The sequence below is a fragment of the Streptomyces sp. NPDC002640 genome (assembly GCF_053592575.1).
Window position 1 is genome coordinate 219384 of sequence record NZ_JBSFVZ010000005.1, and the last position, 55708, is coordinate 275091.

At 69.6% G+C, this 55708-nt stretch carries 57 protein-coding genes (2 of these 57 only partly in view); 36 read left to right on the forward strand and 21 right to left on the reverse strand.

What is annotated here, in order from left to right; all coding sequences use genetic code 11:
- Positions 1 to 83 carry the final stretch of a hypothetical protein gene (locus ACWD3O_RS09450; protein ID WP_451415422.1) on the forward strand. The gene continues 631 nt to the left of window position 1, outside the view, so 83 of the gene's 714 nt are visible here — the last part of the coding sequence; the start codon falls outside the window, past its left edge; its stop codon occupies positions 81 to 83.
- Between the two features lie 52 nt (positions 84 to 135).
- On the opposite strand, the gene ACWD3O_RS09455 is transcribed toward ACWD3O_RS09450, so the two are convergent.
- Positions 136 to 444, reverse strand: a complete 309-nt coding sequence (locus tag ACWD3O_RS09455) for a hypothetical protein (protein ID WP_451415423.1) — start codon at positions 442 to 444, stop codon at positions 136 to 138.
- 229 nt (positions 445 to 673) lie between these two features.
- On the opposite strand from ACWD3O_RS09455, the gene ACWD3O_RS09460 reads away from it, so the two are divergent.
- The gene (locus tag ACWD3O_RS09460; RefSeq protein WP_451415424.1) at positions 674 to 1363 is read left to right on the forward strand and encodes a hypothetical protein; all 690 of its coding nucleotides are present in this window, start codon (positions 674 to 676) and stop codon (positions 1361 to 1363) included.
- 61 nt (positions 1364 to 1424) lie between these two features.
- Here the strand turns inward: ACWD3O_RS09460 and ACWD3O_RS09465 are convergent, their stop codons facing one another.
- Both ACWD3O_RS09465 and ACWD3O_RS09470 read right to left on the reverse strand, forming a co-directional pair.
- On the reverse strand, positions 1425 to 2705 hold the full coding sequence (locus ACWD3O_RS09465; protein ID WP_451415425.1) for an integrase: 1281 nt from the start codon (positions 2703 to 2705) through the stop codon (positions 1425 to 1427).
- On the reverse strand, positions 2702 to 3346 hold the full coding sequence (locus tag ACWD3O_RS09470) for a hypothetical protein (RefSeq protein ID WP_451415426.1): 645 nt from the start codon (positions 3344 to 3346) through the stop codon (positions 2702 to 2704). The genes ACWD3O_RS09465 and ACWD3O_RS09470 overlap by 4 nt, the downstream gene beginning before the upstream one ends.
- A gap of 634 nt (positions 3347 to 3980) precedes the next feature.
- On the opposite strand from ACWD3O_RS09470, the gene ACWD3O_RS09475 reads away from it, so the two are divergent.
- The 7 genes from ACWD3O_RS09475 to ACWD3O_RS09505 all read left to right on the forward strand — a co-directional run bounded on the left by ACWD3O_RS09475 (position 3981) and on the right by ACWD3O_RS09505 (position 9795).
- Positions 3981 to 4379 (forward strand): hypothetical protein, encoded by a 399-nt coding sequence (locus ACWD3O_RS09475; protein WP_451415427.1) that lies wholly within the window; start codon positions 3981 to 3983, stop codon positions 4377 to 4379.
- A complete protein-coding gene (locus ACWD3O_RS09480) occupies positions 4376 to 4672 on the forward strand; it encodes a ribonuclease E inhibitor RraB (protein WP_451415428.1) in 297 nt (98 codons plus the stop codon). The genes ACWD3O_RS09475 and ACWD3O_RS09480 overlap by 4 nt, the downstream gene beginning before the upstream one ends.
- A 24-nt stretch (positions 4673 to 4696) precedes the next feature.
- Positions 4697 to 7000 carry a hypothetical protein gene (locus ACWD3O_RS09485; RefSeq protein ID WP_451415429.1) on the forward strand — a complete coding sequence of 768 codons (2304 nt, stop codon included), beginning with the start codon at positions 4697 to 4699 and terminating at the stop codon, positions 6998 to 7000.
- Between the two features lie 55 nt (positions 7001 to 7055).
- A complete protein-coding gene (locus tag ACWD3O_RS09490; RefSeq protein WP_451415430.1) occupies positions 7056 to 7403 on the forward strand; it encodes a hypothetical protein in 348 nt (115 codons plus the stop codon).
- A 208-nt stretch (positions 7404 to 7611) separates the two neighbouring features.
- Positions 7612 to 8037, forward strand: a complete 426-nt coding sequence (locus tag ACWD3O_RS09495; RefSeq protein ID WP_451415431.1) for a hypothetical protein — start codon at positions 7612 to 7614, stop codon at positions 8035 to 8037.
- Positions 8034 to 8858, forward strand: coding sequence for a hypothetical protein (locus ACWD3O_RS09500; RefSeq protein WP_451415432.1), 825 nt, complete (start codon positions 8034 to 8036; stop codon positions 8856 to 8858). The genes ACWD3O_RS09495 and ACWD3O_RS09500 overlap by 4 nt, the downstream gene beginning before the upstream one ends.
- Positions 8859 to 9255: 397 nt before the next feature.
- Positions 9256 to 9795, forward strand: a complete 540-nt coding sequence (locus tag ACWD3O_RS09505; protein ID WP_451415433.1) for a hypothetical protein — start codon at positions 9256 to 9258, stop codon at positions 9793 to 9795.
- Between the two features lie 138 nt (positions 9796 to 9933).
- Here ACWD3O_RS09505 and ACWD3O_RS09510 read toward each other — a convergent pair whose 3' ends face one another.
- The 5 genes from ACWD3O_RS09510 to ACWD3O_RS09530 all read right to left on the reverse strand — a co-directional run bounded on the left by ACWD3O_RS09510 (position 9934) and on the right by ACWD3O_RS09530 (position 14435).
- Positions 9934 to 10500, reverse strand: a complete 567-nt coding sequence (locus ACWD3O_RS09510; RefSeq protein WP_451415434.1) for an RDD family protein — start codon at positions 10498 to 10500, stop codon at positions 9934 to 9936.
- Positions 10501 to 11128: 628 nt separating this feature from the next.
- Positions 11129 to 11725 (reverse strand): peptide deformylase, encoded by a 597-nt coding sequence (locus tag ACWD3O_RS09515; RefSeq protein WP_451415435.1) that lies wholly within the window; start codon positions 11723 to 11725, stop codon positions 11129 to 11131.
- A complete protein-coding gene (locus ACWD3O_RS09520) occupies positions 11722 to 12480 on the reverse strand; it encodes a phosphotransferase family protein (protein ID WP_451415436.1) in 759 nt (252 codons plus the stop codon). The genes ACWD3O_RS09515 and ACWD3O_RS09520 overlap by 4 nt, the downstream gene beginning before the upstream one ends.
- Positions 12481 to 12484: 4 nt before the next feature.
- Complete coding sequence (locus tag ACWD3O_RS09525) at positions 12485 to 12955, reverse strand: NUDIX domain-containing protein (protein ID WP_451415437.1); 471 nt, start codon at positions 12953 to 12955, stop codon at positions 12485 to 12487.
- A 34-nt stretch (positions 12956 to 12989) separates the two neighbouring features.
- The gene (locus ACWD3O_RS09530; RefSeq protein ID WP_451415438.1) at positions 12990 to 14435 is read right to left on the reverse strand and encodes a hypothetical protein; all 1446 of its coding nucleotides are present in this window, start codon (positions 14433 to 14435) and stop codon (positions 12990 to 12992) included.
- A gap of 188 nt (positions 14436 to 14623) precedes the next feature.
- On the opposite strand from ACWD3O_RS09530, the gene ACWD3O_RS09535 reads away from it, so the two are divergent.
- Positions 14624 to 15295, forward strand: a complete 672-nt coding sequence (locus ACWD3O_RS09535; RefSeq protein ID WP_451415439.1) for a hypothetical protein — start codon at positions 14624 to 14626, stop codon at positions 15293 to 15295.
- A 499-nt stretch (positions 15296 to 15794) separates the two neighbouring features.
- Here ACWD3O_RS09535 and ACWD3O_RS09540 read toward each other — a convergent pair whose 3' ends face one another.
- Positions 15795 to 16997, reverse strand: coding sequence for a hypothetical protein (locus ACWD3O_RS09540; RefSeq protein ID WP_451415440.1), 1203 nt, complete (start codon positions 16995 to 16997; stop codon positions 15795 to 15797).
- A gap of 299 nt (positions 16998 to 17296) precedes the next feature.
- On the opposite strand from ACWD3O_RS09540, the gene ACWD3O_RS09545 reads away from it, so the two are divergent.
- The 4 genes from ACWD3O_RS09545 to ACWD3O_RS09560 all read left to right on the forward strand — a co-directional run bounded on the left by ACWD3O_RS09545 (position 17297) and on the right by ACWD3O_RS09560 (position 23209).
- A complete protein-coding gene (locus ACWD3O_RS09545; protein ID WP_451415441.1) occupies positions 17297 to 19078 on the forward strand; it encodes a hypothetical protein in 1782 nt (593 codons plus the stop codon).
- 158 nt (positions 19079 to 19236) lie between these two features.
- Positions 19237 to 20715, forward strand: coding sequence for a hypothetical protein (locus ACWD3O_RS09550; protein ID WP_451415442.1), 1479 nt, complete (start codon positions 19237 to 19239; stop codon positions 20713 to 20715).
- A 306-nt stretch (positions 20716 to 21021) separates the two neighbouring features.
- The gene (locus tag ACWD3O_RS09555; protein WP_451415443.1) at positions 21022 to 21753 is read left to right on the forward strand and encodes an XF1762 family protein; all 732 of its coding nucleotides are present in this window, start codon (positions 21022 to 21024) and stop codon (positions 21751 to 21753) included.
- 187 nt (positions 21754 to 21940) lie between these two features.
- Positions 21941 to 23209: a hypothetical protein gene (locus ACWD3O_RS09560; protein WP_451415444.1), complete on the forward strand. Its 1269-nt coding sequence runs from the start codon at positions 21941 to 21943 to the stop codon at positions 23207 to 23209.
- Between the two features lie 177 nt (positions 23210 to 23386).
- Here ACWD3O_RS09560 and ACWD3O_RS09565 read toward each other — a convergent pair whose 3' ends face one another.
- Entirely contained in the window at positions 23387 to 24553 is a 1167-nt protein-coding gene (locus tag ACWD3O_RS09565) for an MFS transporter (protein ID WP_451415445.1), read from the reverse strand.
- A 386-nt stretch (positions 24554 to 24939) separates the two neighbouring features.
- On the opposite strand from ACWD3O_RS09565, the gene ACWD3O_RS09570 reads away from it, so the two are divergent.
- From ACWD3O_RS09570 to ACWD3O_RS09585, 4 genes are all read left to right on the forward strand, one after another.
- Positions 24940 to 25857 carry a hypothetical protein gene (locus tag ACWD3O_RS09570; RefSeq protein ID WP_451415446.1) on the forward strand — a complete coding sequence of 306 codons (918 nt, stop codon included), beginning with the start codon at positions 24940 to 24942 and terminating at the stop codon, positions 25855 to 25857.
- A gap of 241 nt (positions 25858 to 26098) precedes the next feature.
- A complete protein-coding gene (locus ACWD3O_RS09575; RefSeq protein WP_451415447.1) occupies positions 26099 to 26365 on the forward strand; it encodes a hypothetical protein in 267 nt (88 codons plus the stop codon).
- 92 nt (positions 26366 to 26457) lie between these two features.
- Positions 26458 to 27054, forward strand: a complete 597-nt coding sequence (locus tag ACWD3O_RS09580; RefSeq protein ID WP_332758443.1) for a DUF262 domain-containing protein — start codon at positions 26458 to 26460, stop codon at positions 27052 to 27054.
- Between the two features lie 64 nt (positions 27055 to 27118).
- Positions 27119 to 27589: a hypothetical protein gene (locus ACWD3O_RS09585; RefSeq protein WP_451415448.1), complete on the forward strand. Its 471-nt coding sequence runs from the start codon at positions 27119 to 27121 to the stop codon at positions 27587 to 27589.
- A 49-nt stretch (positions 27590 to 27638) separates the two neighbouring features.
- Here ACWD3O_RS09585 and ACWD3O_RS09590 read toward each other — a convergent pair whose 3' ends face one another.
- Positions 27639 to 27845, reverse strand: a complete 207-nt coding sequence (locus ACWD3O_RS09590) for a helix-turn-helix domain-containing protein (RefSeq protein WP_451415449.1) — start codon at positions 27843 to 27845, stop codon at positions 27639 to 27641.
- Between the two features lie 395 nt (positions 27846 to 28240).
- On the opposite strand from ACWD3O_RS09590, the gene ACWD3O_RS09595 reads away from it, so the two are divergent.
- The 7 genes from ACWD3O_RS09595 to ACWD3O_RS09625 all read left to right on the forward strand — a co-directional run bounded on the left by ACWD3O_RS09595 (position 28241) and on the right by ACWD3O_RS09625 (position 33978).
- Positions 28241 to 29188 (forward strand): hypothetical protein, encoded by a 948-nt coding sequence (locus tag ACWD3O_RS09595; protein ID WP_451415450.1) that lies wholly within the window; start codon positions 28241 to 28243, stop codon positions 29186 to 29188.
- Positions 29189 to 29420: 232 nt separating this feature from the next.
- Positions 29421 to 29822, forward strand: a complete 402-nt coding sequence (locus ACWD3O_RS09600; RefSeq protein WP_451415451.1) for a hypothetical protein — start codon at positions 29421 to 29423, stop codon at positions 29820 to 29822.
- A 317-nt stretch (positions 29823 to 30139) separates the two neighbouring features.
- Positions 30140 to 30802, forward strand: a complete 663-nt coding sequence (locus ACWD3O_RS09605) for a hypothetical protein (protein ID WP_451415452.1) — start codon at positions 30140 to 30142, stop codon at positions 30800 to 30802.
- Between the two features lie 218 nt (positions 30803 to 31020).
- Positions 31021 to 31569, forward strand: a complete 549-nt coding sequence (locus ACWD3O_RS09610) for a hypothetical protein (protein ID WP_451415453.1) — start codon at positions 31021 to 31023, stop codon at positions 31567 to 31569.
- Positions 31570 to 31854: 285 nt separating this feature from the next.
- Entirely contained in the window at positions 31855 to 32451 is a 597-nt protein-coding gene (locus tag ACWD3O_RS09615) for a TerD family protein (protein ID WP_451415454.1), read from the forward strand.
- Between the two features lie 290 nt (positions 32452 to 32741).
- Entirely contained in the window at positions 32742 to 33260 is a 519-nt protein-coding gene (locus ACWD3O_RS09620) for a hypothetical protein (protein WP_451415455.1), read from the forward strand.
- 397 nt (positions 33261 to 33657) lie between these two features.
- Positions 33658 to 33978: a hypothetical protein gene (locus tag ACWD3O_RS09625; RefSeq protein ID WP_451415456.1), complete on the forward strand. Its 321-nt coding sequence runs from the start codon at positions 33658 to 33660 to the stop codon at positions 33976 to 33978.
- A 137-nt stretch (positions 33979 to 34115) separates the two neighbouring features.
- On the opposite strand, the gene ACWD3O_RS09630 is transcribed toward ACWD3O_RS09625, so the two are convergent.
- On the reverse strand, positions 34116 to 34289 hold the full coding sequence (locus ACWD3O_RS09630; RefSeq protein WP_351867395.1) for a hypothetical protein: 174 nt from the start codon (positions 34287 to 34289) through the stop codon (positions 34116 to 34118).
- Positions 34290 to 34505: 216 nt separating this feature from the next.
- Here ACWD3O_RS09630 and ACWD3O_RS09635 point away from each other — a divergent pair, with 216 nt between their 5' ends.
- Together ACWD3O_RS09635 and ACWD3O_RS09640 are read left to right on the forward strand one after the other, a co-directional pair.
- Positions 34506 to 36800 carry a Helicase associated domain protein gene (locus ACWD3O_RS09635; protein ID WP_451415457.1) on the forward strand — a complete coding sequence of 765 codons (2295 nt, stop codon included), beginning with the start codon at positions 34506 to 34508 and terminating at the stop codon, positions 36798 to 36800.
- Between the two features lie 249 nt (positions 36801 to 37049).
- Positions 37050 to 37706, forward strand: coding sequence for a hypothetical protein (locus tag ACWD3O_RS09640; RefSeq protein WP_451415458.1), 657 nt, complete (start codon positions 37050 to 37052; stop codon positions 37704 to 37706).
- Here the strand turns inward: ACWD3O_RS09640 and ACWD3O_RS09645 are convergent.
- Positions 37649 to 38053 carry a hypothetical protein gene (locus ACWD3O_RS09645; protein WP_451415459.1) on the reverse strand — a complete coding sequence of 135 codons (405 nt, stop codon included), beginning with the start codon at positions 38051 to 38053 and terminating at the stop codon, positions 37649 to 37651. The genes ACWD3O_RS09640 and ACWD3O_RS09645 overlap by 58 nt on opposite strands.
- Positions 38050 to 39264, reverse strand: coding sequence for a recombinase family protein (locus ACWD3O_RS09650; RefSeq protein ID WP_451415460.1), 1215 nt, complete (start codon positions 39262 to 39264; stop codon positions 38050 to 38052). The genes ACWD3O_RS09645 and ACWD3O_RS09650 overlap by 4 nt, the downstream gene beginning before the upstream one ends.
- A 205-nt stretch (positions 39265 to 39469) precedes the next feature.
- Here ACWD3O_RS09650 and ACWD3O_RS09655 point away from each other — a divergent pair, with 205 nt between their 5' ends.
- The 8 genes from ACWD3O_RS09655 (at position 39470) to ACWD3O_RS09690 (ending at position 48661) form a co-directional block, all read left to right on the forward strand.
- Positions 39470 to 39958 carry a hypothetical protein gene (locus ACWD3O_RS09655; protein ID WP_451415461.1) on the forward strand — a complete coding sequence of 163 codons (489 nt, stop codon included), beginning with the start codon at positions 39470 to 39472 and terminating at the stop codon, positions 39956 to 39958.
- A 435-nt stretch (positions 39959 to 40393) separates the two neighbouring features.
- Positions 40394 to 41200 carry a hypothetical protein gene (locus ACWD3O_RS09660; RefSeq protein ID WP_451415462.1) on the forward strand — a complete coding sequence of 269 codons (807 nt, stop codon included), beginning with the start codon at positions 40394 to 40396 and terminating at the stop codon, positions 41198 to 41200.
- 434 nt (positions 41201 to 41634) lie between these two features.
- The gene (locus tag ACWD3O_RS09665) at positions 41635 to 41979 is read left to right on the forward strand and encodes a hypothetical protein (RefSeq protein ID WP_451415463.1); all 345 of its coding nucleotides are present in this window, start codon (positions 41635 to 41637) and stop codon (positions 41977 to 41979) included.
- Positions 41980 to 42108: 129 nt separating this feature from the next.
- Positions 42109 to 42987: a hypothetical protein gene (locus ACWD3O_RS09670; protein WP_451415464.1), complete on the forward strand. Its 879-nt coding sequence runs from the start codon at positions 42109 to 42111 to the stop codon at positions 42985 to 42987.
- Between the two features lie 859 nt (positions 42988 to 43846).
- Positions 43847 to 45883, forward strand: a complete 2037-nt coding sequence (gene ligA, locus ACWD3O_RS09675; protein WP_451415465.1) for an NAD-dependent DNA ligase LigA — start codon at positions 43847 to 43849, stop codon at positions 45881 to 45883.
- Between the two features lie 427 nt (positions 45884 to 46310).
- Positions 46311 to 46481 carry a hypothetical protein gene (locus tag ACWD3O_RS09680; protein WP_451415466.1) on the forward strand — a complete coding sequence of 57 codons (171 nt, stop codon included), beginning with the start codon at positions 46311 to 46313 and terminating at the stop codon, positions 46479 to 46481.
- A 361-nt stretch (positions 46482 to 46842) separates the two neighbouring features.
- Entirely contained in the window at positions 46843 to 47643 is an 801-nt protein-coding gene (locus tag ACWD3O_RS09685) for a hypothetical protein (protein WP_451415467.1), read from the forward strand.
- 289 nt (positions 47644 to 47932) lie between these two features.
- Complete coding sequence (locus ACWD3O_RS09690) at positions 47933 to 48661, forward strand: hypothetical protein (RefSeq protein WP_451415468.1); 729 nt, start codon at positions 47933 to 47935, stop codon at positions 48659 to 48661.
- Positions 48662 to 48731: 70 nt separating this feature from the next.
- On the opposite strand, the gene ACWD3O_RS09695 is transcribed toward ACWD3O_RS09690, so the two are convergent.
- A complete protein-coding gene (locus tag ACWD3O_RS09695) occupies positions 48732 to 49337 on the reverse strand; it encodes a hypothetical protein (protein ID WP_451415469.1) in 606 nt (201 codons plus the stop codon).
- A gap of 192 nt (positions 49338 to 49529) precedes the next feature.
- On the opposite strand from ACWD3O_RS09695, the gene ACWD3O_RS09700 reads away from it, so the two are divergent.
- Positions 49530 to 49997: a hypothetical protein gene (locus ACWD3O_RS09700; protein ID WP_451415470.1), complete on the forward strand. Its 468-nt coding sequence runs from the start codon at positions 49530 to 49532 to the stop codon at positions 49995 to 49997.
- Positions 49998 to 50064: 67 nt separating this feature from the next.
- On the opposite strand, the gene ACWD3O_RS09705 is transcribed toward ACWD3O_RS09700, so the two are convergent.
- The 6 genes from ACWD3O_RS09705 to ACWD3O_RS09730 all read right to left on the reverse strand — a co-directional run.
- Positions 50065 to 51387 (reverse strand): hypothetical protein, encoded by a 1323-nt coding sequence (locus ACWD3O_RS09705; RefSeq protein ID WP_451415471.1) that lies wholly within the window; start codon positions 51385 to 51387, stop codon positions 50065 to 50067.
- Between the two features lie 298 nt (positions 51388 to 51685).
- A complete protein-coding gene (locus ACWD3O_RS09710; protein WP_425823872.1) occupies positions 51686 to 52063 on the reverse strand; it encodes a hypothetical protein in 378 nt (125 codons plus the stop codon).
- Between the two features lie 21 nt (positions 52064 to 52084).
- Positions 52085 to 52393, reverse strand: coding sequence for a hypothetical protein (locus ACWD3O_RS09715; protein WP_451415472.1), 309 nt, complete (start codon positions 52391 to 52393; stop codon positions 52085 to 52087).
- A gap of 36 nt (positions 52394 to 52429) precedes the next feature.
- Complete coding sequence (locus tag ACWD3O_RS09720) at positions 52430 to 54610, reverse strand: hypothetical protein (RefSeq protein WP_451415473.1); 2181 nt, start codon at positions 54608 to 54610, stop codon at positions 52430 to 52432.
- A 160-nt stretch (positions 54611 to 54770) separates the two neighbouring features.
- A complete protein-coding gene (locus ACWD3O_RS09725; RefSeq protein ID WP_388983219.1) occupies positions 54771 to 55268 on the reverse strand; it encodes a hypothetical protein in 498 nt (165 codons plus the stop codon).
- A gap of 5 nt (positions 55269 to 55273) precedes the next feature.
- A protein-coding gene (locus tag ACWD3O_RS09730) for a hypothetical protein (RefSeq protein ID WP_451415474.1) crosses the window boundary here: on the reverse strand, positions 55274 to 55708 show its 3' portion. The gene runs 45 nt beyond the window's last position; 435 of the gene's 480 nt are visible here — the last part of the coding sequence; the start codon falls outside the window, past its right edge; the stop codon is at positions 55274 to 55276.

Consider the following 55708-nt stretch of genomic DNA (forward strand, 5'->3'; position numbering starts at 1 on the left):
CCGACGCCTTGGTGGGGGCGGCCGAGGCCGAGGAGAGCGGCTACCGGGACGACGCCACCGTGGTGGTGCTGCGGCTGCGTTAAGGGGCGTTTCGCAGGCCCGCCGCCGGCGCTCCGCACTCTCGGGGCGCCGGCGTCAGGGCCGCCCGGCCTCGTTGAAGTCCGGGTGCCCGCTGTCGGTCACGGCGATGGCCCGGGCCACCTCGTAGGCGGGACAGTCGTAGTGGCGCGGTAGGAGATGGCCCCGGTCGCAGGGGTCGGTGGGTGGGAAGTCCGCTTCGCCGCAGGTAAACAGGGGGGACTCGTCCGCGATCAGCAGGCGCAGGGTCTCCAGCCGCAGGGCAGCGCGTCCGGTGTCGGCGGCGTCCTCCGCCAGGTGCGCGATGGCGAACTCGACGACGTCGAGGGGGCGTTCTCGTCTCCTTCCATCGTGGGCAGTCTGCACCGGCCGGCTCATCTCGGTGGGCGTTCACCCGGGCGGGTGGCACGTCCTTGGCCGCCTGAAGGGCTCGGGGCTATGGTCGGGCGCGGCCCCCGTGCGGCCGAAGGTTCCCGTCCCGTCCCATGACCGCGACGTACATCAGGCCGAAGGTGCTCCGCATCAGCGCGCGTTTCGTCCTGTCCGTGCTGTCCGGCCGGCGGGTCATGGGCCGCGGGCTGTGAAGGACGTACCGATGACGAAGAACCACGCTCGCAAGTCCGCGGCCCGCGCCCGTGCCGCCATGACTGGCCAGCCCTACACGTCCGCCGGCCTCCGGCGCGAGTCCGAACTCGTCGTGCTGCGCCAGTACGGGAACGGCGGCCCGGGCTGCCTCACCCTGGTCGTCGCGAACTGGACGGCTCCGGGGAATCGGTCCCTGCTCGGCATCGCGCCCGGAGTGGTGCACCAGTGGCCGAGCTCCGCCCAGCCCGGCAAGCCGCGTGTCGACCCGTACCGGCACATGATCGAGCACGGCTGGTCCGACGGCGCGGATCCCTCCATCGGGGTGGCCCAGTGGGGTGTCGTGTTCGCCACTCCGGACGGCGTCCTGAGCGGCATCGCCTGGGACGACTGCCTGCTGTACGCCGAGGCCTTGCAGCTCACCCCGACCAACCACGCCGCGCTGACCTGTGCCCATGACGGTCTGGTCCGCGTCGTGGTCACCAAGACGGCACAGCCGGCCGACCGCAGCGCCACCCAGGCGTGGGTCCTGAGCTTGCTGTCCACGCCCCGGCTGGCGGTGAAGGCCTTGTTCCAGATCCACGAGTCGCCCTGCCTGCCGGGCACGTTTGTGGAGCACGTCAACAACCGGCTGCCCGACGGTGTCGCCCTGGTCTCCCCCGGATCGGGTTTCCTGCCGCCGTGGTTGACCGGCCCGGCGTAACCCCGACGTTCTGCGGCTCAGCGGCTCTTGCCGACCGGGGGCAGCCACCTCGTTGGGCTGATCAGGCGGCCAGACCGAGGAAGCGGGTCGGGTTCTCCTTCCAGGGGACCTTCTTACGGCGGTAGGCGTCGAAGGCGGTGCTGCGCAGCGAGTGCCGCGAGTGCAGGGCGACCGTCTCGGGCGGGCTGCCGGCGGCCAGGGCCTGCTGGATCCAGCCACGGCGGAAGCTGTGGCCGGTGATGCGACGGACGGCGGCACGGGCCGCGCGCCGGGCGGTGCGCCAGGTCTTGAGGACGGCGTTGGCCTCTTCGGCGGTGGGCGCGGCGTCGGCGGCCGCGAGCGCTTCCTGCCTCGCCCGGGCCGCGGCGGCGCGCTCCTCGGGGGTCGGAGTGGGAGTCAGCTCGGCGGCACGGGCGGTGGCCTTGATGATGTCGTTGACCGTGTCGGCGGTGATGCCGCCGCGGCGGCGGTCGTCCTTGGCCTGCCGTCCGGCGGCCTTGACGCCGATGTTGCCGTGCCGGTCGATGCGGCGCAGCAGCGGGCCGGGGGTGAGCTGGCCGTCGTCGGCGAGGACGTCGAGCCATTCACGCAGGGCGTGGATGGGGCACAGTTCCGTGTCGGCGGGGGCGAGGATGCGTACTTCCTGCCCGCGCGCGGCCTGGTCGGCCTTGGAACGGCGGATCTTGATGATCAGGGCCTGGTGGGGGCGCTTGCGGCCGTCCTCGTCCTCGATCTGCACGGTGCGGATCTTGGCGTCGTGCAGGTTGAGGCGGGCGGGCTCGGAGGCGCGGGCGGCCATCCACCAGGCGATGAGCAGGACGGCGGCGTCCCGCTTGCCGCGCGCCGTGGTGCGGTCCAGCTTGCGCACCATGAGCCGCAGTTCGTCCAGGTCGACGGCGTCGGCCTGGAGCGGGCCGGGCTCTACCAGCGGATCGTCGGCCTCCTCGCCGGCGCGGTGGCGGATGACGAGCTGGCAGGCCTTGACCTCCTTCTCCGACAGCGATGTGCCCTGGATGGCGCGCATCGCCCGCAGGGTGCTGAAGTGGGCCTCGATCGAGTTCGCGGGGTGGCCGCGGTCGCCGAGGTCGGAGAGGTAGGACAGCACCGCATTGGGCTCGTCCTCGGCCCAGTCGTAGGTGGCGCACCACAGGGCGTAGGAACGCCAGCGGCTGGCCCGGGCGTTGTGGGAGTTGCGGGGGACGGAGTCGGTGAGCTTGCGGGCGGCCGAGGCCGAGATCCGCTCGCCGGCCGGAGAGACGATGTCCGGCTCGGCGCGGCGCCGGCGCCGGACGGCCGGAGTGCGGCCGGGCCCGGCGGCGGGGACGAGTTCGGTCGACGTCATGACGCGGGCTGCTCCTCGTGCGCGCGGGCGGTGGCTTCGGCGGCGGCGTTCGGGCGGGGTTCGCTGCCGGGGAGCGGTGGCTGGCCGGCGGCCCGGCGGCGCTGCACGGTTGCGGTGTGGGCCCGCAGGGCGGCGGCGGCCGTGTCGGCGGCGGCGAGGTGCAGCGCGCGGTCGCAGGCGAGGCAGGGGGTGCCGCACAGGGAGCGCTCGAAGTCGTGCGGGCTCACGGGCAGGGTGCCGCAGGCCATGCGCCACCGGCCGGGGCGCTCCTGGTGGGCGGTGTGGTCGACGCGGCCGCCGTGGACACGGACGAGCCTGGTCTCCGCCTCCACTTCGCGCAGCACCTCGGCCATCTCGTCGCGGATGAAGACCAGCGGGCGTGCCGACATGGCCGGACTGGGCGAGATGGGGCCGGCCTCCGGTCGCGCAACGTGGAACTCGATGAACTCGCGGCCGCCGCGCATCACGGTCTTCTCCCGGAAGGGGGCTCCCTCTGCCGCGAGCTGGGCCCGGAACTGGTCGGCGGCGCTGGTCTTCCCGCTACTCGGGGGGCCCAGGTAGATCTCCTCGCCGGGCAGGTTGGCTTCCGGGAACAGCCCCGCGTCCGCCGGTACCTGCTGCTGCGGGATCTCCCCCGTCATCTTCTCCCCCTGCGCTCTCGGGCCGTCCTGGCGAAGTTGTTGTGTGTGCCGGATACCTGCCTACGCGGGTTGTCGTGTCCCCCGCAGTTTCTGATTCCGGCTAAGCAGAGAGTATCCGGAATCAGAGCCCGGCGCAGGGCCGACACCCGCCCGTACGGGATTCAACTAAATGCGACGCCGGAAGCCCGTCCGATCCGCACCGAAGGCGCAGGAGGCGATCTGAACGCGCGATGGCGCTGGCGGTATGGACCGGGCCGGGAATGCACATCACGCCTCAGAACGGCGTACAGAGCCTCAGCGCAGTTCAGCGGCAGTTACGCATCAGGCGGTTACGACTCAATAGTTATCGCGTTTGAGTTGAGTTGTAAGTTCAAGATCCATGCTCTACGGTGCGGAACGACCCGGTGACCAGCCGGGCACGAAAACGCGGACCCCGGGCGCCGGGAAGCGAGGAGAACCCGTTGAGACGACGGCGATGGCGCGGCAGCGGTGACGGTCCGCTCATGAACCTGATCAACCTGGCCGGCATCTTCGCGCCCGTCCTCCTGGCCGCGGTCCTCCTCGGCCGGCACCTCGGCTGACCCCCCGCTCACGCGTCAGCCGCCCTCCACCTTCAACCCGAACGGGGAAAGCCATGCCGAGTCCTGCTGAACTGCGCCAGAGGGCAGCCGAGTTGGAGGACCGCATCCCTCCGGCCGACGCCGGTCCCCGCACGGACAACGAGCGGATGTTCGCGGAGAAGGCCACCGCGCTGCGCGCCGAGGTCGACCGCCTGGAGGCCGAGGAAGTCCCCGGCACCACCGGAACCCTCGCCGAACGCATCAGCGACGTCATCGCCAACGAGGTCCCCGCCGCCTACGCCGATCTGGCGAGCGCGCGGGCCCGGGAGGTCGTCGCGGCGTGGCAGGACGACGCCACACAGACGATCGACGGCATCCGGGCATGGTTCGCGCTGTACCGCCCGCAGCTCTCCCGCTCAGCGGCCCAGGCACTGGACACCCTGCTGAACCAGCACGCCGGCGGGGAACGTTGAGCACGATCTCCTACACGCACTGGGCGTACTTCCCCGACCGGACCAGCGCCGAGGGATGCGCGAAGGACCTGGCGGACTACGTCACCCGTCTCGACGAGCCGGACCCCGCAGTCACGCCGAAGTGGCGGCTCCTGGCCGCGCGCGACGTCGAGGTAGGTGGCCTCGACGAGCGACACCGCGAGGTGGAGGCGATCGTCACCCGGCACGGAGGCGAGTACGACGGCGGAGAGGCGACGTACGAGTCCGGGCGCCCCGTGGCGGACCCGATGATCATCGACCGCGACGAGAACTGAAACGGCCGGGAGACGAGAGCAGCGATGACCACGAAGACCCTCCGGCGCGGCAAGGCGGCCGCCACGGACGAGTGGCTGGCCAGGAAGCTCATCGAGGCCGGGTTCGGCGGCGCCGACTGCGACTTCCCCGACTGCACGAACGCCCGCGCACCGCGCCCGCCGGGCAAATCCGGCACGCCGACCAAGTTCTGCGTGCAGCACAACAACCCGCGCGACCGTCAGAGGGCCTACCGGGCACGCAAGGACCTGGAGAAGGAGCGTGCGGCACGGCCGGAGCCCGTACCGGTGCAGCAGGCCGTAGCCCGGGGCGCCCGCGAGGAGCAGGTCCTCGCCTCCCTGCTGCCCCGGGTACTGACCGCGCTGGAGGCCGTGCACCAGGGGCAGCAGGCCGGCTCGGACACCGCGGCGGTCGCCGCTCACATCGAACAGGTCACCAGCGACGCCGCCGAGAAGGTCCGCCAGGCCGAACAGCGGCGTGAGGAGGCCGTGGGCGATGCCGAGGCGGCCCGCGAGGAGGCCTCCCGCAGCGAGCAGGCCGCCGAGCATGCCCGCGCCGAGCGGCAGGCAGCCCTGCTGGAGGCGGCCTGCTCGCTGGGCGAGGCGGCCGACGCCGACAGGCGCGCCACCGCGGACCGCGCCGCGCTCGACAAGCTCTCCGAGGCGCATCGCGAGCTGCGCGACACCCACCAGCAGCTCAGCGGCGCGCACAACCTGCTGAAGACGCAGCACGAGGAACTGGAGCAGGCCCACACCGCCCTTACCGGCGAGCATCGCCAGCTCCTCGCCGCCCATGGCCGGCTCCAGGGCGAAGCCGAGACGCAGCACCGTCGCCTGGAGGAGTTGTCCGGCCAGCACACCCGTCTTGAGGAGACGCATCGGCGTACGGCCGCCGACCTCGCCGCCGCCCAAAGCGAGAAGACCGGCCTGGCCGCCCGTCTTGACGAACTCCAGACCCACCGCGAAGAACTCAAGACCGAGAACGGCCGGTTGAACGGCCTGCTGGAGGAGGAACGCGAGCGGCACCGCCGGGAGCTGGCCGCCCTGCAAGCGGAGCTCGACACAGCCCAGAAGGCCCCCGCACCGGACACGACCGCCGGACACGACGACAACCACACCCCCGGTCCGGACCCGGCCGACAGCGACGAGGACACCGACGCCGCACAGGACGAACCCAGGGCTCCTGTCGCCATCGAGGACCTGGGCCTGCACGGCGGGGCCGGGTGGACGCTGGTGCGCTACGAAGACGATCACAGCCGCTGGCGGGTGCTGCGCGACGGTGAGATCGCGGGCAGCATCCAGCCCGAACACTCCCTGCACGGCACCTCGCTCCTGGGCTGGTCCGCCCGGACCAGCCACGCCATGCCGCTGCAGCCGCCCCACGGCCAGAAGCACTTCGCCAACCGCGAGCAGGCCGCGGGCGCGGTCGTCCGAGACGGGCTGCGCCGCGCCCCGGCCCCCGGTTCGGCGGCCGCAGTGGCTGCCGCCTTCGCCGCACTGACCGAGCCGAACCAGAACGCTCTGGTCGCCGCCGTGATCCCACTGGCCATCGCATCGGAGCGCGCCGGCAAGCTGGCCCGGCTCCCGCAGGCTGTCCGGGAAGCCGCCCTGCGCACCGCGCTGCGGGTGCCCGGCGAAGCCGACCTCCAGCAGCTCACTGCCCTCGACGCCGCAGAACTCGGCCGCAGCAAGGAAGCGCGGCAACTGCTCCGCGCACTTCAGGACCTGTCCCCGGCCGCGGCGCAGCAGGAGACCGGTCCGGTGGACCTGGGCACGATCGGCGGCCGCGCCTGGCGGCTGGAGCCCGACCCCACCTATCGGGGCGGCTACCAGGTGTTGGCCGACGGAACCGAGCTCGGCGCCGTCGCTCCCGTCCGACAGCGCAAGACCGACACTGTCCGGTGGACGGCCGAGCACCGGCGGCGCGCTCTCGGACGCGGCCCGGCCCATGCCGGCCGGGATGCCGCTGCCCGGGCCGCGATCGCGGCGGAGGAGGCCTGGGTTCCGCTGCCCGATCTGGACGACGAGGCCTACCTGCGCATTCCGGCGGGGCTCCGCAGCGACCTCTACGTCGCGGCCGGACGGGTCGACTCGCGGCGCGGCCGGCTCGCCCAGGTCCAGCCGGGCGCCTACCGCCAGCAGCTCCACGCCGCACTCAGCCAGGCCAGGCGCAGTGCCAGCGGCCGGATCCGCGGCCAGCACCTGGCGGTCCTGCTCGACGCCGCCCGCGAAGACCTCGGCGCTCCCGGTAGTACAGCCGCAGACCGGTTGTACGAGGCGATTCAAGGCATCCGCAGCGTCTTCGTGACGAGCACGTCCTCGAGGCCATAAGAGGCCGTCTCGGAAAGAAGCTGTCGTCCCGACCGAAGACGATGGAAGGCACCAGATGGACACCCTGCAACCGGCCGATCCTGTAACCACGGCCGTGACCACGCTTCTCCTGGCACACCACCCCAAGGCGAAGTTCGACGCGACCGGCGCCGTCGTCACGGCTGGATTCCTGTGCTCACCGGGCGCGCCAGGTTCAGCTCAGGCACGCGTCAGCCACCGCACCCCGTTCCCGAGTTCCGCCAATGGGCTTTCTTTCGAAGGGGTCGCGGCTGAGGAGTACGTCCTCGTCGCCGCCTATGCCGACCTCCTGCGCGAACACGGCTGGACGGTAATTGACCGTACGACCAACCGGCCCAGGCTTCTCGTCTCGAAGCCCCCTGCGGTTCCGCTCCAACCGGAATGAGGCTCCTGCGCTGCGCCTCTGTACCCCCGTCTCAAGCTGTCGCATTCTTCAGGCTGCGGTCGGGGAGTCCGCGGGCAGGCTGATGTCCGACCCCTCCATGTGAGGCGTCGCCCGGGGCCGGGCTGCTTCTTCGGTGAATTCGCGAGAAGACGACGCTATCGGGGTTCGGCGGTTCAGTGGGCTTTCCCAACGCCTTCCTGGAGCTGTCATGAACCTTGCCGACCTCAACCGTCTGCGTAGCGAAACCAAGCACTTGCGCGCGGTGGACACCCAGGACATCCCCGGCGCGGAGCGAACCCTCCTGCTCGGCTACACCTGTGACCGGGACACTTGGCATGTGTACGTGCGTGGTGCCTACCTGCACGTCCTGGTGTACAACCACGTCACTCGCGTAGTGGTGCGCTACGAGAAGCACTTCCACTGGCAGGCAGCCGACCTGGTGCCTGACAAGCGGGTCTACCCGGAGAGCACCGACCTGGAGTTCGCCCGGCTTCTGACGTCCCACGGGGTGGATCTTCAGTTCGCCTCGTTCGACACGGCCCGATTTGACCGCCTCGCGCGGAAGCCCTTCCACGGGGCGATCTACGACTCGGCCACTCGGGGTCTTGTCGACGTGGAGGGAGGCTCCCTGTGACCGCTGTGGGTGAACAGCAGGGGACGCCCCCGGAGATGACCCGTTCCTGGACGCCGCAGGCTCGCGCCGAACGGCTCGACGCCGAACGCCGGGAACGGCAGGAGTTGGCCCATCGGATCGGCCGGACGCTCGCTGCCGAGTTCAACGACCGACAGGTCGAGGGCGGAGGCTGGCGTCACCAGGTCGCCTCCGTGAACTTCGTGAGCGTCCTCCTGACGCACCCCAGCGGGATGAGCTTGTCGCTCACGCATGAGGGCAGCTTCCGCAAGGGCGCGGCAGGTAGGCGGCTCACGGTGCGCGGCGGCTACCCGTCCGAGTACTGCGGATGGCGAGCCGAGCCCGTGACCGTGGGGATCGACACCTCCAGCGAAAGCAAGGCCCGTCAGATCATCAGGCGTCTGCTGCCCGACTACCTGAGCACCTTCGGGGCTGCCCGTGCGATGCAGCAAAGGGTCCAGGAGGAAACACGGAGCCGGCAGAGGCTCAACCGACGCATGCAGGACGTACTGCCAGCGCTGCGGGCCGCCCCGTACGAGCAGCCGCATGCTGTCGACGCCCGCAAGCAGTCGCATTGGTCAGCGGCTCAGCATCGGCCAGATGGGGCCTCGGCGCCCCGAGCGCACTGCTCCGGCTCCGTACGGCTGGCTGATGACGCCTCGTCGGCAGAGGTCCTGAAGCTGACGAACGTGCCAGCAGACCTGCTCCTGGAGATCCTCGCCCTGGTCAACGCGCAATCGGTCCTCGAAGGCCGCGTGATGCCCCGAATGATCTCTCCCCAGCGCCCCGAGCTGCCCGCCGCGCCCACGGTCATCCACGTCTGAAGCCGGAGGCGGGGCGAGTCCAGGGCCGCCCACGCCTCCAACCGCGCCCGCCCGGCCGGGGAGGCGGCTCGCACCCTCTGCGAGCGCACCGGTCCGTTCACATGCTGTCCGCCAGCACCGCCCCGCGGCTCTCCCGCCCGTCTCGTCGGGTGCTGCGGCCGTGGTCATTGGGCGTACAGAAATGGCCGACTCCCTGCGGAACCACCTCGGGCCGGTCACGGTCTGCCCCCGGGTGCAGCGGAGGGAGATTCGCCACGACTACGAGCTGGGCGCGGACTCGACAAGCATCGGCTCCACTTCGCCGCCCTACCACCGAGCGGCGCGACGTCGGCGGCCTCCAATCGGCGGTCTCGCCCCGTCGAAACTCACCTGGACTCCCAGACGAAGGAACGCGCGTATGACGGAAGAACTCAAGAGGACGCTCGGCGGTTTCTCGGTCGGCGACCATGTGACGGCCACGGGTGCTGACACTCGCGGTCATCAGGTCACTCGCACGGGCTACCTGCTCGCCGAACCGCAGCTCGTTGACGCCCGGCGCAACGGCTGCCCGGCCAAGGGCCTTCGCCTGTTCATCGGAGCGAAGGGCACGGACGCGAGCGACCGCACCACCTGGACCACGCTCTTCTCCGACGCAGGCGTCATCGAGCACACCCCGGAGCCGGAGGCCGGCAAGTGGTCCATGACCGAGCTCCGCTTCGTTCCGGGCGTGAAGGCCAGCAGCCACACGACCCGCATCCTGTTCGGTGGCAAGGGCGGCGCCCGCTCGACCGGACCGACCCAGGCCACGCCGGTCACCGTCACGTACACCGATGACGGCATCTACGCTCTGTGGGACCCGGCCTCCGACACGACGCATGCGACCATCAGGCTCTCGGCCAAGATCTGGTGGGCGCACCTTCCTCCGGAAGCCGCCGTCGATCCCGTGAGCGCGGAGTAGCGGCGGCCGGCGAAGGCCTGGAAGCCCACCCATAGCAGCGACGCCCCCACCGTGGATCTCCACGGTGGGGGCGTCGCTGTCGAGTTGGTGAGAACGCCGTCTTGCGTCGGCAGGTCAGCGCTTACGCCTGGGGGCGCTCTACCGGGTGATCACCATCGTGTCGGCGACCTTGTCGTGCAGGCACTGCTGGTACGGCTTATCCCAGCAGCACCAGAGCGGGTTGAGAAGGCCGAGGACCGGAATCACCGCGGCGACGAAGAAGAAGGTCTCCCGTCCCATCGCCCGCCAGAACCCGGTCGGCAGGGCTGACTGGCTCCGCACGATGCGGATCTTGCAGATCCTCTTCCCGATGGTGGAACCGAACCGCCAGACGCTGAAGGGGAAGTACAGGACGTAGGTGGTGAGCAGCCAGGCCACCAGCACTGTCTGTCCGGCGGCACCGGCGCCGGAATCGATCCAGATCATCAGCGGGATCGCCGTCACGAAGTAGGCGACGTACCAGATCACGAGGTCCAGAAGCCGGGCACCGAGCCGGGCTCCGATGTTGGCGAGCAGCGGGCCTGCTGGCGGCCCGCTATGCACCGGCCCGACATGTGGGTGGCCCGGGGCGTAGGACGCGTACGCGGCCGGGGCGTGGCTGGGTGAGCCGTACGCGCTGCCAGCGGCGGGGGTGGGGCCGGAAGGGCCGTAGGGCTGTGTCGTCATGAAGGCTTCCTGGACCGTCGGTGGTTGGGACGCAGGAAAGCTAGGCCCCGACCCGGACATCCCCCTTCGCCCGCCTTCTGGCCCCGCCGCAGGACTGCTGGCTGTGACGACGCATCGCAGTTGGCTCCTGGTCACTTCCGTACTGATCGTTCATGCGCCTCGTGATGCCGCCACGGGCGGCAGGCCGCCGGCCGCCCACCGCTGGATGGCCGCGAGGTTCCACCTCGGACAATGCCGCTGGAGGACCTGCCGCGCCGCGGCCGCCGTCAGGTCCGGCTGACCCTCGTGGGGGGCGGCCACCGGCCGGGTGGCGAATGGACCCGACCGATCCGCAGCGGGTGTGCAAGGCCCAGCAGAGAGGTCCGGTACGAAGCGGGTTGGGAAGGGGAGCGCGTCCACTCGGTGTCGGGTCGGGGCAGCATGCGGGGGCGGCCCCGCCTCCGGGCATCAGGAGGAGATCCCACGTAACGCCTGAACCGCCGGGCGTCGGCAGCACAACGGCGTAACGTGCACCGATCCGTGTGCAGAGTCACCCCACTGGGCGGGTTGTGGGCGTCGATGCTCGGACCGCGCGGCATGGCTGGTCCGGCGTTCCGGGGCCGGCGCGACTACCCCAGTCGTGTTGCCTCTACTCGTACGACCAGGCCCGGCCGGTGGCCTCGGCCCTCTTGCGGTACTCCTCGACGGGGATCGGGGTCATGCCGGGCCGCATGCGGGTCAGCAACATGAGACCGTCAAGGTGATCGATTTCGTGCGCGATGAGCCGCGCCGTGCCGCGTTCGTAGCTCGCGGTCGCCGCGCGGCCATCCGGCGTTACCGTCTCCACGGTGATCCGCAAGGGCCTGGGAACTGGAACGCGCACGTCAAAGAGTGACAGGCACCCTTCGAACTTCTCGTCGATCTCCGTAGAGGCGGCGGTGATGCGGGGGTTGAGCAGCACGATGGGGTCGATCCCAGGGGCCTGAATGACCGCTGCGGCCCGGCCGATGCCGATCTGCGGGGCGGCCACGCCCAGGCCCTTGCCGGAGAAGTCGTGCGCGCCGCGGATGCGCTCCATGGCGTCAAGGAGCTGAGCGATGACGGTGTCCGCGGTCTGCAGCTCGTCAGGGAACGAGAAGGCGCGGGCAGGCTCCCTCAGGATGGGCGCGCCGTATTGAACGACGCCGAGGCTGTGCATCTGCTGGCTGGGTCGCACCTGGATCGACTCCCTTTCGAGGATGGTCATCGCAGGGACACGGCGTGTGCGCGGACTGCGGGATCGGTGGCCAGTGCCGCGTCGGCGAGGAGGTGGAGGCGCCAGTACAGGGCCAGGCGCTGATGGGCGGCCGGATCGGCCCCGTGGGCGAGCACGGGACCCGGGTCCGGCAGGCGGAGGCGTACGGCGAGGCGGGCGCGGTCGGAGATGGGGTCGCCGAAGGCGGCGAGTTCCCAGTCAAGCAGGAGCCCGAAACCGTCTGTGGTGCGGACGAGGTGCCCGGGCTGAAGGTCGTGGTGGAGCAGCCGTGGTTCGGTGTCGAGGTTCACTCGGTCGAGGTCTCGGCGAAGGACCACCGCCGCAGCAGCGAGATCGGGTGCTGTGGCCGTGTAGAGGTTCAGGCGGTCGTGGAGGTAGGCGCGCCAAGTGGGGTGACGGGGAGCTCCGGCGAGACGCCCGAAGTGGGTTCCGCCGATGGCGTGGACCGCGGCGAGCGGGCCGGCGAGGTCGTCGAGAAACCTTTCGGCGGGGACAGGCTGTGCCTGGACGGCGCTCTGCGCGGTCCAGGCCGGCTGCCCCTCCACGTCAGCATCGAGCAGGCGGGGGCCGGGAGCGCGGTGGCGGGTGAGGAGAGTGAGGGCGGCGGCCTCATTGGCGGCGCGGGCCGGGTCGCTGTAGTGCTTGAGGACGTACGGCTCGCGTCCGCCGATGTACCAGACGCGGTTGGCCTGACCGGTGGTGATTTCGGTGGCGCCGTCGGGGACGCGGCCGTCGATCCTCCCCACGGCGTCAGGCGAGATCGCCGAGATAGCGGGTGGGGGACTCGCCTTGGGCAAGGTCGGCGATCAGCGGGCGCAGACCGTGGGGCAGCAGGTTGAGACCGGGCACCTTCTCCAGCTCCACCCATTCCAGACCGGTCTGCACGTCGTCTTCGGCGTGGCCGCCGAGCTTGTCCGGGTCGCCTTCGGGCCGGCACAGGAAGATCGCTTCAACCCGGTGGTCTTCCGGGGCGCCGCCGTGGTTGGCGCCGATGTACTCGCGCAGCCACAGCAGACGCTCGGGAGTGACGTCCAGACCGGTCTCCTCGAGGACCTCGCGGCGGACCGTGGCGCCGAGGGCCTCGCCGGGTTCCTGACCGCCGCCGGGCAGGAAGTAGCAGTCCTGTCCCTCCCAGTGGGCGCGCTGGAGCAGGACACGGCCGTCGTGGAGGACGACGGCCTTGGCCGCGTTGCGGACGGTCGCGGTAACGGGTTCAGCCACAGGAAGCTCCCACGTGTGATCGGGCGTTGGGTGTTCAGCGTTCAGTCTCACCGAAGCCGAGGCGGCGTCTGGTGGCCTTGGCCCAGATCAGCCGCCAGGGCCCGGCCAGCCGGACGAAGGGCTGGAGAGGGCTGGCCATGATGAGCACGACCGGCCGCGCTGCGACACAGCGCGGTGGCGGCCCGAGGGTGGCGGGTGGGGTGACGTGGCGGTGCAGGGCCGGTGCCAGGGCGAGCAGCCAGGCGGTAGTGACAGGTCCGTGCAGCAGGACGCCGACGACGGCGAGCCCGGCCCACCATGGCCCGGCCCACCAGGCGCTGGCCACGGCGGCGGCCAGCAGTGGGGCGCCGAGGAGCCAGGCGGCTTCGTCCGCCCACTCCCGCAGCATCAGGGCGGCCCTCGCTGGGCGGGAGAGGCCGCTGGGCAGGTGGGCGACGGCTCGGGCGTGGTGGTCGGGTCGGGCGGAGGCGGTGAACGCGAGGGCGTGGAGGTTGGTCAGGCCGGTGGTGTCGGTGTAGGGCTCGTCCAGGACGAGGGCGGCGGACGGTGCGAAGTCGGCGCCGAGGAGGGAGAGGCGGTGTCCGGTGCCGAGGTCTTCCATCGGTTCGGGGAAGCCGCCGAGCCGGCGCAGGGCGGGGAGGTGGACGGCCATGCCGCAGCCGACGGCGTAGACCATCGGCCGCAGCCACACTCTGACCGTCTCCGGGAGCCGGGAGCGGGTGAGCCACTGGTGAAGGCGTACGCGGGCGAGTTCGATGCCGAGGGAGCGCCGCAGTTGGTACACCCACTCCTCGGTCAGCAGCAGGCCGGCCAGACCACGCGGGAAGGGGCGGCGGGCCAGCAGCGGGAGCCGCTGTTGCTGGATCAGTGCCGGCATCCGGCCGGTAGATGACGGGTGTTCGGTGGCGGCGTCGGCGAAGGCGGTCAGTGTGGCCCGGTCGGGGACGGCGTCGGCGTCGTACACCAGGACGAAGGTGTCGTGGGCGTGGGCGTCCTCGCGCCATCCGAGCGGCCCGAGTAGATCGGGCAGATGGTCGAGGGCGAAGTTGAGCTGTCCGGGCTTTCGACCGCCGACGTCGGGCTGGTGCAGATGCACCAGTGGCAGCCCCTGTAGGTGGCTGGCGGTCAGGGCGGTCACGATGTCGGCGGTGCTCGGCTCGGCGTCGAACAGTTCGGTCAGGACAGCCAGGCGTTCCCCGGGCTGGGCGGCGTTCACGGTCTCGGCGATGCCCTGGCAGCGAGAGGCGGGGAACAGGCCCCGCAGCTGGGCTGCTGTCAGCGTGGGCAGTGCGGCGAGCTCCGGCAGGCGGCGGCGGTGCTGGGCGCGGGCGGTGTATTCGCGTTCGGTGGTGATGACCACGACAGCCGCGCGGCCGGCGGGGTAGTCGAGGCCAGTGAACGCAGCGATCGACTCGGCGGCGACGGCCTGTTCGCGGAGCATCGGCAGCAGCACCACCAGCCATGGCGCCTGGACGTCCACACCGGTGGTGCGGTGCGCGGGGGTGGACAGCAGCCACCGCGCACTCGCCTCGACCGCAAGGCCGGCCCACTGGGCACCTGCCGGTGTCGGGCATCAAGCCCGCCGGTTCTCGCCCGTACGAGCCTCTGGCCCCCGGATCCCGTTCAGTCTGCCTCCCAGCCCGGAATCCGAAGTTCGAGGAGAGCAGCATGACGACCACACTGGAGCGCCTGGCCACTGAGCCGAATCACGAGTCGGCCATCGGCCTTCCCAACGTGTGGTGCGACGTGCAGCGTTGCGTCGTTGCGCTGTGCTCATGCGGCAGCACGGCCAGAGTGGACGTCCGGGATGGCGTCCTGAGCACACACGAACCGAAGGCCGAGTGGGCCTTGGACGGTAAGCGTCATGCTGTCATCCGGGACGCGCACGGCATCGGCTTCACCTGCCGCTACAGCGGGCGGACCGTCACTCTGGCCTCCGCCCTGGCGCGTGACAACGTGCTGACCCCGGCCGAGCGCCAGGTCCGTGACAGGACGCAGCGGCTCCTCGAAGCCGGGGTCGTGTTTACCCCGCCCCGCGGATACACCCTGCCGAAGGCAGCGGCGAACTTGCTCTCGCATGCCGAGGATCACGGCTGGTCCGTCGCACAGGCCTGGACCCCGTACGAGGACGGGTTCACCTTGAACGTCCGCGTGAGCCGTGCGGTGGACGACGGGCTGGGGTGGCAGTTCGACCTGTCGTGGTTCTGCGCACCCGGAGTCGCACGACGGACTCGGTTCGGGCTGAGCCGGTCGCCGGATCGCAGGGGCCTCTACGACACCCCGTCGGTGAAGGCGATCCACGGCGTCATCACTGCCCATCCCGTGCGCCAGAAGGCATGACGCTCGGGTGAGCGGGGCGTGCCCTGTGCAGTCGTCTCCGCAACCACCATGTCTTCGGCACGGCAGTTCTTCCACAGTTGAAGCCGTTCCGGCGCCGTCCGCACAAGACGCGTTGGTACTCCTCGGCCCAGGGTCGTGCTGTGCAGGGTCTGCGGATGGACATACGTCCCCGCACGGAGGGGATCACCAGTGCCGGAGCCCGACGTCGGGGAGCACGACGGCGGGTCACAGCGGCCGGGAGCGCGAGGCCGGGCGGCAGCGCCAGGCTCACGGAGGCGGGGTGGGGCGGCGCGGCCTTGGGCGGCCGGACAGCGGTACAGCAGACCCGCAGCGGGCAAAGGGCGCGCGGTGACCGGAGGGCCAGGGCGGGCGACGGTGCACGCTGGCAGCGGCGGTCGCACAAGGTGGCCCGGCTCCGGCTCGGCATGACCGGGGCGGCCAGCGAGCGCAGGCCCGGGGCTCACCAAGCACGACGGGTAAGAGGACGGCGGGCGGATCGTCAGAGGCGGAATCCGCGGTCGGGGTCTCGGGCGTTGTCTGCGCTGAAGGGCTCGAACCACTCGTCGGCTGCGAGGTTCACCATGCCCATGGCCTGACGGATGTCGCTGTCGGGGGCTTCCATGCCGCCGAGTTGGGCATCGAAGAGCATCAGCACGTCGTGGTCCTCGAAGAGGTCGTCCGAGCAACCCTGCCAGTCGTAGTCGGCGCTGTTCTGGGGCAGGTTGACGACGAGATCGCGCACGGCGTTCGGGCGGTTGGCTGTGATCGACCGGGCCCGGTCGATCATCAGGTGGAGAGCCATCTCCTCACCCGTGCACCGAGGCCCCATCCAGGTCTCGCCCGCCGCCTGAAGGTCGCTGGCCAGGTCGTCGAAGGCCCGGGCCATCTGCTTGCGCCACTGTCCGTCGCAGCGCAGCGTGATCGCCGGGAGCTGGCCGAACACCCCGCCGACGCCACGGGGCAGGAGCTCGTCGCCGAGCGCGGCGGCCTCCTGCCAGGCAAGAGCGGACAGTTCCTCGCCCGCCAGGCACAGCACGGCGGCCGTGCGGGCGGTCAGTACGCCCTCGTCGTCCTCTTCCGACCACCCCTCTTCGTCCTCCTCGTCGAGGTGCGGGTGTTGGACACGGGAGACGAGACGGGCACGGGCACGGGCTGCGGCTTCCTCGGGCTTGGCGAGGCAGGTGTCGATGAGCTGGAGCTCGTCGTCGAAGTCCTCGGCGGCAAGCTCGGTGGCGGCCCGGGCGAGCAGGCGCGTGCCGGCGTCCCGCCCCGTGCGCGGTAGGACGACGGCGTAGTAGTTGTCGGTCAGCCGGTCGATGACCTCGGCGACGACGGCGGTGACGACGATCTGGTCGTCGAAGGGGTCCTGGATGTCCAGCCGGTCGAGGATCAGGAAGTTGCCGGGCTGTTCGACGGCTTCCTCCAGCTCGTGCGTGAAGCCGCCGTCCGGGGTCAGGAGCCTGTCGGCGGCGAGGGCGCAGAGCCCCCCATGGTCGGTCATCCGCTCAGCCAGATTGCCGGCGCCGTAGTACAGGCATCGGGCCGCGCGCAGGCTGCCTACCTCACGCTCGCCGTCCAGGACGCGGATGTGCCACTCCTGAAGACCCTGCCCGGGGTCGGCCAGGCGGTGGCGGTGGTGAAACTCGATCCCCAGGTTCGTGAGATCGGGTACTGAACGGGCGGTCACCGCGGGGGCGGTCATCGTTGCTCTCCTGTCGGCCGGACGTGCTACCTGGCGCGCCGCTCACCGTATCGGCTCACCGCCGCGTACTGCCGGCGCGCGGGCGAGACGCGGGCACCCCAGCCCGCAGCCGGGGAAACATGAGGATCAGTCGCACTAGCCGGGGCGGTTCAGGCCCTGCCCAGCGCTGGCGTCGGACGGCGCCCGCAGCGGCGGGGAGAACCCGGTGTCCCTGCCATAGTGTCGGTTCGGCAGGAGTTGAACGGCGGGTCGGATCGCTGTGGCTTCTCGTACGGCAGCGGACGTAGAGAAGGGGTTCAGTGGAGGGCCTGGAAGATCTGAGGGGGCTCCTCGCGGAGATGGCGGGCCAGTACGCCCGGGAAAAGGGGGACAGCGGCCCCGCCCTGAAGGCACTCGGCGGCATCGGGCGGCAGGAGGGCGAGCGGGTCGTGGACCTGGATGCTCCGCTGCTGGGCCGTGCCACACGCGAGATCCGCGACCTGCTCAAGCGCGGCGACTCCTTCGGGCTGAGCATCCGCGACGCCCAGCGTGCCGTGCACCTGGACCGGGAAGGGTGCCTGGCGCTGCTGGCCGCCCTCGTCAGCGCCGGATATCTGACCGCGCCCGAGGATCTCGACCGGCCCCAGCACTGCTCCAACTGCCGCACTGAGGACTGCGAGTATCACGACTACCGGACCTGGACGCTGACCCCTGCGGGGCGGAGCCTGGCCCATGCCTCTGGCCGCAGGCCGTCGACCCGCAAGAACGCCGACGCGCTGGCCGCCAAGGTGGTCAAGGCCGCCCGGGCGGTCAACGCTGATCCCGATGCGACGCTGTGGTGGGTCAAGGAGATCCGTGCGGTGGGCGCCTACGCCGATCCCGGCCGGGAGTCGCTGCTGCACGTCGATCTCGCCGTGGAGCTCCGGCCGCGACTGGACGACCCGCGCGAGCAGCGCAAGGCCGAACAGCGGCTGCGTGATGCCGCCCGCGATCGTGGGGAGCGGCAGCGGGTGTGGGACATGGTCGGGTACGGCCACTGGCGTACCCGGCTCGCGCTGGCCGGGCGCAGCAAGGTCGTCCGGCTGTTCGGTTCGGCCCTGGGGGTTGAGGGAAGGCTGCTGTTCGAGGAGGAGCGGGATCTGACCGTCTCCGCGAAGGCGACCGTGCCTTATCAGCGGCCAGTGGAGGTGCCGCTGACGTCCTGTTCGTGGTGCGGGCGGCAGGGTGCGGCGGCGCGCGTTGCCCAGCGCGGTGCTCCGCTGGCCTTGTCTCCCGTCGGGCTGTGCGAGCAGTGTCTGTCGCTGGGCTGGGCCGATGATCTCCAGTACCAGGGCTCGGCCGAGGTGTGGCCGTGGGGTGCGGTCCGCAGGCTGCGCGCGGCGCTGGCCGAGGAGCCGATTCACTCGTCGGGGTGCGCGTTGTGCGGCCGCGAGGACTCGGTGGAGCAGCAGTGGTGGCCGGGTGATCACCGAGATGGGTCCGGCGGGGACGAGCCGGTCGTGCTCCGGTTGTGTGACGTGTGCCCGGGGCTGCTGGAACTGGTCGACGCCCCCGGCCGGGACGGCATGTGGTGTGCCCGGCACGAGCACGCGTGCATGGTGGGCATGCGTGCCCTGTTGTGGCGCCGGGCCGACGTCGAAGAGGTGCCCCCGAGCGCACGGAAGGCCCGTAAGCGGCCACGGCTGACCGCGACGCACCGGGATGTGCTGGCCCGGGTGGACGAGCACGGGGCGCTGTCAGCCGTGGACTTGGCTCGTGCACCGTTCAGCCAGAGCCATCAGGACTCTCGCTGGTGGATGGTGCGGCTGGCTCACCTGTTCGACCACCGCCTCATCGTCGAGGTCCGCGACGGTGGCGAGGAGTCCCGGGGGCTCGTGCGGGCCACCAGCGATCTCGAGCGGGACCTGGAGGCCCGGCTGGATGCGCTGCACATGCCGGGGCCGGTCTGGGACGGGGAGCGGGTTCTCGAGCCCGCGCCGCCCGCGGGCTGGGCAGAACTGCGCGACGAGGCCTGCCAGGAGGCAGCCCGGCTGGACCGGGAGGCGTTGCGGCGGCGTGCAGATCATCCCGTGCCGCAGGCTCCGCGAGGCCGTTGGGGGTAGTCGTCGGCACACGTCGAGGTGCGGGTGCGGGTGGTGGTTGGGCGAAGTGGCCGTCTGCTGCTCCGCCGCCTCCTATGCTCGATGCCGCGGGGCGTACGGTCGGTGCGGCCGCAACTCCGGATCCCAGCAGCTTTTGACCGACAGGAGCCCTCGCGGCAATGTCCCAGCACGCTTCCACGTCTCGGACCGAGCTGGCCGCCACCGCCTTCAAGGTTCCCGCGAAGGGACGGGAGCTGGTTGCCGCGGTGTCCGCGTTCCGCGGCTACCCCGCGCCCGGGGAGGCGCTCGCAGCGCACCTGGTCGCCGGGACGTTCACCGCGCTGGACCAGGTACCCCTTGACGTCCGCCTCTACGTTCATGACCTTCAGGACACGGCCGAGAAGTGGCCGGCTCTGCCGATCACGCTGCCGCCGACACCGTGGCAGGCCGCCACCCTCGTCGACGACCTGGCCGCGCTGGTTACGGATCTGTCGGCGGCAGAACTGCGGGAGGCCGCCGAGGGCTTGGCCCTCACCCGCGGCGACGTCGCCCTGGCCCACGGCAAGCCCATTCTTGCCCGGCTCTGGACGGAGGACGACTCGCCGCTGCCCGATGCTGCGGCACTGCCACGGGACCGCCGAGCCCGGGAGGCTGCGCTGCTCCAGCTGTTCGACCACGTGGACCCGCGCGAGTGGACTGACGAGCAGACCAGCGCCGTCCGCAAGGCCATCTTGGTCCGCCTGGCCGGCCTCGGCGACGCCCTGCTGCGCGTCTCCGCGCTCCCTCCCGTCCGCCTGGACTGGCAGAGTGAGGGCGAAGGGCTCACCGCGCTGGTGCCGGTGCCCGGAGCGCCCCAGCCTCTGGAGGCCCGGGTAGCCGCTGAACCCGTCGAGCCGCACCTCTTCGCCTCATGGGGCGAGCCGATGTGGGGCTCTCCCGAGACGGCCGCGTCACCGGGGTGCTGGCGCTGGACGGTGGGATGGCGTTCCGCCGGCGGCGCGTTCCACAGCGATGCCGGAAGTACCGAGGCGAGCGCGGCGGCGGCGCGGTTCGGCGCGGAGCAGACCCTTGCCGCCTACGCCGCGCAGGCGTCGACGGTGCGCCAACGGCTTCGCCACCGCCTGCTGGTGCCGCGGCAGCCCGGCACGCTGTCCATGAGCGACCCCGCAGTCCTGGTTCTGGGACTGCGGGAGCTGCTGCAGGCGGTCTGCGACGAGTACCGCACCGAGGCCAGCCAGCCGGAGGACGCGACCGGGTGGCGGGTCGTGCCGCACCAGGACGAGAACCAGGAATGCAGCCTCGTCACGATCCTCCTCGACGACTGCTCCCTCCCGCACCCCGAGCTCGGCGACCCGGCCAACACCGCCGACCCGGCCGACGTCCCGTTCGAGGACTTCCTGCGCTCCCACGCCGTCGTTCTCACCCCGCCCGCCCGTGCCTACTTGTCCGGGCTCTCCCATGCCGGGCCCGGCGAACTCCCGTTGCCCCGGCGCCACGAGGGGGCGATGCGTGCGGTGTTCGCCGTCGGCGGTGAAGCAGCCGACCTGCTGACCGCCGAGACCGGGCCCCTGCCCGATCACATGGCCTGGATCGACCTCCTGGACGTCGCGGCGCTGGAGGAGTTCCTCACCGCCACGGAGCCCGATCAGCCTCGGTGACCTCCCGGGCCCGTCGTGGCCGGTACGTACCCATGACGATGACCGTAACGTCGTCGCGGTGGCCCTTGACGTCGGCCTCAGCGGCAGATGAAGCCCCCGTCGACGTCGACGGGGGCTCCAAGAGGCATGTAGGGCCAGCGGGTGGCCACCGGTACAGCAAGCCAGTCCAAGGAAGTGGCGCGTGCCGAGCGACGGCGTTCCTCTGTCCTGCCTAGGAGGAGGCGCCCTCTGGCCCTGGGCCACTCGATTCACACGAGATTCGCCGCGGCGGGGCCCTGACGGCCTTGTCGTTGTTCCGTGCAGGCCATGTCACTGGTCGAACTCAAGAGTCCCCTGCAAACGCTCCAGGCCGTGTCACGCACGCTCAGCCCCGGGCGCGCGGAGCCGTCGGCATCCGGCCGTCAGTCGAAGCTCACGATCATCCCGCTCGCCTTCCGTGATGCAGCCGACACCGTTGACCAGCTTCACCGGCATCACAAGCGGCCGACCGGCCACAAATTCAGCCTCGGTGTACTCGACGACGCTGGAACGCTTTGTGGCGCTGCGATCGTGGGCCGCCCGGTGGCCCGTTGCTTCGATGACGGGTGGCAGCTTGAAGTGACCCGAGTGGCTACCGATGGCACTCCCAACGCCTGCAGCACCCTGTACGGGGCCGCGTGGCGTACCGCATCGGCTGCCGGCTACCTACGCCTCATCACCTACACCCAGGACGGCGAGTCGGGCGCCAGCCTGCGTGCCGTCGGTTGGAAGCACGTTGCGGTGCTTCGGCCCCGTGCAGGATGGGACACCCCCTCACGGCCACGTAAAGATCGAGGCACAGACAACGTCGCACGGATCTTGTGGGAGCAGTCGCGATCAGGGGCTGCGGCTCTGCCAACGCTGGCCGAGCTGCGTAACGAAATCCGAAACGAAATCCTCTGCGAGGGTCCCAGGTGCGGGCGACCGTTCCCACTGCGCCCGGGTCCTGGACGTCCTGCTCGCTTCTGCTCGACGACGTGTCGGGTCCGTGCGCACCGCACCGCCAAGGCTGCGGCCTGACCGGTCGGCTCGTCGCCCGTAGAGTCTCGCGCCCCTGTCCAGCCCAGCCGCAGCGCCACAGGGGACAGCCACCCCCGCCCCTGCCGCCGATTCGCCGGAGTATGCCCCGGTCCGCTTCTTCCCTGTTCAGTCCGCTCCAACGAGACCGCGCCGGTGGAGAGCGCGGCAGGAAATCACGGGGAGCGACATGAGCACGGGCATGGTCAGGCAGCAGGCTTACGGAGCACGTTGGACGCCGCCTCAGCCTGCCCTGCTCCCCACTTGGCTGCAGCGCCAGGAACGCTTCACCCGCTCGAACATCTGCCTGGAGGAACTGGCCATGGCCATCCGCCAGGGTGGCTGGTCCGTCCTTCCCGTCCCGGATGTGCCGAACCTGGGCGCATGCGAGACCGCCGATTGGGCAGCGAAGGTGCTGGCCAGCCAGGAGTCCCTGCGGCTGGAGCAGGCTCGCACCTACTCCTTCGGGTCGAACGCCACCGGCATGGCCGTAGCAGCGGCGGCCGGATCGCCTCCGAAGGAGAAGATCACCGCCTCTCGGCTCCCTAGCCCTTCAGGCTTGATCGTGTTCGCTGATCCGATCGGCCACCACTCCAAGCCCGTGACGGCGGCTGACGGCCGCGTGGTGGAACTGCACACCCCGATCGTCGCCGCTTCCTGGTCCCTGTGGGGGCGCGAGCAGATGGAACACCTCGGCCCCGAGCATCCCATCGCGTGGCTGTGCCGGGAAGAATCCGGGGAACCCGCCCGCCTTCCTCAGACGATGCGGGCGATATGGGTCACCTTCTACTCTGCGCGGCCGGGCGACATCCCGGACCTTCCCGACGAGGCTCCGGTCGCCATGATGAACGGGGTGCCGGTGACGGCCGCGATGGCCCGCGCCCGCGACGCAGTGTTCTCCCGCCAGTACACCGACCTGTGGGGGCCTCTGCGGTGGCATGACGAGGCGCTGCTGCCGATCGGGGAGCGCTTCGAGGAACAGCCCCAGCCAGGCGCTCACGACTGGGCCAGTGTGCTCTACACCGCATGGCAGATGATGCAGCAGCGCACAGGGGTGACCCAGCTCGTCGACATCAAGCGTCACAACGTGCTGCCGCCCGCGGCGCGGAAGAAGGCGAAGGCGAAGGCGCGGCAGTCAGGGCTTGGACCGGCCGTCGGTGACGGCGTCGTGCACGTCGTCGACCTCACCCGCGCCCGTCGACCGGCGAAGGCCGAAGCTGACCGGGACGCGGCGGCCTCCGACGGTCGACGGAAGGTGGAGTGGAAGTTCCGCTGGAAGGTGCCGCCGCACCGGCGCATGACGTGCATGAATCCGCGTCTGCACCATGACCTGCAGGACACCGAGCTTAAGCACCACGAACACCGAGAGGACCTGTTCCCGGAGGTGACGAAAGGGCCGGAGGGTAAGCCTCTTCGGACCGAGGGCGGGACGACCTACACCTACGAGGTTTCCCAGTAACACCCATCCGGCGCCGCACGCCGAGCGCGACAGAACAGATCGGCCAGTACCGCTGCAACGGATAAGCCGATCACCCCGCGAGACGCGGCCGCCCCGGCACAGGGGCGGCCGCTTCGTCGTGGAGCGCGTCTTGGGCGCCGACTCGGACCTGTCCGGCACGAAGGGAACGGCCCGCCTTCAACGTCTCAGTGCACGGCGGGTGGTGGTTGCCATGACGGCGGCCATGAGCACGGGGAGGTAGAGGGCAGTCGGCAGAGATGTCCAGGAGGCGAGCGCGCCGATCAAGGCTGGCCCCGCGAGGAGACCGAGATACCCGGTGGCCGCGACCGTGCCGACAGCACGTGGCCCTCCGCGGCCGGCGGCGGAAGTCAAGGAGGGGACGGCGGTGGACAGCCCCAGCCCCACTGCGGCCCATCCGGCCATGGCGATCGGAATTGAGTTGGAGGCCACCCCGATGGCCAGTCCTACGGCTCCGAGTCCGGCACCGATTCTGACCACGGTGACGTGTCCGTATCGGGCCAGCATCCTGTCCCCGCACAGCCGCCCAACCGCCATCGCGGCGCTGTAGACCGCGAATGCGGCGGCCGCGAGGGTTTCGGATCCGCCCAGGTCCTTGATGTGTACGGCGGACCAGTCGACGGCGGCGCCTTCACAGAGCAGGCAGGCCGCGGCGAGGGCACCCAGGAGCCACAGGCTGCGCCGGGGAAGCGCGGCTTCGTCTTCATCATCGCCGGGTGACGCGCTGGCGGGGGCGTTGAGGTGGCCTGCAGTCCGGACCGTGCGGCCGGAGGTGACGGCCGCCAGGGAGACCAGGACGCCGACAGCAGCGAACAGCAGGTCGTGTGGCAACCATGCGGTCACCGCTGTCAGCGCGGCTCCGAGGAGCGCGCCGGCGCTGTAGGCACAGTGGAACCCGGACATGATCGGACGGCCGTACGCCTGTTCGCACGTGACTGCGGAGGCGTTGGCTCCGACATCGAGCAGTCCGTGGAAGGCTCCAAACACCGCGGCGGCGAGCGACAGCGTGAGGAGCGAGCGCCCCTGTCCCAAAAGGACCAGGGAAAGGCCGAAGCCAACAGCGGGAAGGACCAGCAGGCGGGATGATCCGAGCCGGTGGGCGATGCGGCCGCCGATCAGGAGGCCTCCCACCATCCCGGCGGCGGCCGAGAGAAGAACTACGGCTAGGCCGCCGGACTGGAGATCAGCAGCAGCACGAACGGCGGGCATCCGGGCGCCCCATACGGCCATGACCACGCCCAGAGTGGCGAAGTATCCGATCAGGAGCAGCCGAGACCGCTTCGTCGAAGGAGCCATGCGGGCCGTGGAGGTCGCGATGGTCGTCACCTGCGGCCTCCATGCTCGCGGCCGTGCGGCCGCGCTCCGTCACCGGCGTGCGGCGGGGCCTGGTGTGGTGCGGGTACGGCCGCTCGAGCGGGAGCTGGCTGTTGGGCATGCCGGGAGTGTCCGCGAGCGGGACCCCGCGGGTCGGGGGCTGGAGAGCTTGGTGCGGGATGGATTGGCTGTCGCATGTCGGGATGGTGGGCCGTGAACCGGACACCCTGGTCGAGCACTTCCTTCGCCAGCCACGCAGTCCTCTCCTCCGGCCTTCACTCGTGGGTGCTGCCCGGTCTCGCGGTGGTTGGGACACCAGCGCGAGGACCGTTCAGACTGGCTGCGCTGCTCCGGCCATCGGATGTGGCATGGACCGAGACTTATTCGGGAGATTCTTCATGCTGTCGCTGGTGCCGTACGTGCCGCCGATCGCTCGTGACGCGGCGAGTTGTGTGTGCGGTGTGTCGCGTTGGTGCTTCGAAGAGGTTCTATGCCAGTCCTGCCGGAGTGCAGCAGTGGAGGAGCATGGCGAGCGCCTGACCAGGCTGTTGGCGGACATCTCGTACGACTACCGCGACATGCACCTGACGTGGTCTGCGGCCGGGGAGAGTCCGGAATCGTTCAACCCGCGGGTTCTGTTCATGGCTCCCGACGTCACAGACCCCGGCCGGGGCAAGATCCAGTTGCGCTGGTTCCACTACTGGGCGGACGACATGCTGGTGGCCGCCTGCGCCGCCGGGGCCAGTGACGAGGAGGTCCTGGCGCTCGCGGTCGCTCAGGCTCACTACGCCATCGGCACGCTCGCCGTCCACGAGGTGGGCGAATGGTTCACCTACCGGGGGAAGCAGGTCTTTCCGCCGCACCGTTCCGATCCTGGCTTTCCCGCTGACGAAGAGAACGGCCCGGACGGCAACGGAGCAGTGGTGCTGTGGCTCGCGTACGACCGCCAGAACAGCACGGCTCGTGCGCCGGGAACCTTTGCAGCACCGGCCGGCGGCTGGGAGCCGTACCTGACCGACATCGGGTCCCTGCCCGGTCAGAGGCTGAACGCCGACGATTCCGGCATCACAGTGGAAGGCCCAGGTGACGCCCCAGCTACTCGGTTCTCCTGGACCGATGCGACCACAGCCTCCTCCCTCGGAGCCAAGGATGACCGGTCGAGAACCCTGCACGCCGTGCATCAGAGCATCGTGTCCTCCGAACTCAGTGTGGTCGCCCGGCATCTACTCGTACACGGTCAGCCTGTGCTCGCGTCGGCGCCCGGCTTGGAGGGCTCGGGTTTGGCCTGGCGGTTCCATCTCACCTACGACGGATGACCCGGCGCTTCCGGAGTGGTGAACGCACCGCCCGACAGCCCCGTCAACCCGACGGCCGAGAGGATTTCGCACAGCGGCGTCCACGCGCTTCCGGAGGCTGTCCGCTTCACGGGGCAGGCTGCGCTCGTCTTGACCACCAGGACAGCGTCCGCCGCGGACCGACCGCGGCAGCGCTTCGTACGTGCCCGGCTCCCCCGAGCCTGCACCCTTCTGTCCCGAGCGGACCGATCGGAGAGCGGCCATGCCCCAGCTTCCCTACGAGACGATCACCCTGCGGGTCCTCCTCCCGTACGACCTGGACCGGACTGTTGCGGCACTCTCCGGCCGCGCTTACGACGCCCGCACGGCTGCCGGCAGCGACTTCCAGGTCCACGGCAACCTGCACGACGCCAAGACCACCCGCCTGTGGATGGCCCGAGGGGGCCCCGCTCCCCGCCCCCAGGTGCTGCTGAACGGGCTCGCACACGAGGGCCTGATCGAGGACGGTGACTACCGGATCAAGGGATAGCCAGCGGCAGGATTCGCCGCTGCTCCTGCCTGACCGGAAAGGGCGGCTTCACTCCTCCGAGTACCCCGTCCCTCGGAGCGAAAGCCCACCCCATGACTCGGCAGACACCCAGCCCCCTTGAGCACACCACCCTGAACCCGAGGGCCCGCGGGGCTCACGATCTCGTTCGCCAGGTCGAGCAAGAGCAGCTCGACGTGGACCCTCCCTACCAGCGGGGCAGTGTCTGGACGGAGGACCAGCGGGTGGCACTCGTCCGCTCTTGGATGATCGGCCTGCCCGCTGGCGTGATCATCATCAGTGATCGCGACAACCCGAACTGGGCCGCAGCCACGGAAGACGTGTACAAGGCCGGGGCGGCGATATGGGCGGCCGTCGACGGGAAGCAGCGGATCCTGACAGCGAAGCTGTGGTTCACCGATCAGTTCGCTGTTCCCGCCTCCTGGTTCGACCCGGCGGTCGTGGAGCAGACCGAGCTCACCGAGGATGGCCCCTACGTCCGCTATGGCGGGCTGAGCCAGCCCGGACGGCTCAAGTTCGACCGCCGCGCTCAGTTCCAGGTCGCCGAGTTCCGGACGGCCGGAACGATCCATGACGAGGCCGCCATGTACCTGCTCGTCAACGGCGGCGGCACGCCTCACACCGACCAGGAGATGCAGCAGGCCCGAAAAATCGCCGAGAAGAAGCCGTAGGTCCTCCGGCCAGATCAGCGCATTGAGACCATGTGGCCCGCAGCAGGGCCCTAGGCTTGCGGCCATGGAAGCGACCCCCCCGGCCGAGGCCCTGCTGCTCGTGACCGCCAGCACAGTGCCAGGAGCCGACGTGCGCAGTCTCGGCCAGCGCCTCGCCGACACCGTGGTCCACCTGCCTGGCCCCGCGGCCGCCGTCGTCGGGAGGAGCACCGTTTCGAAGGACATCGCTTCATGGGCCGCCGAGATGGGAGAGCGCCAAGGCATGGCCGGTGCGGCCGCCGATCTGGTGATGTACTTCGCGCGCCTGTGGTTCCGTCCCAGCCCAGACCTGCCGGCCGACGTTGTCGCAGTCGCGATCGCATGCCGTCAGGTGTGGGAGACCCATCTTCGCGATGTCGAACTGTCCGGGCTTACCGACGTGGTGTGCTTGCCTGCACCTGATGCGGACGCGTGGCTCCGAGGCGCATCGGGCTGCACCTCGCTCGCCAGGACCGCAGGCGCTCCTCCGGGCTTGATTCCCGAGAACGGCGCGTAACACGAGCGGGTTGCTCCACCTGGGCACTCCAACCGCACCGGCCTCCCCATCAGGTGACGGGTCGGCCTCGGGTGTCTCCGCCCCGTGAGCGCAGGGTCGTCCCGGCCTCAGTAAGCAGGAGGTGAACGAAGCCGTAGGAGCGTCCGCAGCCCTCGGCCAGGGTCCGGATCGAAGCTCCTTTGTCGTACGCCCGCCTCAAGTCGGCGCCCAGCCTCTTCCGCGCCAGTCCAGTAATCCACGCACGGCGGCCCAACACGTCGTCTTCCTCTCTCTGCGCGAACAACCTCCCGGGCGCCAGCTGTGCCCAGGAGTACGCCTACTCTCCCGGTGAGCAGCACCATTCCCGGTCTCGGACACGAGCGCCGGCTTCGTCGGCTCCAGAGAGCCTGACGGTGTGTCTTGCGGGGCAGTGGCAGACGGACTGCAGCGACACCGCCATACACCGCACTCAGGACGGTGAAGGCCCGGGGCCCGTGCCGGGAAGTACGACAGGACGCGGGTACACGGGTTGCCTGCCACGCTCCTGTTCGGCCGCGGTGCACGGCTACCCGCGACCGCCCCGGTGGCCGGCCCGCCGGATTCGGTGACCTACCCGTTCCCCGGATTCGCGACGGCTCGATGCACCGCCATGGAGCGCGGTTTCTTGCGGTCATGCCAGACAACGACCTCGCTCGTCGCCTCCGCGACCAGCTCACCGCCCACCCCACCCCGCAAGATCCTCAAGCCTGGATCACCGCCCACCTGCCCAACATCGGCCACACGGGCCGCCCCATCGATGCCGCCCGCGACGCTCTGGGCATCAGCGACGAGGACGCGGCCGCCCTACTCGATGCAGGTCTCCTACCGGAGCAGTTGCTGGCGGCGCTCGATCAGCTTTCCGACGGTGCTGCGGCGATCAACTGGGAAGCGGCGTTTGCCGCCGCCTACGGCCTCGAGGACGGTGACTTCAGCGTCACAGCCGAGCATCAAGCACGCCGCCGCGTGTGGGGAGTCACCCACGACCTGATCACTGACGGCACCAGGCGCAGCGGCAGCCGTGGGCTACCAGCCAGCGTTATGCAGTTCACTGTGGCCGGCTGGGTAGACGACTGCCTGACTAGCGGACAGGAGCCGACCTTCTGGCGTGACGAACGCGGAATCTGGCGGACCTCCAACGGGGCGCTGTACGCGCCACGGCTGACCGAGGCTGCCGTCATCTACCCCGGCAGCATGCAGGGCACCGAGGACGCGCTCGCCGCGCTCGGCGCCTCAGAACTGACCTGGGTGGGCGTCCTCGGTGACCGCCGCCTGCGCCACGCCATCGTTCCCGCCGACAAACTGAGCGTCCTCAGCCAGAGCGCGCACATTCGTACCCTCGGCACCCCGCCGCCGGACACCGTCTACACGTATCTGCACACGTCGTGGCTGCGCACAAGCGGCGACGTCTGCCAGCGCTGCGGCACGGCGGCGTTCCTCGCCCGAGCCACCGACTGGCCCGGGGCCCCGGCCCTGTGCCCCGACTGTCACGAGGCGATGAGAACCGCTCAGGCAGCCGCTGGGCACCAGTGCGCGGACGGGTGCGCGCAGCCTGTCGACCACACGGGGCTGTGCCTTCCCTGACCCGGTGTTACTCCCCAGTGCCTGACGTCGGTGTCGGGCACTGGGGAGTACCGGCCTCCCCGCACGCGGCGTCCGTCTCTGATCTGCGGGGGCGGCTGTCCTACGCGTCATGGTCGACGACACGGGACCACGAGAGGGCCATGCCTTCAGATTCGCGGTCGCTGTCGTGCCGTCCCCCGCATCCGCACCATCGCCCCTGCTTCCTCTCACACCGGACGACTAGGAGAACGACGTGGGGCTTTCCATCCGAGCAGGTCGACCGAACGGCCCGCTGCCGAGTGATCCGTTGCCGCAGTGGTCGTACGCGGGCTTCAGTCTCTTCCGCCGCGGGATCGCCAGCCACATCGGCATCAACCTCTCTCAGATGCACGGCTACGGCGGCGGCCGTCGCTGGAGCAGCGTGACCAGTCCTCTGCGTCACCTCCTGGACCACGACGACGACCGCGGTGAGCTGACGCCCGAGCAGGCGCGCGAGCTTGCCCCGGCACTGAGCGAAGCACTCGCCGAACTCGGCCGCAGTGACCCGGATGGCCTCCTGTGGGGGCCGGACGGCTACAACGGGCGCGTCGGGCGGGAGTTCGTCGACCTCCTCACGCTCTGCGCCGAAGAGGACGTCCCAGCCGTCTTCTGCTGAACCCTAAGCACCACGAGTCCGTGGCACGTCGGCTCCTGCCGTCTCATGACGAAGGCGCCGGGCAGCAGCCGCTGTCGATTCAGGTCGCCACGGACTCGTCGCCGCAGGGGGCCGGCGCGACGGGCTCGTGCCGGTTCCCTCCTGAGCCGACGGATCGGCTTGCCGTCCGCCATCGCTGCCTCCCGGGACCGGCCGCCAGCCATCAACCGTGGCGCGTCCGCGACCGAGCTGTCCTGACCGCTGCGTGAACGACTCCTGATGCCGTGTCCGCATCTGCTGACACCTTGCGTGCTGACAGACGACGAACGGAGAAGTCAGTGAACCGTGAGGAGCGACGCCGTGCCGAGCGTGCGGCGCGCAGGAACCGCAGGGGTCAGGAACCGGGGCCGTCCTTTCAGGCTCCGGCGGGTCGGATCGCCCGGGCGGCCGTGTTCTCGCCCGCCGACGAGGAGCGGCAGCGCCAGGATTTCCTGGCCGGTGGCGTGTTCGCGGACGGCGCCGGGGTGATGTTCCCCGAGGGCGATGGGCCCGGGCTGAGCCCGGTGTTCGTTGTCTACGTCCATGACGACGAGCGCACGTTCGGGCCGGCACCGCAGCTTCAGACCGCTTTCGAGCTGCTGGACGAGGTGGGGTCGGTCGCTCTGCACGAGCGTATGCCGGTGGCCACCTCCTGGTCGGGGATGAGCGGCAGCAGTCCGCTGGTCAAGCTGAAGCTCGGGTTCCCCGGGCCCCACCCTGCCAGGGGATCGGCGGACCTGGTGCTGCTCGCGGACCAGTACGCCGAGCTCTGGCAGTACATCGTCGGCGGCGGCCTGATCGGAGTTACCACGCAGCAGCGCCTGGAAAAGGCAACGCGCCATCCGGGAGCATCCTTCACGGATGGACTGGAAGCCTGCGTCCTTCTGGGGATCGGCTCTTCCCCGGTCCTCGAGCAGCTCATGCACCTGTACCGGTGGCCCCATCCCACCAGTGCCGTCTGACAGCTCTGTCCGGAACGGCTGACTCCTCAGCCACAGCGCTGTAAGGGCCGCGCCCATCCGTCGCCAGACCGGCGTGACGACCGATGCCAGGACTCCGACCAGCAGGCCAGACACCCCTTCTCCCCCACCCCGCTGACTGCCATGCGCAGGTCGGCATGACTCGCCACGCCCACCCGCCGCCCGATATGCGGCTTACATCACTCTGGAGCTGATTTCAGATGCGTAACCTGTCCTCGAACGCCCGCCGCGGGACCGCCGCCGCGCTCACGTTCGCCGCACTCGCCGGCACCTCGCTTCTCGCCGCTTCGCCGGCTTCGGCGCTCTCCTACAAGTGCACCACCAGCACGAAGTCCATCGACAACCCGGCCTACTCCGGCCCGTGGGCGGACAACTGGGACATCAAGATCAGTCTCTGCTCCGCCCGCTCCGGCTCGACGGTGTACAGCTACGCGAAGGCCTCCTGGGACGGCCCCGTCGGAGAGGTCGACGACACGTCGATCTTCAACGGCGCATACCTGCGGATCTGGATAGCCAAGTCCGTCGCCGGCACCGATCCGGTTGTCCGCAGCGGCAACTACTACGGGATCGAAGCCAAGCTGGAGAACTCCGACTACTGGGGCAACTACAACAACAGCTACACCACGCCGACGATCAGCTACCCGGCCGGGAGCGCGAAGGCGTACGTCGACGGACAGCTGAAGCTCGAATGGCGCAACGACGGCAAGGGCTACCTGAACTACGACTACAGCGCCTCGCCGACGGTTTGACCAGCTGACGGTCCTACGGCTCCCACGGTAACGGCCGACCTGAGGCCGCACAGACCAGCCACCAATCGGTGGCACGTCCGGGCACCCGCCCCCTGCGGGCGCCGAGGGCCTTCGACCGCCTCCACCGCCGGCAGGGGGCGCAGCACCACGTGCGCCCCCTGCCAGCGGTGGACCGCGCCAACGCGAATTCGCGTGGAGAAGTGCTTTGGCCATCACCGGCCTCACCTTGGCGACGTCCAAAGACGACGCGATATGGAGCGCCCCCCAGCAGTGAGCATCATCAACATGACCAAGGGCTCTGAGCCCGCCCGCATGACCAAGTCCTCCAGCATCCGGGTCCGGTGCTGGTGGGACAGCCGAACCGACTACGACCTGTACGCCCTCGTCGTCTACGCCGACGGCCGAGTCGAGACCGTCGCTACCTTCCCCGCGGAGGGCGTGCCCGCCCAGCTCGCCACAGCCGACGGGGCGGTCAAGCATCTCGGCGACGTCGGCCGCCAGACGGTCGGAGTTGCCGAGGAGATCATCGAGATCACCCTGGACGACTCGATACGCGCCGTGATCCCAGTCGCCTACTCCGCTCAGTCGAACGGCAACGGGTCCTTCTTCGAGTACCGCGTCTCCATGGAGCTCGACAACGGCCTCGGCGACCGGGTCGTCGTCACGGCGGAGAACGCCAACGACAACAGCCGCATCTACACGTGCGTACCGGGCATGCTGGAGAACACCCCGGACGGGGTGAGCGTCCACGCCCTGGAGCACTACTCCAAGCCGAGGTCCGAGAACCGGCCGCTCGTCAGCCTCGTGCGCCGAGGTCTGATGAAGAAGGCCGAGGTGGTGGCCATCGAGATGGACGCGGGGCCGCGCAACGCGTACAAGTAGCGGTCTCCCAGCAACCGCTGAGGGAGCGAGCACGCTGTTCGCGGCGTGCTCCGCCCTCGGGCGGAACGCGTTATCGAGGCGCCTGGTGGCTTGCCTAGCCACCAGGCGCCTTGGGCGTTCCGCCCGAGCTGGCCTCCAGCACCCCGCCGCCGAGACGCTGCCTGGTTCGGAACCGGCCCTCCTCTCTCCTGCTGTGCTGCCCCCTGCCGAGCGCCGCAGTCAGCGTTCTGGGCACCCAGCGGTAGGGCTCGGCAGCTACGGCTGTCCGCTTCCGGGCCTAAGTTCGCGGCGTGACAGACGATGAGGCACTCAACAATCTCCTGAAGCGGGCCTGCCTGATCTTCGACGCTCGCGCGACGCACACCGCGAGCGCCGCCGGCTCGTTCACCACCATGCACATCAACCAGCTCGCCGACGACCTGCTTGCCGCACTGGACTCATGCGAGGTTGCGGAGCGCCCCTACCTCATGGAGGGGTACCGAAGTCTGAGCTTGGCCGCAGACATTCCCCCTGGTCGGTCCTGCCAGCAGCGCGAGATGCTCGTGGATGTCGCCCGTCAGGGGCTGGCTTATGCCGTCGTCGGAAGGCGCGAAGGACGTCCGGCTACCAAGGGTGAGGCTTTGGCGCTACTCGAGGACCGGTGGACTGCCTCGATGCTGGCCTGGGCCGACTTCTTCCCACCCTCGCTGGACGAGGTCTCACCTTCCTGCAGGTGCGGCGCCGTGAGGCTCGGCTACGGGAGGTGCGGCTCCAGCGTCCATTCCGACGAGAACCGGGTGCCGGGCATCTCGGTTCAGCAGCGCATATGAGCAAGGTCCACGGGCCACGCTTCTTCTGGGCTCCGAGGCGTTCCTGTCCGCCCGGTAGGTGGTTGGCATGGCTCCAACCTCAAAGTGCCGAGGGGGATTCGCCAGAACTCGGTACCACCGCATTCGTCGAGGACCCTCTGCTCCGTAAGCGCCGGCCAAGTGCAGCGCACCCCCCAACCACTTGTGGAGACAGGAGCAGTTGTTCGTGCCCATATCAATCCGTTCCTCTACCGCTACCACCGGGAAGTCGAAGCCGATGTCGCGTCCCGTCCGTATGGCCGCTCGGATGGCAGCTGGCGTCGCCCTTCTCGCCTGCGCGCTCAGCGCCTGCGGTGGCTCCAAGGACAGCACTGTCTCCGGTGCGCGCGATGACCTTCGGATCGTCACGAAGAAGACCGTGACCGACACTCGCCCCCGGATGGTCGAGCAGTGCACTACCGGTACCAAGCGGGTCAAGCACACCTCTACGACGAAGGGGAAGACGCGCACCTGGTACACGACCGAACCGACCCGGACCTGCCGGAAGGTGCAGCAGGGCACGGAGACCTATGACCGGGTCGTCCGGCACGCGCGGTGGTGCGTCGAACTCGACGACGTCGACGGCAACACAGGCAGGGACGACGTCTGGTACGAGGTGGACTCCGCGACGTACGCCAAGGCCGCCGCCGCCGCGGAGGGCGACAAGCTCGCTTTCACCCCGCTGCGAGCTGGGTGCTGATCCGTCATTCACCGGCAGGGCCCAGGACGCGCTCCTGGGCGGCCCTGCCGATTGCGGCCAGGACGTGCCGGCCGGTCATGGAAGGCGAGTGCAGTTTCCGCTGCCCGGTGCGGCTGGCCGGCTACTGACGCCAGCCGCTAGGTCACGTCCCCGCGTCGCTCAATCAGCGCGGCTGGAACGAACGCGGTGTCCATGGTGGTGAAGTCGGGGCCGTCGCCGTAGATCAGCATCCATATCCCGTCGGCGGTCTCAACTTCCACGGCGTTCAGCGAGGACCCGGAATCCCCGAACGGCTCGACATTTCCATTCATGAGGCCAACGGTAGAAGCGCTGAGACGAACCTGCACCCATGAACACCACACTGCGCGGCTGGCCCCGTTGTCCGTCTGTCACGTCGGACAACGCCTTCAGTTCACTTGCTCATCTGGCGGCCCTGCTCGGCCGGAATTCGCGGAAACTCTGGCCGCCTCATGCACCCGGCGCACCATCGGCTCCCTTACTCAGATCACCTCGCCCACGGAGCCCGCATGTATGCCAGCCGGTCCCGCGCTTCCTCTTCTGGAAGCTCGTTCCGCTTCACCCCACGCCCTCATCAGGAGGAGGCGCTGCACGCCATCATGCGGACCGATGGGGACCGCGCACTGGTTGTGATGGCGTGCGGCACGGGCAAGTCCCTGGTGGGACGTGAAACGGCCCGAAGGCGGGCGGCCTCCTCGGTACTCGTCGCAGTGCCGACCCTCGCACTCGCCGAGCAGGTGCACCGCGGGTGGGCAGCCGACTTCCCCGGAACTCTGGACACGCTCATCGTCTGCTCGGACTCCGCGGTGGGCGGGGCGGACGTACCGGTGACCGTCGACCCCGAGCGGGTAGCGGCGTTCCTCGCTACGGCGGAGGCCGGGCGGATACGGCTGGTGATCTCGACCTATCAGTCGGTGGGGCGGATAGCCGAGGCGTACGCGGGACGTTCCCTTTCACCGCTGGACCTCATCGTTCTGGACGAGGCCCACCACACCGCTGGGCCGTCGGGGAAATCCAATGCAGTCGTGCTCGACAATGACCGGATTCCGGCGGCGTTCCGTCTGTCGCTTACGGCCACGAGTCGCATTCACGAGGGCGCGGACGGCATGGCGGATGTCATTTCGATGGACGACGAGGCGCAGTACGGCACTCGGGTTCACGAGCTAACGTTCGGCGCCGCCATCCAGCGGAACCTACTGGCCGACTACGAGGTGGCCATCGTCCTGGTCTCCGACGAGGACGTGCACGCCGCACTCCAGAAGGAGGCGACGTCCCGGACCGGCCCCGGGGACTCCTCGAAGGTGGCCGCTCAGATCGCCCTGGCGCGGGCCATGCGCGAACGTGAGCTGCGCAGCGTGATCGCCTTCCACAGCCGGGTAGACCGCTCCAAGCGCTTTTCTGCCTCCCTCGGCTCGATCGGCACCGCAGCAGCAGGCGTGACGATCACCTCTCTGCACATGGACGCCGCCACCCCGGCAGGGAAGCGCGCTGAGCAGCTGGCCATGCTGGCCGCGCCCGCCGGGGACGAACGGGTCGTCCTCAACAACGTCCGTGCCCTGACCGAGGGCGTAGACGTCAGCAGCGTCGACGGCATCTGCCTGGTCGACCCGAAGTCCTCCCAGACAGACATCGTGCAGGCTGTCGGCCGGGCGCTGAGGCTCCATCCCGAGCACGACCGTCCGGCGACGATCCTCCTCCCTGTCTACGTCGCGCCGGGCGAGAATCCGCAGGCGGTCCTGGAAGCCAGCGCCTTCCAGCATGTGTGGCGAGTCCTGGCCGCGCTCCGCGATCAGGACGAGCGCATGGACGCTGCCCTTACTGCCGCTCGCCGTCGGCTGAGCAGTGAGCCGACGGCGGACGGCATCGACGCCCAGGCGATACTGCCCGAGAAGGTCAAGATCTACGGCAGCGCGACGGTGGGGGCCCGCTTCGTGCAGGCCTTGGGCGTCCACGTCCTGGAGAACACCACCGAGGACTGGTACCGGTGGCTCGGCCTGCTGGAGCGATACGTCGCGCAGCACGGACACGCGGCTGTGCCTTTTTCCACCGAGGCCGGGAGCCTCGGGGCCTGGGCGGCTCGTCAAAGGTCTCTGCGCGCGGCTGGCAAGCTCCTGCCCCGCCGGGAGGAGCTGCTGTCAGGGCAGCCTGGATGGACGTGGAGCCTTGCCGACACCAAGCGCGAGGAAGGGCGGACGGAGCTGGAAGCGTTCGTCGCAGTCAAGGGCCACGCCAGGGTGCCGCGGGGCTTCGTCTCCCCCACGGGTTACCGGCTGGACAACTTCGTCACGCTGGCTCGCAACCGATACCGCGACAAGCTGATGGACGCCGATGAGATCGCGTACTACGAGGCCCTGCCCGGCTGGATGTGGCACGTACACGACGCGAAGTTCGAGCTCTTCCTCAAGCACCTCGACGACTTCATCAGCGAGCACGGGCATGCTCGGATCCCACAGCCGTACAAAGTGAACAAGGACGGCATCCAGTTCGCCCTCGGCCACACCGTCTCGCGGAAGCGGACGGCTTACCGCAAGGGGACACTGCCCGCCGGTCAGGCGGAGACTCTGGAACAGCGGCCCGAATGGATGTGGGACGGCCACGCTGCCGCCTGGGAGGCGAGCTTCGAGGTCCTGGCCGACTGGGCCGCCGCCCACGGCCACCTGAAGGTCCCCTTCGACGAAGCGATCGACGGCGTCGGCCTCTACCGCTGGCTGTTGAAGCAGAAGGCCCTCGTCCGCGAGGGCAAGCAGCCCGCCGAGCGGCGTCGCCGCCTGGAAGCTCTTCCCGGGTGGTCCAGCGCGGGGTGATACGCAGGCCTACGAGGTGAGGTCGCCGTGCCGCCCGCGGCCTCACCCGTTCGAGCGGAAGCTCAGCACCGTCCAGGTAAGCGACCTGCTGGCAAAGCAGTGCACACCCCGGCCGGCGTCCAGACCAGCGGGTCGAAACTGTCCGGCGGCGCCTCCCTCATGGGCAGAATGCGAATGCCATCAACACCGAGAACCAGGGATGAGCCGGTGACCCTACGACCTCGCAAGCAGAGAGCACCCGAGCCCTCGGTGAACGGCCTACAGCCGAAGATCACCGAGGATGAGAGCACTGCCCCGGACAGGTACAAGCTCGAGTGTCCCCTGTGCGGCGAGGTCGGCCGGTACCGATTCGCGCTGCTCGCACGGCGGGCGTTCGAGGAACATGTCGACGAGAACCACCCGGCAGTCCAGAGTCCGCTGGACCAGGTCCGGACTCTCGTCGACATGGCCGAGACCGAGGCTGGAACCTGGGAGTGCACGCTCGGTGCGGAGAGCTACGTGGTCCGGCAGCACAGTCCCGGCAGGTTCACTGTGGAGGTGGTCAGCCGCCGGACTCTGCTCGACGCCCGGCTGGCGACCCTGGACGACGCACGGATCACTATCGGCGGCCACGCCAAGCTCGTCAGCTCCGCCTTGGCGACGGCTGCGACCATCCAGCTGCGCCAGGGCAGCCCGGCCCGCGTGGTCCCTCTGGAGTGGCCCCCGGTCGCAGGAAGTTCGGAGCCTGCGGCCACGGGTGAGCCGGGCGATCAGCCTCTCAAGCAGCAAGAACAGCGTCGCCGACCGGTCAGTCGGCTATCGCGCTTCGCTGCCCAGGAAGGACCGATCGCCGATGTGCTCTCCTCACATCACGGCAGGGCGGCCGGCGAGCGGCTTCCCCTCGGAGCGGAGTCGGGATCCGCGTGAGTCCTCGGGTCCTCGGCTGGTCTGGCGAGGAGCAGCTTCACCTGCTTGACGGACGCTCCGGTCGCCAGGGCGATGTCACTCAAGGATGTCCGCCGCAGAGCCAGGGCCTCCACCGCCTTGGCCAAGGCCGCCGTACGGGCGTCCTCAGCGTCACGCAGTTTCTCCAGTTCCGGCGTCACTGGGATGATCTTTACCTCGGCGGACACGCCTACGAGCGCGAGACCGTCCTCGACGCTCACGCGGACCAGCCGCAGCGTCCGCCCGCTCCCGTACACGCCGTGCTCGGGCTCGTGTGCCACCCACAGACGGCCGCGCCGGCTGGCCTGGCACTCGATGACCTCGCTCACGCCGCACGCTCCAGGTCCTCGATGATCTGCTGAGCGACCGCATCCGGGATGGGGGTGGGCAGGACGACCTGCCGGGTGCCGATCCGGTACCGCGTGTGACTGCCGGTGCTGTCGACCTTCGTGACCGTCAGGCCTTGTTGACGAGCGGCGGCCTGAATGCGCAGCAGCGGGCCGCCCTCGGCGCCCGCCCGGAGCCCGGCGGTCACCTCCTGGGCCTGCTTCCACTCCGCGAGACTCACCACGGGCTCATGCACAGGGCCCGGCGACCACACCCACTTCGAGATCGGATTCCACTGAGAGAAGCCCGGCCGCCCGGTCCGGGACGCCTTCCTGTTGTAGACCTGGTAGCCGGTGAGCTTCGGGTTTGCGATCAGGCCCTCGACGAGGTTGTACGTCCATTGGCCCTCGATCGGGTACCGCTCCGGATCGGCCGACAGAATCGAGATGATGTCTCCCGACTTCAGGTGCTCCTCCCGTCGCAGGCGGCACAGCTCCCGAGAGGCGTCGAAGCGTCGCGAGTCCGGGTGCGGGGCAAGCTTCTTCTTCGGCCGCGCCTCTCCGAACCGGCCCCGCGGCGGCGGCGGTGCGTTCTCGTCGACGACTGCAATGTAGGGGTAGGGCGGGTAGCCGTGGTTCCATCCGCCAAGGGCGTGCTGGAACTGCCCGCCCATGGACATCTCCAGCATGACCGTCCGGTACACCTCCGCCTCGACCTGTCCGTAGCGGCGGGTGCGCAGCCGGCCGGACTCGGTCCCGCCCTGTGGTTCGTTGGCGTACACCACCTCCACTCCCGCCTGCTGGAGCTGATGCTCGGTGGTGAGGCTGGTGAGCATGGCCCGCGCGACACGATCGGCGCGCTCGGCCAGGACGTGGGTGATCCCCATCGGCTCGGCGTGGTTGAGGAGGTCTTGAAGGCCGCCGTCCCGGCGGGTCGGGACGCGCAGCGCGTCGTACATCTCCTGCGGGGCAAGGCCCCGGGACTCGGGGGGAAGCATCCCGGACTCGACGTCCCAGTAGTAGCCGACGAACTCTTCCCCCTCGTGGAGGCATTGGGCGGCGAGGACCACCTGCCGGGGGATGGAGCTGCTGGGGTTCTGGTTGTCCTTGGTGGAGACCCGGCCGACGAAAGCCGACCGGCGGGGGCGCGCATCCACCTGTACGAAGTTGGTCAGGTCGCTGAGGTCGATGGGCGGTCCGAAGGGGAAAGTCATGGTCCTTCCTGGGTGCTCAGAGAGCGGATGTGTCCTCGCGGTAGCGAATGACCGCGGCCGGGCTCCGAATGGCAGGCCGAGGGTCGTAACCGCAGACGCGGCATGAGGCTCATCGCTGTCCCTCGAAGGGAGGAAGACAGGAGAGAGTCGCGGTACCTCGACCCTATGGGGCCCCACTGACAACCACGTTTTCCAACCTCGCCTCTTGCAGCACCAGTTGGCGCCTGAAGACCTGACGGTCAGGGAATTCGCGACGGTGCGAGGGATCCAGCCCTCTGAACGCACCATCGGCCTCCTCAACGCCCCCAGCCCGAGGAAGCCGATGCCCATTCGTCCCGTCCACCGCTCCGAGCCGACCCAGAACGCAGCCGCGGGAAACGTTGCCCTCGTCGAAACGCTGCGGCTTGCAGTGCCCCGCCATATCGCCGAGCTCCGCGACCGCCCCACTGACGTGCTCGTAGCCATCGCCAGCCAGTCGGCCAGCGTCGTCGGCTCCAAGGGCGACGCCCTCCAATTCCACTCTCCGAAGCAAGGAGCGGCAGCCGAAGCGTTCAACGCGCTCGCGAGGGGGCTGGCGGCCGCCGCGATCGTCACACACGGCGGTGTCACCTTCGCCGGCGCCCACTGGTGCACCGTCCATGCCTGCTCGGGTCCCGACGCCGACCATCCGCAGCCGGCCGCCGCCCCGCCCTGACCTGTACCGGCCCGGGTTGTACCTGCGGACGTAGTACGCGACCGCGACACCACACCGACAGTGTCTGCCCAGCCCGGGCCACCGAGAAGACAGGAGGCCTTAACCCCATGCCTTACGCCGAACACCGCTTCGACAATCCCGAGACGGCCCTACTCCTCGATGAGGGATGCAGTTACTGCCGCGCCGCAGCCGGTCAGTACTGCGACCCCCTGACTGCCCGTTGGGCGTCATCGATCCCAGCTACACCCGCGAGGAGGAGCCCCCATCAATGTGGGAGCCGCCGCCCCCACCTGGCTGGTGACCACCTTGCGCCCCTCCCACCGACGTGCGGCCGCGGTGGGGCCCGGGCAAGTCGTGAACCCGACGCCCCACCGAGCGCCGCAGGACATGGCCGGTTCACCGGCCACCATGCAGTCCGCCCCGAATGGAGACCAGATGCCTCTCACCGAACCGGAACGCGTCGACGAGCTACGCTCCCGCATCGCAGCGGCCGCCCGTACGATCACCATCAGACTCGGCCCCAACGCTCTTGCGATGGCATCGGCACAGCAGCCGATCCGCCTATCAGGAGGTGAGGCCGACATGGTGGCTTCCGCCGTCGTTGACGTACTCGCACAGGAGATGCTGCTCGCTCACCAGGAGTGGGAGCGCAGTGGAGTGTCCCTACGCTCGTGTTTGGTACCTGGCTGCCTCCGCCAGTTCGACATGATCGCCTCCCTCTCCGGTGCGCCTCCAGAACGCGAGGACTGGTCAAGTGATGGCTGGCTCCAGCACCGGCCGCTGAGCGGTCATGCGTGCCCCGAGCATGCGCAGGCTCTCTGGACCTCGGGCAGGCACATCCCGAACTGGCACCACCACAGCGACGACGACGCTCGTCTGCTCTGTGCCTGCGGGTGGGAATCCGGCAAGGTGCAGTTCCGGGGCCACGGCGTCACGCTGTGGCAGGCGCACGCACTCGAGATTCTGAACATGGCCCCGGACAACACGGTCGACACGGTCAGCACGGCCCAGACCACGATGACTGCGGAGCAACTCGCTGAGCTCGCCGTCAGTGCCCAGCGGCGGGGCCCCGGACTGGCAGCCGGCCGGACCAAGGAGCAGCTTGCCGCCGTAATGCCGGACTTCATGCGCGATGCCGTAGACGCCCACGTGCCGGGTCTGGCCGCGCTACGGGCCGTCGCCGACGCGGCCCGTGACCGGTACGAGCGTGGAGTGGTTGCCTGGCTGGAGACCCTGGACTGAGACCTTCTGCCGCCCATCACCGCCAGGCGGGCGGAGGTGTAAACCCTGGCCGTCGGCCTGTCCGACGGCCAGGGGCCTGTGCCCCTGCGGTTTCGCCCTCCGCCTTCGCCGGGCGTCGCAGGACTCGCGAGCACTCACGGATCTGCTGCGTCCCATCCGAGAATCCGTGATCGTCAGCCGTGGACCCGCTCGGGCCCACGGGTACGCCCGTAGGTTCCTTCGGAGAGGATGGGCTTGTGAGCTTCCCTGCACCGCCCTGCGCAGAGTGCGCCGAGCCGCTTCAGTACGACGTGGAGATCCGCCGCTTCGTCTGCGGCAACGTCCAGTGCTCAGCGATGGGCATGGAAGTCCCTATTTGGCGCGCTTTGCAACAGTCCGGGCTCGCTGCTTCGGACCCGCCCGGGCTACCCCGCCCGGTCCACAAGGGCCTGCCGGTGCCCTGGATCGCTCCCCGGACCGCGGACTACGTCTTCTGGCTCGCCCTCGATGGGGCACGTTGCGCCCTCGCGCACAACCAGTGGCTCTGCCAGGTGTGTGGCGATGAGCTGCCCGAGGAGGCGTGGGTACTGGCCACCCCTGAGGGCCAGGTGCTCCAAGCCGCGCTGCACGCCAAGTGCAAGGACTTGGCGATGGAGTTCTGCCCTCACTTGTCCAGTGGCGACACCCGCGCCGTCCCGATGCTGGTCTCCCGGGACGAGCTCTCGGCCGATGGTCATCCGCTGAGGGACGCCGCCCCTTCGGACCCGTTCTTCCTCCAGCAGTGGCAGGTCACGAGGTAGTTCAGTTGGCTGGCCATCAGCCTCGTGTACGTGGCGGAATCGGCATGGAGATTCGCGACGGATGAGGTTCCGTCGTGGTTCGGCAGCAGTCTTCCGGCGTCCCACTTCCCGACCACGCCGGAGCCCACAATGCCGCACAACATCACCTTCGCTTCCCACTGCCCGGAAACCGCTGCACGGCGGGTATGGGCAGCTTCACTCTCACGGGCCGAGCAGCACGCCGCCCGCTACCTGACCGCCGCCTTTCCTGATCTTGAGATCAGTCGCTCTGGCGGCCTGGCGGAACAGCCCGGCCTGTCGTTCGAGCGTGCCGGCTGCGGGAGCGTGTTCGTGACCGCCCACTCCGAGCGGGCCACCCTTCGCGCCGACGGCCTGCACTGGGAACTGTGGAGCGCGGCCGTTTCCGCCCTGCACGGCGGCGAGCACTTCTTCCTGGTCGACGCCGACGGCAGTGATGTCGAAGAGCCACGAACTGCCGCGCCGGGCTCGTACACCGACACCTCAGACCAAGACTCGCTGCTCATCCGGGACAACGGCACAGCGGACGCGAAGTTCTTCGAGCTGAGCATCGACGAGATGGCCCACGTCCTCGCCGCGCTCCGAGACGGCCTTGGCCGCCTCCGTCAGCGCCGGTGCACCCGCTGCCACCTGCCGCAACGGCGGCACTCGGCGCGCCGCAGCGGTGAACACCTGGCCTGTGAGTCCTTCACGTTGGCCTGCGCCGACTGCCTGCCCCACACGGATGCCGAGGAGTGCGCCCAGGCCCGCACCGGGCAGCCCTGCACCCGCCAAGCCATGCGCGCACGGACCTCCCGTCCTCAGGGCGGAGAGGACGTTCTGGCATCGCTTCTGGAGACGTTCAACGGCTGGGACCTGGCCGCTCTTGCCCACTCCGCCGTGGAGCTGTTCGGCACGCACGGCGACGTCAACGACGAGCTGAGCGAAACCCAGAAGGACGTGCTGGAGCGCGCCGCCACATTCTTCGCCGAGATCAGCGAGCCCATGTAGAAGAGACCCTCCGTGCCGGGCCCCGGACTGTCGGAGCAGCCAGGGGTCCGGCGCCCGCACCGCAGAGGAAGACGCTCTTGTCGCCCCTGGGACGCGACAGGCTCCCGGCCAGCCCCACCCTGGCTCTGCGCTTCCTTGCGTAGGGCGGGAGCACTGCTCCCGGACCACAACCCTCGGCGCCACGAATCGGCTCTGCAGCGGGACTGTCCGCTACCGAGTCCACGATGGGTCTCCGTTGGCCAGCGAAAGCCTCTGCTACACGGAAGGTCAAGCATGCTCCCACCAACACTGGCTGCCGCCCTGAACCTCGCCACCCCACTGCGATGAGTAGACCCGGAGATCGAGAGGCGCCCATCGCTGTTCCTGCTGAGCAGATTCCGCCGGGCTGTTACTGGTGGACCGACCCGGACGGGGCACTGTGCCTGCTGCCAGGGTGTCTAGCCCGGATCAACGACCCCGACGCCGCCTGCACCTGCAGAACCCTCGCCTCCCGCCTGACCAGGGCCGAAGAACGCCTGGCGGAAGCCGTAGAGCGGGAAAGGTATGCGAGCACCTGGTGGGCCGCGCTGCGGGCGGCGGTGGACGCGCATCCAGCGCGGGACGAGATCCTCAGCGACGCGCGGCGCCGGGCCGGCCGTTGACCCGCTGTCCCGTCTGAAGCCGGCGAGAACGCCGGCACGCGCGTGTGGACCGTGGCGGTGCGGGCGAGCCGAAATTCGCGAGCGTGGGGACCATCGCGGTTCCGGGGCGCAGGCTCAGCCCGTCAACCCCACCCGCCAGCGCCGCACAGACGATCCGTGCGGCGCTGGCTCCGCACTGCCGGACGGGTCCTGAACCGCGTCCAGAAAGGTCCGTGCCCATGTCGGTTATCGAGACCACGATCAGCAGCACCGCCGCCTACCGCCAGGCCCTGGCCACCATCCAGAAGGCATCTCGTGCCTACGCGACCGGCGAGAGCCCGCTGGACGACGCCACCTTCGACCGGCTGCGGGACCAGCTGGTCGCATGGGAGGAGAGCCACCCGGAGGACGTGGCGGCGAACTCCCCCTCCGGCAAGGTCGCTGACGGGGCGGTCCCTGCGGGCGAGGTCCCGCACACGGTGCCCATGCAGTCCCTGGACAAGGTGAACACGCCCGCCAAGCTGCTGGCCTGGGAGGCGTCGCTCCAGCGGCGTCTGGGCGGCCCGGTCACCGGCGGCTATGTCGTGGACGTGAAGCTGGACGGCTTCGCGGTCGCCGCGCGGTACCAGAGCGGTCGCCTGGTCAAGCTTGTCGGACGTGGCGACGGCCGTCAGGGCGAGGACTGGAGCCATGCCATCGGCACGATCACCGGCCTCCCCCAGCAGCTGAACCGGCCGCTGACCTTCGAGGTCAGGGGAGAGATCCTCTTCACCCACAAGCAGTTCGAACGGGCCAAGGAGGTGCGCGCCCAGCACGGCGGGGACGCGTTCGCCAACGCCCGCAACGCCGCCGCTGGCACCATCCGGGCGAGGAACAGGGCCTACACCCTGGAGATGACGTTCTTCGCCTTCCAGGCCGTCGAGCTGCCGGGCGGCGAGGTGTTCGCCCACACCTCGCACGCCGACCTGATGAAGTGGGTCGCCGACACCGGCATACAGACCACGGAGGCCACCCCGCCGAAGGCCCACGTCGTCGCGACGATTGCCGAGGTACAGAAGCAGATTGCGGCGATCGCTGCGATGCGCCCCAGCCTGCCCTTCGACATCGACGGCGTGGTCATCCGCGCGAACAGCCGCACCGAGCAGACCACCGCAGGTACCGGCTCGCGGCACCCCCACTACAGCGTCGCCTACAAGCTGCCCAGTCTGGAGCGAATGACCAAGCTCCTCGACGTGGTCTGGGCCGTGGGCAAGACCGGCATCCTCGCACCCCGGGCAGTGCTGGAGGAGGTCGAGATCGACGGCAGCATGGTCACCTCCGCAACCCTGCATAACCCCTCGGAAATCACCCGAATTGGTCTCATGAAGGGAGATACGGTCTACGTCCGGAAGGCCAACGACATCATCCCGCAGGTGGTCGGGCCGGTGACCCACCTGCGCACCGGGACCGAGGAGACGATCACCTTCCCCGCGTCCTGCCCGGTGTGCGGCGGGAAGATCAACACCGACAAGGGCCGCTGGACCTGCGATGAGACGGCGACCAGCGGCGGCTCCTGCGGACTGCCCGCCGCCCTGCTGTACGCCGCAGGACGCGAGCAGTTCGACATCGACGGTCTCGGCCCGGCGGTGATCGGCAACCTCGTCGAGGCTGGTTTGGTGCGCGATGTCGGCGACCTGTTCCACCTCACCCTGGATCAGCTCACCGAGGCGACCCGGGGCAGCGGTGAGGCGTCGAACCTGCTGGAGCAGATCACCGCGGCGAAGGACCGCCCGCTGGAGAAGGTGCTGGCAGCGCTGGGCATCGCGGGTACCGGAGTCGAACTCTCCGAGCGGCTCGCTGCTCACTTCCGCTCGATGGACGCATTCGTCACGGCCGACACCCAGGTGCTCATGGAGGTGGACGGCATCGGGGTCAAGAAGGCCGAGCTGATCGCCCGGCAGCTTCCCCGGGTCGCTGCGGTGGTCAAGAAGCTCGCCACGGCAGGCGTGAAGCTGACGGCCGATCTTCAGTCCGCCCCCGTGAGCGGCCCGCTCACAGGCAAGACGGTCGTCGTCACCGGCACCATGACGGGGCCGCTCGCTGCCTATGACCGCGCCGCGATGAACCAGCTGATCAAGGACGCGGGCGGCAAGCCCGGCCGCGACGTGACCTCCAAGACCCACCTGCTCGTCGTCGGGGAGCGCGCCGGAGGCAAGCTCGCCAAGGCCGAGAAGCACAAGATCGAAGTGATGAACGAGGAGGCGTTCGCCATCCTGGTCGCTCAGTTCACCAGCTGACCCGATCGGTCGTACATCCAGCGGAGCCCGCTCTCACTGAGGGCGGGCTCCGCGTCTCCTTCACGTTCCGGCCCTCTGCTGCACCGGGCGGGGCCTGACGTGCCGGCCGCCGCAGTCCCAGACGGCCGCTCCTGCGCCCGTCGGCAGGCCCCCCGCGCACAGGAGGAGCTGGGCGTCCGCGACCGCTGACGAGACCAGACACTCCGACCAAGAAAGACGATCATGAAGCACACGTATCTGTACCCCCTGCCGGACGATGCGCTCTTCCTGTGGAGGGCTGGCCGCCAGAGCGCCACCGACCTCTTTGTCGCGCGGCTGATCGAAGACGCCGACCGCATCTGCCTGGGGCAGCGGTACGCCATTCCTGGGTCCATCGACCCGCAGATCGCCGACATCGAAGAAGACCGTCCACGCCTCCACCCGAACGGTGACCCGCCTTCTCTGGGACGCGCCGCTCCTGGACCCGTCACTGCGCACCGTGGTGGTCACCGCACTCGGACTGCCGGATGCCGAAGTGCCCGGACGAGATCCCGCTGCGCACGTCACCCGGTTCCTTCAGGCCCATGAGCACCAGCGGCTCATCCAGTTCTGGATGTGACCGGCTGTCGCCACACTGCCCGCCCGGCCTACGACCGGCGAAGCGCTCTGCCCCTGAACAGCCCTCGTCGCTGCTGCCCCCTCGGTGGACCGAGGGGGCAGCAGCAGGCGCCTTCGATCAGAAGCGGCGTTCTCACAGAAGCGACGTTCTCACCTGCACGCTGTCCGGCTGTTACGCCGATCTCCCCAGCTCTTGAGCCCTCCCGATGCCACCTCACCGGGCAATCCTCGCTAACCATCGCTATTCGTCGCATCTGCTCATAAGTTCAGCACTTCTCTCTCGGGCAGCCGTTCGCCGCCAGTTGCCCGAGGCCTACGAGCACGTCCAGACCTGACTAACCGCTTCCACGAGGAATCACACGATGAGCATCGCTGCACGCACCCGGTACACCGGGGGCACCCGGATTGCTGGGTGCCCCCGGCTGCTCACTCTCCCGTTCCGGACGGCCTACCGGCTGTTCCGCCCGAGCCGCCAGGACCGGATATCGGACCCGGCCATCGCGGCCGCGCAGGTCGCGCGGACGACTGTCGGCGGAGCGGCCACACTGTGGCTGATCCGGTCCTACCCCCTCCAGGAGTCGGCGGCCGATGTCGCGGCGGACCAGGTGCTCGAGTTGTTCCTCAGTGCTGGTGTTCTACTCGTCGCGGGCCCCATCGCTCTGGCCTGCTTCGTGCTGTCCGCGCGGCCTTCCGTGCGCGCCGTCTACTGCCGGCGTCTTGCCGGGCCGGCCGCGGGGTTCGCTGCGCTGCTCGGATCGGCAGCGGGACTGTGGTTCCTGCTTCTGGGCGGCGCTGTGCAGGTGACCCAGGCGCTTGGCGGTCTGCCGATCGTCGGCGCGCTCATCTCCACGGCGGGCGTACTGTTCGGCGTTCCCTTCAGTGCCGCAGCCGTGGTGCTGAGCGTGCACTACACCTTCCGCGTCGGTGACGTGTCAGAGGTCCTGCCGCCCTTGCTCTCACCCGTCCTGGTCTGGTCCCTGTTCGTCGCCCAGGCCTTGGACGGCCCGCCGGTGGCTGCCCCTCCGGCGGTGCACGCGCTGTTCGTGGCCGGCCCGCCGGTGTCCGTCACGTTGCTGTCGGTGTGGGAGCTCCAGCGCCTGCGTACGCGGCACCACCTGACGATCCGACGGGCCCTGGGACGGAGCACCCCATTCTCCTGCTGAAACCTTGCGGCCGCAGGGACGCCGCGGCTTCAGGAGATGCGGGCTGTCCACCGGCGGGTGGGGCGAAAAACGGCCGGTAGGGCACAAGGGGAGCAGGATTCGCGCGCATGCGGCGATCGGGCGGGGTCCGCCACACAGTCAGGGCGTCAACACGCAGGTCAGGAGCTCCTCCACCTGCTCCCTACCCACTACGCCCAGGGACTTCACGATGGCCGCGATCCCCCAGCCGCCCACCAGGCAGTGCACCCGATACAACAAGGACGGCTCACGCTGTGCCCGGAAGACGTCGATGGCTGACGGCTGGTGTCGGTCCTGCGACGGGTTCGGCCGCCCGCGAGCGGCCCAGCCGAAGGCAAAGCCCGACCTGAGGCAGGAGACACGCTGGCGGGAGACCAGTGCGCGTCCGCTCGATTCCGACGAGGCGTACGAGGTCTCCATCTCCAACGCGGCCCTCAACCACTTCATCGACGCGCACGGAGGGGATCGCCGGGCGGCAGAGGCGCAGATACGCTCGCTGCTCGAAGATCTGCTCACCGCCGCCGACGCCCGCCCGGCGCTGCGGCATCCCGAGACCGGCCGGTGGCGGCTCCGTACCCAGCGGGACAAGTTCTCGGTCACCCTCAGCAGGGACGCCTCCGTCGTCACCGGCTACAAGGCCCGTCACCTGGATCGGACCTACGCCCAGGTCAAGGCTGGCGTCCCCAGCCGGGTGGCGTCCCCTCGTCGTCGCGAGAGGAAGAAGTGGTTCCTGGCCTTGCAGACCGAGCTGCCCTTCGGCATGGGCGTGATGACCGCGCGGCTCTTCGCGCGCCTGGAGCTCGGGTTCGAGATGACCGAGGACAACGCCGCCGAGGTGATCGAGCAGATGCGGGACTACATGGCACGGGCGGGCATCTCGCTGCCCACTCAGGAAGGCGAGTCCCGCGTCACCGACTCGGCGGGGCTGGAGTGGACCTTCGAGGTGCTTCCGGAGCAGCGCCCGTACCTCGTGCACATCTCATGGGGCACCGAAGGTTAGCGGGCGGACGGCTGCGCCCTGAGCCGTGTCGCGGAGGACTGGGGCCCGGCGCCGGGGCGCCGGGCTAGGGCTATAGGGAGCGGGTTGCCGTTTCAGGCTGGTTCTCCAGTGTCACAGCGGCGGCCCGGAGGTCGGCTGGTAGCTCCTCGTCGCACCAGTACTGCGTGCCGGTCATCCGTCCGTTGCTCCGGGTGATGCGCCAGATCGGCAGGGCGTCACAGAATCCGCTCGGGTCACGGACGCGGTCGAAGACCGACCCGCAGATCTCGTGACCGGGATAGCCGGCCCGCTCTGGGGGCAGCGGCCAGCCCGAGGGGCACAGCGACAGCCTCATCGTGTACCGCTTCCGCTTGAATCCGGGGACGACAGCCCCCTTCCACTCCAATGTGGTCACGCCCAGCGGGGTGCGGAGCGCGGGCTGCAGCCGGTAGACCTCGCCCTCCGTACCGACTCGGCGCTCCTCGACGAGAACCCGGGCTGCGGTTTCGATAACGTCCGCGGTGACTTCCTCGCCCGTGGCGTGATCGACGCGTTCACGGAAGTACGGGTCGGCCTGGATCTCGGCCAGCGTCGCGCCGTCGGAGTGTTCGGTCAGCCAGCGGCACAGCAGCCAGGCTGCGTGTCGAACGACCTCTGGTTGGTCGCGCGCGGCATACCGGGTGATCGCTGTGGTCATGAGCGAACGGTAGAGGTCTGGGGAGCCACCGGCCGTACGCCGACGCTGGAGCTCCCGAGCCGTGCCTGTCCTGAGCGGTGTCCGGTCTTCAAGTCAGAGTGCACTGCCGCGGACACGCGTTGACGGCACCCGGTCGGATGCCGACGTGCCGTCTGCCGCAGCACCTTGCTCCGGACGTAAAGAGGGACCCGTATGGCTACGCATGTCACCGAGCCGCTTGACCAGGAGGAGCGGGTAAGCCGGTGGGAGCTGGAACCGCACGTGCCCATCGACCTGTCGCCGACCCGGGTCTTCCTCTTTCTGCTCAAGGTGGGGCTCGTCTACGGAGCGGCCTGCTGGGCGTGGGAGTACGCCCGACGCAGTGGGCTCGCCGAGACGATTCACCAGCCTGTGGTCGCGTACCTGCGGTCGAACAGCGCGGGGCTGCCGATGACGGCCGGTGACCTCGTCGACTGGTGGGTGGGCTTGGGCGCCGGGGCCTTTCTCACGAGCGCTGTCCTGCGGTCATGGCCCGCGCGTCTGCTCTGGTGCTGCTGGGGTGTCTGGTCGACAGCGATGGTCTCGGCCGGCACTCCGCAGGATGCCCGCTCGGTGGCCGTTGGTGTGGCCACGCTGGTCTGGGCGGCCGTCTCCGTCATCGCGCTGCGCGGCCGCGGCTAGGACACCGCTCCCTTCGAGTGCGGGACGTGGGCGCCCAAGTCCCGCACCATCTCGGGGCCGTGAGTCGCTACAGTCGCTGAGCATCTCCCGGCCCGGGGGCCGGCCCTCCACCGGGCCGGGGCTCGCCCATCAGCCATGCGTAGGCAGCTTCTACCGCGTTCGCGGAGTGCGCGAACCGGTCGCCGGACTGGAAGTGACGGTCGGCCAGTGCCTCCCAGCCTCCGGCGTGCTCGGCTGCGGTCTGGAAGGCGCGGGCGACACTGCCGGCGACTTCGACGTACACGTCGGCCTGGGGCGTGACCCACTGGTCGACGATGGTCATCACCTCCTGCATCGCCTGCTTGTCGAGGCGCCGGTCCTTGTCCGCCAGGTCCACGCCCAGGCCCCAGATGAGGCTGCGCATGGCCTGGGTCTCCCAGGTGTCATCGCCTCCGGCGTACAGACGGCTGCTCTGGCGCCGCTCGGACCGTTCGTACTCCTGGTCAGCGTGCCGTCGGGCGAGGCGGTAGAGCGCAACCAGCAGAGAAGCCGTTGCCCTGGGACCTGCTGCGGCGAGCGCGTCGCGCAGTCGCTCGAGGTCCTCCTGCGGGACGGGCACGACGGTGCGCAGCGGCCCCCGTTCGGCATCCAGGGCGGCAAGGCTCTTCGGTTCTCCTCCGCCGCTCTGCAGGAGGGTGTTGGTGTACCGGGCGGGTCCGACCGCGAACCAGCCGACGTCCTGCCTGTCGACGACTCGGAACGGATACTCCTCCATCTCGTCCAGTTCAGCGTCGAGAGGATGAAGCTCGGTCAGGCTGGGATGGGCTTCAGTGGTCAGCGCGTCGGGCTTCCCCTGCTGTACGGCCACGATCTGCTGACCCGTCTCTGGGGGCAGGGCCTGGACGGAGACGTGCCGCTCGGTGATCCATGGGTGCTCGTTCACGAGGGCGGTCAGGATCGCGGTGCTGGCGTCTCGGAGGAAGGCGTGCAGGGTCTGGGCGCTCCAGCGTCGGCGGGCGGAGACCCGCACCAGGAGCATCGCCGGCTTGTGGCCGGTCAGCGGAGGCATGCCCGTTTCGCGCGTCGGCCGCGGGCCGTACACCTCGGCCCTGGCTCGGTACCAGCCTTCGTGGGAGATCAGGTAGTCGCAGGCGTCAGCGATCAGTTGCGCCGCGTCAAGGCCGCCTTGGCCGCGCGGCAACATGGCCACCACCATCAGCGGAGCCGTGAACAGCTCCCCGCTGTCCGCCTGCCCCAGCGGGTCGGGTGCCATCGGAACACCGGCGGGGGGCCGCCGGCCGGCGTCGGGCACGGTCCACTGCTCCAGCGCGGCCGCGGCCTCGCCGTACGTACGCCCCGATGCCGCCATCACCGCGCGGACTTTCAGTTTGCGGGTGCGGTCCTTCGTCATGCTCAGCTCCATGCCGCGGCGCTTCCCACGCATACACCGCACTGGAGTTCTGTGCAGGACGGCTTCGACCAGGAGCACGCGATTCCTCGAACCTTGCTCCGCTTTCGGAGGCCGGGCGTGGGCCGCGTCTCCTGGGAGCTCCGGCGTACGTGCACGCCGCTCCGGGAGGCTACCGCACGGCTGGCTACGGAGAGCGGCCAGAACGACGAAAGGGCGCCCTTTTGCAGAGGGCGCCCTTGACGCGGGGTACACCGCCGGAAGCGCGGGATCGCCGTCGCGGGCGGTCTGTGCAGCCCGGTCAGCTGAGGAGCAGGAGGAACCCGGTGATCACCGACACTCCGCCGAGAAGGAGGGCCAGGGGCGATGCGGTCACGGCGCCGTACCCCGCCGCGCCGAGGCCGCACAGTGTGGCGATCACGGCGATGGTGACGGTAAGGGGGCCGGTGCCGGCTTTCAAGCGCCGGATCTCGGTTGCCATCCCGTCGGTCTCGTCGCGGTACAGCCGGTAAGCCTCGCTGTCCTTGTCGTAGGAACGGACCATCTCGGATCGGCGTTCGATCTCATGGCGCAGTGCGGAGATCCGCCGTTGTCGCCAGCCGGCCAGCCTCAGCAGCGCTAAGCCGACAAGGGCTGTCAGAGCGATGGCGGCTTGCCCGGCGTCGTGCATCGATTCCAAGTGGTCCCCCAAGTGGACGGTTCAGCGCAGTACTTGCGCGTGCGTTCGTGCGCGTTGTAGGTGCCCGGTGAGTTCCCGAGCTGTGGTGGTCGCCTGTGAAAGAGCTCCCGTGGCGGTGTCCGCGCGCGGCCCTGCGTGTGTGTGCAGGGCCGCGCCGAGAAGCTCGGTGACGGCAGGCAGCGCAGCGGCGATCCGCCCGAGCTCATGTGCGCTGGTCACCGCGAGGCGGGTGTGCTGCCATCCGGCCGTTCCGCTGTTCAACTCGCGGACCAGACGCTCGAGAGCGTCCGCGGACTGGCGCAGATGGATGGTGGGGTTGTGGGTTGTCATACCGGCATCCTGCCGATCCCGGTGCTTGCGTGGTGGTCACTGGCTGGATCTCTTGATCTCCTCCTGGATGTCCTGGAATCGGTATGCGGTGGGCTTGCTCGGGCGGTCGGTGAGTCGCACGGTCGGAATCGTGAGCGCTGCCTTCTTCAGCTCGGCCTGCAGGGTGCGTCCCACCATGGCCAGCCGGTCGGTCCGGTCGTCCCAGCGTCCCCATGTGGCGACGTCGGCGGCCCGCAGGTGGCCGTGGAGTTCGTCGACGGTCATCTGCGCAGGCCATCCCTCGCTTTCGAAGGCGTCCAGCAGGAGCTGGGCGATGCGGGGGACGGGTCTGCGGGTCGCGTCGCCTGTGGTGACGGCGTCCAGAGAGGGCAGCCCGACGTTGAGGCGCTCCTTGGCCCGCAGGAGTGCCGTGCCGGCGTCGAGGTGGGGGCAGTAGCGGAGGATCGGCGCCCGGTGCCTTGGGGTCAGGCAGTAGAAGCGTCCCGCGTCGGCGATGTCCCACTCCCCCGGGCTGGGCACCAGGAGGTGCGGCAGCCAGCCTGCGGAGATCGCGCTCCTGTCTCCGACGACGATCGGCACGTCGTCCATGCGGCAGGGCAGCATCACGCGGATCCCGAAGGAGTCGGCGACGGCGTCACCCATGATGTCGCTGGTCGCGTCCTGGGTGCAGATCACCAGGGTGATCCTGGCCTTCCGGCCGATCCTGATGAGGGCGAGGGCGTGCTCCTTGGCCTTCTTCGACAGCTTGGAGTACTCGTCGAGGAACGCGATTAGGGCGGGCTCTTCGTCGGTGACGACCCAGTTGTCCTCGCCTTCGTCGAGGGCGGCGATGCGGTTCTCGGCGTAGCGGACCAGGTCGGCCAGCGCGGCCTCGATCTCCTCTTCGATGTAGGCGGTCCGGTCGGCCAGGCCCCGTAGAGGTCCGAGTCCGCGGCCGGTCGGGTCGAGGTCCCAGACCACGGCGTCGGAGCAGGCGGTGGCGTATTCGGCGAGGGTGCGGACCATCGCTGACTTGCCGCCGCCGGACTTGGCCACGATGAGGATGTGCTGGCCGGCGAGGATGACGTCCGTGGGCTCGCCGTCGATGCTGATGCCGATGGAGACGGGCTTGAGGATCGAGCACGACAACGGGTTCCGCAGCGGGAAGGCCGGCGGGTTGGCGAACGGGTCTTCGGTGAGGACCCGGACCATCACCTCTGCGCTGTCGTTGGGGTTGTATCCCCCCTGGGCCATGGTGCGGCCCTGCCCGACGCGCATCGCGACATCGAGTTTCGGCAGCAGGCGGACAATGTCCGCCGGAGTACCGGAGTTGAGAACGGCGATGGCCTGCCAGCCGTAGGCGAGGCGTGAGGCATCCGTGACCTGTGCGATATCGGCATCGACGGAAAGAGCACGGAAAAGGCATTCCTCGACCTGTTCGGCATTCTCGGCCTGCCGGATCGGGAACGGCTTCCCGTCGTCCCCTGCAACAGGTTCTTCCGCGGGTTCGATTTCCTCGGGCAGTTCGGCGTAGGGAAATGTCAGGTGTGGAAGCGCGGGGGCCAGCGTCGTGCGCACTCGTCCCTGTACCCACAGGACGGTGGCGGTGGCCGCCGCCAGAACGAGATCCGTGACCACGACCGGGCCGGTGAACAGCGTGAGCCCGAGACCGTCCACCACAGTGAGGCCCACAGCCGTGGCGTGGAAGCGGCGGGCGCGCCGTCGGCGTATCTGCCCGCGTCCCACGGTGACGGCTACGGGCGTCGGCATGGCGGGCTCGAACTCCACCATCTCGACTTTCGCCTGGAACTTGGCCCACTTCTCGATCGCGTTCGCGGTGGCCGGTGTGGGCCCAGGGCCGCGGCCTTGCAGCATCAGCTGCATCTGGCGCTTGTTGTGCGCTTCCAGGCGGCTGATCTGGGCCCTGGCGAGGCCGGTCTTCTTGCGTTGGGCCGTCTGCCACAGGCGGTACTGGGTGTTGAGGAGGTCACGGGCGACGTGCGCGTCGGTGAGGTCCTCGGCGGTTCGCCAGCGTCTGAGCTCACCGGCCGTGTGGCGGGCACCGGTGGCGAGCACGTTGGCCTCGCGGGTGGCCAGTCGCCGAGCCAGGTGCAGCAGCATGCGGACGTACGGAGTGGTGTCCTGGTCCTCGTCGTCCTGGGAGGCGCCCGGGCCGGGGTCGTTGTCTTCGAGGAGTTCGGCGTCGACGATCTCGTTTTCGTCAGCGGGGCGGGTCATCGTGGGTTTCTGCCGTTCTCGGTGGTTCAGGTGGGGGTGTGCCTGCGGCCTGTCTGACCCGTTTCAGCAGGTCAGAGCCTGTTCTGAGGCCTGTCTGGCACCTGGCCGGGGCAGGTGCCAGACAGGCCGATTCCAGGCCGCAGACAGGTCATTGGACGGCTCAGGCCGAGTTGAGGAGGAGGTCTCCGACCGTGTTGCCGCTGGTGGTGATCAGGCCGATGGCGCTACCGATCAGACCGCCTCCGAGTCCGAGGAACACGCCGGTGAGTGCACCTCGGACGAGGGAGCCGGTGACGTCTGCACGGCCTGACTTGATCAGTCCGGCGTAGAAGCAGACGAGGACCAAGCCCGTGACCACACCGCCGAGGCCGACCTTCTCAGCGCCGGTGGCGGCCGGCTTCTGGCCGGTGACGTCGATCTCGGCTGCTCCCGCCAGGACGTACGCTCCGACCCCGTCACCGAGGGCAGCTGCGGCTCCTCCCATGGCGCCGAGGATTCCGCCGCCGAGGAACAGCAGGACGCCGATGGTCAGGCCGAGGAAGTAGTGAATCTTGGGGGTGGGGTCGCCGCCCTTCCACCGGCCCACCTGGTAGGCCAGCAGGGCGATGCCGATGATGACGGTGCCGGTCCCGCCGAGTGCTGCTCCGGTGGTGTTCATGCTGGTCAGACTCCGAATAGGTAATGAAGGGCGGGACGGTGGTAGCCGATGACGAGGGCGATGAGGAGGAACCAGAGGGTGCTGGTGACGGCTACGCGTAGCAGGTAGCCGAGACCTGGTGTCCTCCATGCGAGCCGGACGAGCCCGCCCAGGGGGGTCTTCGCGAGGATCAGGCCGATGACCAGGGCGGGAAGGGCTCGGCCGAGGAGGTACCAGGGGTCGTCGGCCATTGCGGTGGTGACGCCGGCGATGAGCAAGGCGGGGACGTTGAGTGGTAGCCGCATCCACTGGAGGTTCAGCGGGATGTGGGTCTTCCAGCCCCATGCGGTGGCTCGCTGCCGGACGGCGATTTCGGTGGCGGTGCGAGCTTCGGTGTAGACGTCGGCCAGCTCGTCGCGCGTCTCGTCGTAGGCACGCATCACTCCGTCACCGACGGAGCC

What these genes read in the sequence shown, in the direction of transcription:
- ACWD3O_RS09460 (WP_451415424.1), top strand. Translation starts at nt 674, where the DNA reads ATGACGAAGAACCACGCTCGCAAGTCCGCGGCCCGCGCCCGTGCCGCC.
- ACWD3O_RS09465 (WP_451415425.1), bottom strand. Translation starts at nt 2,705, where the DNA reads ATGACGTCGACCGAACTCGTCCCCGCCGCCGGGCCCGGCCGCACTCCG.
- ACWD3O_RS09470 (WP_451415426.1), bottom strand. Translation starts at nt 3,346, where the DNA reads ATGACGGGGGAGATCCCGCAGCAGCAGGTACCGGCGGACGCGGGGCTG.
- ACWD3O_RS09475 (WP_451415427.1), top strand. Translation starts at nt 3,981, where the DNA reads ATGCCGAGTCCTGCTGAACTGCGCCAGAGGGCAGCCGAGTTGGAGGAC.
- ACWD3O_RS09485 (WP_451415429.1), top strand. Translation starts at nt 4,697, where the DNA reads ATGACCACGAAGACCCTCCGGCGCGGCAAGGCGGCCGCCACGGACGAG.
- ACWD3O_RS09490 (WP_451415430.1), top strand. Translation starts at nt 7,056, where the DNA reads ATGGACACCCTGCAACCGGCCGATCCTGTAACCACGGCCGTGACCACG.
- ACWD3O_RS09495 (WP_451415431.1), top strand. Translation starts at nt 7,612, where the DNA reads ATGAACCTTGCCGACCTCAACCGTCTGCGTAGCGAAACCAAGCACTTG.
- ACWD3O_RS09505 (WP_451415433.1), top strand. Translation starts at nt 9,256, where the DNA reads ATGACGGAAGAACTCAAGAGGACGCTCGGCGGTTTCTCGGTCGGCGAC.
- ACWD3O_RS09510 (WP_451415434.1), bottom strand. Translation starts at nt 10,500, where the DNA reads ATGACGACACAGCCCTACGGCCCTTCCGGCCCCACCCCCGCCGCTGGC.
- ACWD3O_RS09515 (WP_451415435.1), bottom strand. Translation starts at nt 11,725, where the DNA reads ATGACCATCCTCGAAAGGGAGTCGATCCAGGTGCGACCCAGCCAGCAG.
- ACWD3O_RS09535 (WP_451415439.1), top strand. Translation starts at nt 14,624, where the DNA reads ATGACGACCACACTGGAGCGCCTGGCCACTGAGCCGAATCACGAGTCG.
- ACWD3O_RS09540 (WP_451415440.1), bottom strand. Translation starts at nt 16,997, where the DNA reads ATGACCGCCCCCGCGGTGACCGCCCGTTCAGTACCCGATCTCACGAAC.
- ACWD3O_RS09550 (WP_451415442.1), top strand. Translation starts at nt 19,237, where the DNA reads ATGTCCCAGCACGCTTCCACGTCTCGGACCGAGCTGGCCGCCACCGCC.
- ACWD3O_RS09555 (WP_451415443.1), top strand. Translation starts at nt 21,022, where the DNA reads ATGTCACTGGTCGAACTCAAGAGTCCCCTGCAAACGCTCCAGGCCGTG.
- ACWD3O_RS09560 (WP_451415444.1), top strand. Translation starts at nt 21,941, where the DNA reads ATGAGCACGGGCATGGTCAGGCAGCAGGCTTACGGAGCACGTTGGACG.
- ACWD3O_RS09570 (WP_451415446.1), top strand. Translation starts at nt 24,940, where the DNA reads ATGCTGTCGCTGGTGCCGTACGTGCCGCCGATCGCTCGTGACGCGGCG.
- ACWD3O_RS09575 (WP_451415447.1), top strand. Translation starts at nt 26,099, where the DNA reads ATGCCCCAGCTTCCCTACGAGACGATCACCCTGCGGGTCCTCCTCCCG.
- ACWD3O_RS09580 (WP_332758443.1), top strand. Translation starts at nt 26,458, where the DNA reads ATGACTCGGCAGACACCCAGCCCCCTTGAGCACACCACCCTGAACCCG.
- ACWD3O_RS09585 (WP_451415448.1), top strand. Translation starts at nt 27,119, where the DNA reads ATGGAAGCGACCCCCCCGGCCGAGGCCCTGCTGCTCGTGACCGCCAGC.
- ACWD3O_RS09595 (WP_451415450.1), top strand. Translation starts at nt 28,241, where the DNA reads ATGCCAGACAACGACCTCGCTCGTCGCCTCCGCGACCAGCTCACCGCC.
- ACWD3O_RS09610 (WP_451415453.1), top strand. Translation starts at nt 31,021, where the DNA reads ATGCGTAACCTGTCCTCGAACGCCCGCCGCGGGACCGCCGCCGCGCTC.
- ACWD3O_RS09615 (WP_451415454.1), top strand. Translation starts at nt 31,855, where the DNA reads ATGACCAAGGGCTCTGAGCCCGCCCGCATGACCAAGTCCTCCAGCATC.
- ACWD3O_RS09630 (WP_351867395.1), bottom strand. Translation starts at nt 34,289, where the DNA reads ATGAATGGAAATGTCGAGCCGTTCGGGGATTCCGGGTCCTCGCTGAAC.
- ACWD3O_RS09635 (WP_451415457.1), top strand. Translation starts at nt 34,506, where the DNA reads ATGTATGCCAGCCGGTCCCGCGCTTCCTCTTCTGGAAGCTCGTTCCGC.
- ACWD3O_RS09650 (WP_451415460.1), bottom strand. Translation starts at nt 39,264, where the DNA reads ATGACTTTCCCCTTCGGACCGCCCATCGACCTCAGCGACCTGACCAAC.
- ACWD3O_RS09660 (WP_451415462.1), top strand. Translation starts at nt 40,394, where the DNA reads ATGCCTCTCACCGAACCGGAACGCGTCGACGAGCTACGCTCCCGCATC.
- ACWD3O_RS09670 (WP_451415464.1), top strand. Translation starts at nt 42,109, where the DNA reads ATGCCGCACAACATCACCTTCGCTTCCCACTGCCCGGAAACCGCTGCA.
- ligA (WP_451415465.1), top strand. Translation starts at nt 43,847, where the DNA reads ATGTCGGTTATCGAGACCACGATCAGCAGCACCGCCGCCTACCGCCAG.
- ACWD3O_RS09685 (WP_451415467.1), top strand. Translation starts at nt 46,843, where the DNA reads ATGAGCATCGCTGCACGCACCCGGTACACCGGGGGCACCCGGATTGCT.
- ACWD3O_RS09690 (WP_451415468.1), top strand. Translation starts at nt 47,933, where the DNA reads ATGGCTGACGGCTGGTGTCGGTCCTGCGACGGGTTCGGCCGCCCGCGA.
- ACWD3O_RS09695 (WP_451415469.1), bottom strand. Translation starts at nt 49,337, where the DNA reads ATGACCACAGCGATCACCCGGTATGCCGCGCGCGACCAACCAGAGGTC.
- ACWD3O_RS09700 (WP_451415470.1), top strand. Translation starts at nt 49,530, where the DNA reads ATGGCTACGCATGTCACCGAGCCGCTTGACCAGGAGGAGCGGGTAAGC.
- ACWD3O_RS09705 (WP_451415471.1), bottom strand. Translation starts at nt 51,387, where the DNA reads ATGACGAAGGACCGCACCCGCAAACTGAAAGTCCGCGCGGTGATGGCG.
- ACWD3O_RS09715 (WP_451415472.1), bottom strand. Translation starts at nt 52,393, where the DNA reads ATGACAACCCACAACCCCACCATCCATCTGCGCCAGTCCGCGGACGCT.
- ACWD3O_RS09720 (WP_451415473.1), bottom strand. Translation starts at nt 54,610, where the DNA reads ATGACCCGCCCCGCTGACGAAAACGAGATCGTCGACGCCGAACTCCTC.
- ACWD3O_RS09725 (WP_388983219.1), bottom strand. Translation starts at nt 55,268, where the DNA reads ATGAACACCACCGGAGCAGCACTCGGCGGGACCGGCACCGTCATCATC.